The sequence below is a fragment of the Pseudomonas sp. UC 17F4 genome (assembly GCF_900101695.1).
Classification (GTDB): Bacteria; Pseudomonadota; Gammaproteobacteria; order Pseudomonadales; family Pseudomonadaceae; genus Aquipseudomonas.
Genome location: NZ_FNKV01000001.1, coordinates 3,773,165 through 3,830,603, shown reverse-complemented (window position 1 = coordinate 3,830,603; position 57,439 = coordinate 3,773,165). Strand labels below are relative to the sequence as shown.

General features: G+C 65.4%; 47 protein-coding genes (2 of these 47 cut by a window edge). 19 read left to right on the top strand and 28 right to left on the bottom strand.

Annotated features, from left to right (window positions below; all coding sequences use genetic code 11):
- Positions 1–202, top strand: partial view of a pyridoxal phosphate-dependent aminotransferase gene (locus BLR26_RS17545; protein WP_093383219.1) — the 3' end only. Its footprint begins 989 nt before the window's first position; the window shows 202 of its 1,191 coding nt (coding positions 990–1,191); its start codon lies beyond the left edge, outside the window; the stop codon is at positions 200–202.
- Positions 195–1,610: an aldehyde dehydrogenase family protein gene (locus BLR26_RS17540; RefSeq protein ID WP_093383216.1), complete on the top strand. Its 1,416-nt coding sequence runs from the start codon at positions 195–197 to the stop codon at positions 1,608–1,610. Before BLR26_RS17545 ends, BLR26_RS17540 begins: the two co-directional genes overlap by 8 nt.
- 14 nt (positions 1,611–1,624) lie before the next feature.
- Here the strand turns inward: BLR26_RS17540 and BLR26_RS17535 are convergent, their stop codons facing one another.
- A complete protein-coding gene (locus BLR26_RS17535; protein WP_093383213.1) occupies positions 1,625–2,065 on the bottom strand; it encodes an Rrf2 family transcriptional regulator in 441 nt (146 codons plus the stop codon).
- Between the two features lie 220 nt (positions 2,066–2,285).
- Here BLR26_RS17535 and BLR26_RS17530 point away from each other — a divergent pair, with 220 nt between their 5' ends.
- The 8 genes from BLR26_RS17530 (at position 2,286) to BLR26_RS17495 (ending at position 11,655) form a co-directional block, all read left to right on the top strand.
- Positions 2,286–3,887: an ABC transporter substrate-binding protein gene (locus BLR26_RS17530; protein ID WP_093383210.1), complete on the top strand. Its 1,602-nt coding sequence runs from the start codon at positions 2,286–2,288 to the stop codon at positions 3,885–3,887.
- Between the two features lie 54 nt (positions 3,888–3,941).
- Entirely contained in the window at positions 3,942–4,901 is a 960-nt protein-coding gene (locus BLR26_RS17525) for an ABC transporter permease (protein WP_093383207.1), read from the top strand.
- Positions 4,902–4,904: 3 nt separating this feature from the next.
- A complete protein-coding gene (locus BLR26_RS17520; RefSeq protein ID WP_093383204.1) occupies positions 4,905–5,732 on the top strand; it encodes an ABC transporter permease in 828 nt (275 codons plus the stop codon).
- Between the two features lie 2 nt (positions 5,733–5,734).
- The gene (locus BLR26_RS17515) at positions 5,735–7,381 is read left to right on the top strand and encodes an ABC transporter ATP-binding protein (protein ID WP_093383201.1); all 1,647 of its coding nucleotides are present in this window, start codon (positions 5,735–5,737) and stop codon (positions 7,379–7,381) included.
- 9 nt (positions 7,382–7,390) lie between these two features.
- Positions 7,391–8,092 (top strand): NAD(P)H-dependent oxidoreductase, encoded by a 702-nt coding sequence (locus tag BLR26_RS17510; protein WP_045198821.1) that lies wholly within the window; start codon positions 7,391–7,393, stop codon positions 8,090–8,092.
- A gap of 113 nt (positions 8,093–8,205) precedes the next feature.
- Positions 8,206–9,309: a polyamine ABC transporter substrate-binding protein gene (locus BLR26_RS17505; RefSeq protein ID WP_093383198.1), complete on the top strand. Its 1,104-nt coding sequence runs from the start codon at positions 8,206–8,208 to the stop codon at positions 9,307–9,309.
- A 32-nt stretch (positions 9,310–9,341) separates the two neighbouring features.
- A complete protein-coding gene (locus BLR26_RS17500) occupies positions 9,342–10,760 on the top strand; it encodes an aminotransferase (protein WP_093383194.1) in 1,419 nt (472 codons plus the stop codon).
- Between the two features lie 73 nt (positions 10,761–10,833).
- Entirely contained in the window at positions 10,834–11,655 is an 822-nt protein-coding gene (locus BLR26_RS17495) for a helix-turn-helix domain-containing protein (protein WP_045198827.1), read from the top strand.
- 7 nt (positions 11,656–11,662) lie between these two features.
- Here BLR26_RS17495 and BLR26_RS17490 read toward each other — a convergent pair whose 3' ends face one another.
- A complete protein-coding gene (locus BLR26_RS17490; protein WP_093383192.1) occupies positions 11,663–12,559 on the bottom strand; it encodes a universal stress protein in 897 nt (298 codons plus the stop codon).
- A gap of 155 nt (positions 12,560–12,714) precedes the next feature.
- On the opposite strand from BLR26_RS17490, the gene BLR26_RS17485 reads away from it, so the two are divergent.
- Positions 12,715–14,331, top strand: coding sequence for a mechanosensitive ion channel family protein (locus BLR26_RS17485; protein WP_093383189.1), 1,617 nt, complete (start codon positions 12,715–12,717; stop codon positions 14,329–14,331).
- A gap of 2 nt (positions 14,332–14,333) precedes the next feature.
- Here BLR26_RS17485 and BLR26_RS17480 read toward each other — a convergent pair whose 3' ends face one another.
- From BLR26_RS17480 to napE, 10 genes are all read right to left on the bottom strand, one after another.
- Entirely contained in the window at positions 14,334–15,431 is a 1,098-nt protein-coding gene (locus BLR26_RS17480) for an AI-2E family transporter (protein WP_093383186.1), read from the bottom strand.
- 30 nt (positions 15,432–15,461) lie between these two features.
- Entirely contained in the window at positions 15,462–16,007 is a 546-nt protein-coding gene (locus BLR26_RS17475; protein ID WP_093383183.1) for a PqiC family protein, read from the bottom strand.
- A 16-nt stretch (positions 16,008–16,023) separates the two neighbouring features.
- Entirely contained in the window at positions 16,024–17,676 is a 1,653-nt protein-coding gene (locus BLR26_RS17470; RefSeq protein ID WP_093383180.1) for a PqiB family protein, read from the bottom strand.
- A complete protein-coding gene (locus BLR26_RS17465; RefSeq protein ID WP_045198835.1) occupies positions 17,669–18,295 on the bottom strand; it encodes a paraquat-inducible protein A in 627 nt (208 codons plus the stop codon). Before BLR26_RS17465 ends, BLR26_RS17470 begins: the two co-directional genes overlap by 8 nt.
- Positions 18,292–18,891: a paraquat-inducible protein A gene (locus BLR26_RS17460; protein WP_093383177.1), complete on the bottom strand. Its 600-nt coding sequence runs from the start codon at positions 18,889–18,891 to the stop codon at positions 18,292–18,294. The genes BLR26_RS17465 and BLR26_RS17460 overlap by 4 nt, the downstream gene beginning before the upstream one ends.
- Before the next feature lie 205 nt (positions 18,892–19,096).
- Positions 19,097–19,693 carry a cytochrome c3 family protein gene (locus BLR26_RS17455; RefSeq protein WP_045198838.1) on the bottom strand — a complete coding sequence of 199 codons (597 nt, stop codon included), beginning with the start codon at positions 19,691–19,693 and terminating at the stop codon, positions 19,097–19,099.
- Positions 19,694–19,702: 9 nt separating this feature from the next.
- On the bottom strand, positions 19,703–20,188 hold the full coding sequence (locus tag BLR26_RS17450; RefSeq protein WP_093383174.1) for a nitrate reductase cytochrome c-type subunit: 486 nt from the start codon (positions 20,186–20,188) through the stop codon (positions 19,703–19,705).
- An 11-nt stretch (positions 20,189–20,199) separates the two neighbouring features.
- Positions 20,200–22,704, bottom strand: a complete 2,505-nt coding sequence (gene napA / locus BLR26_RS17445; protein ID WP_093383171.1) for a nitrate reductase catalytic subunit NapA — start codon at positions 22,702–22,704, stop codon at positions 20,200–20,202.
- A complete protein-coding gene (locus BLR26_RS17440; protein ID WP_045198844.1) occupies positions 22,701–22,961 on the bottom strand; it encodes a chaperone NapD in 261 nt (86 codons plus the stop codon). Before BLR26_RS17440 ends, napA begins: the two co-directional genes overlap by 4 nt.
- 22 nt (positions 22,962–22,983) lie before the next feature.
- On the bottom strand, positions 22,984–23,154 hold the full coding sequence (napE, locus tag BLR26_RS17435) for a periplasmic nitrate reductase, NapE protein (RefSeq protein WP_093383168.1): 171 nt from the start codon (positions 23,152–23,154) through the stop codon (positions 22,984–22,986).
- Positions 23,155–23,304: 150 nt separating this feature from the next.
- Between napE and BLR26_RS17430 the strand changes: the two genes are divergently transcribed.
- Both BLR26_RS17430 and BLR26_RS17425 read left to right on the top strand, forming a co-directional pair.
- Entirely contained in the window at positions 23,305–23,673 is a 369-nt protein-coding gene (locus BLR26_RS17430; protein ID WP_093383165.1) for a DUF3302 domain-containing protein, read from the top strand.
- Between the two features lie 2 nt (positions 23,674–23,675).
- Positions 23,676–24,635, top strand: coding sequence for an HlyD family secretion protein (locus BLR26_RS17425; protein ID WP_045198850.1), 960 nt, complete (start codon positions 23,676–23,678; stop codon positions 24,633–24,635).
- A gap of 28 nt (positions 24,636–24,663) precedes the next feature.
- On the opposite strand, the gene BLR26_RS17420 is transcribed toward BLR26_RS17425, so the two are convergent.
- Both BLR26_RS17420 and BLR26_RS17415 read right to left on the bottom strand, forming a co-directional pair.
- A complete protein-coding gene (locus BLR26_RS17420; RefSeq protein ID WP_093383161.1) occupies positions 24,664–25,404 on the bottom strand; it encodes a Crp/Fnr family transcriptional regulator in 741 nt (246 codons plus the stop codon).
- Positions 25,405–25,464: 60 nt separating this feature from the next.
- A complete protein-coding gene (locus BLR26_RS17415) occupies positions 25,465–34,056 on the bottom strand; it encodes a glycoside hydrolase family 94 protein (RefSeq protein WP_093383158.1) in 8,592 nt (2,863 codons plus the stop codon).
- Positions 34,057–34,313: 257 nt separating this feature from the next.
- Here BLR26_RS17415 and xth point away from each other — a divergent pair, with 257 nt between their 5' ends.
- The 3 genes from xth (at position 34,314) to BLR26_RS17400 (ending at position 37,419) form a co-directional block, all read left to right on the top strand.
- On the top strand, positions 34,314–35,093 hold the full coding sequence (gene xth, locus BLR26_RS17410) for an exodeoxyribonuclease III (RefSeq protein WP_093383155.1): 780 nt from the start codon (positions 34,314–34,316) through the stop codon (positions 35,091–35,093).
- Positions 35,094–35,225: 132 nt separating this feature from the next.
- Complete coding sequence (locus tag BLR26_RS17405; RefSeq protein ID WP_093383152.1) at positions 35,226–36,137, top strand: aldo/keto reductase; 912 nt, start codon at positions 35,226–35,228, stop codon at positions 36,135–36,137.
- Between the two features lie 4 nt (positions 36,138–36,141).
- Complete coding sequence (locus BLR26_RS17400; protein WP_093383149.1) at positions 36,142–37,419, top strand: NTP/NDP exchange transporter; 1,278 nt, start codon at positions 36,142–36,144, stop codon at positions 37,417–37,419.
- Here BLR26_RS17400 and BLR26_RS17395 read toward each other — a convergent pair.
- On the bottom strand, positions 37,416–37,613 hold the full coding sequence (locus tag BLR26_RS17395) for a hypothetical protein (protein ID WP_143013287.1): 198 nt from the start codon (positions 37,611–37,613) through the stop codon (positions 37,416–37,418). The two genes, BLR26_RS17400 and BLR26_RS17395, sit on opposite strands and share 4 nt — an antisense overlap.
- 125 nt (positions 37,614–37,738) lie before the next feature.
- On the opposite strand from BLR26_RS17395, the gene BLR26_RS17390 reads away from it, so the two are divergent.
- Together BLR26_RS17390 and BLR26_RS17385 are read left to right on the top strand one after the other, a co-directional pair.
- Entirely contained in the window at positions 37,739–38,473 is a 735-nt protein-coding gene (locus BLR26_RS17390; RefSeq protein WP_093383146.1) for a TraX family protein, read from the top strand.
- Positions 38,474–38,743: 270 nt separating this feature from the next.
- Positions 38,744–39,304: a cupin domain-containing protein gene (locus tag BLR26_RS17385; RefSeq protein ID WP_093383143.1), complete on the top strand. Its 561-nt coding sequence runs from the start codon at positions 38,744–38,746 to the stop codon at positions 39,302–39,304.
- A 76-nt stretch (positions 39,305–39,380) separates the two neighbouring features.
- On the opposite strand, the gene BLR26_RS17380 is transcribed toward BLR26_RS17385, so the two are convergent.
- On the bottom strand, positions 39,381–40,502 hold the full coding sequence (locus BLR26_RS17380) for an aryl-sulfate sulfotransferase (protein WP_093383140.1): 1,122 nt from the start codon (positions 40,500–40,502) through the stop codon (positions 39,381–39,383).
- A gap of 63 nt (positions 40,503–40,565) precedes the next feature.
- Positions 40,566–41,519 (bottom strand): ABC transporter substrate-binding protein, encoded by a 954-nt coding sequence (locus BLR26_RS17375; protein WP_093383137.1) that lies wholly within the window; start codon positions 41,517–41,519, stop codon positions 40,566–40,568.
- Positions 41,520–41,552: 33 nt separating this feature from the next.
- Here BLR26_RS17375 and BLR26_RS17370 point away from each other — a divergent pair, with 33 nt between their 5' ends.
- Complete coding sequence (locus BLR26_RS17370; RefSeq protein ID WP_052676530.1) at positions 41,553–42,611, top strand: GlxA family transcriptional regulator; 1,059 nt, start codon at positions 41,553–41,555, stop codon at positions 42,609–42,611.
- Between the two features lie 520 nt (positions 42,612–43,131).
- On the opposite strand, the gene BLR26_RS17365 is transcribed toward BLR26_RS17370, so the two are convergent.
- The 11 genes from BLR26_RS17365 to leuA form a co-directional block, all read right to left on the bottom strand.
- Positions 43,132–45,519 carry a DUF3772 domain-containing protein gene (locus tag BLR26_RS17365; RefSeq protein ID WP_093383135.1) on the bottom strand — a complete coding sequence of 796 codons (2,388 nt, stop codon included), beginning with the start codon at positions 45,517–45,519 and terminating at the stop codon, positions 43,132–43,134.
- Positions 45,520–45,666: 147 nt separating this feature from the next.
- Positions 45,667–46,134 (bottom strand): SRPBCC family protein, encoded by a 468-nt coding sequence (locus BLR26_RS17360; RefSeq protein WP_093383132.1) that lies wholly within the window; start codon positions 46,132–46,134, stop codon positions 45,667–45,669.
- Positions 46,135–46,153: 19 nt separating this feature from the next.
- The gene (locus tag BLR26_RS17355) at positions 46,154–49,621 is read right to left on the bottom strand and encodes an amino acid adenylation domain-containing protein (RefSeq protein ID WP_093383129.1); all 3,468 of its coding nucleotides are present in this window, start codon (positions 49,619–49,621) and stop codon (positions 46,154–46,156) included.
- A gap of 20 nt (positions 49,622–49,641) precedes the next feature.
- Entirely contained in the window at positions 49,642–50,571 is a 930-nt protein-coding gene (locus BLR26_RS17350; RefSeq protein WP_045198880.1) for a diiron oxygenase, read from the bottom strand.
- A gap of 17 nt (positions 50,572–50,588) precedes the next feature.
- The gene (locus BLR26_RS17345; protein ID WP_045198882.1) at positions 50,589–50,936 is read right to left on the bottom strand and encodes a DUF4437 domain-containing protein; all 348 of its coding nucleotides are present in this window, start codon (positions 50,934–50,936) and stop codon (positions 50,589–50,591) included.
- The gene (locus tag BLR26_RS17340; protein ID WP_045198884.1) at positions 50,933–51,709 is read right to left on the bottom strand and encodes a DUF3050 domain-containing protein; all 777 of its coding nucleotides are present in this window, start codon (positions 51,707–51,709) and stop codon (positions 50,933–50,935) included. The genes BLR26_RS17345 and BLR26_RS17340 overlap by 4 nt, the downstream gene beginning before the upstream one ends.
- Before the next feature lie 370 nt (positions 51,710–52,079).
- A complete protein-coding gene (locus BLR26_RS17335; RefSeq protein ID WP_045198886.1) occupies positions 52,080–53,594 on the bottom strand; it encodes a DHA2 family efflux MFS transporter permease subunit in 1,515 nt (504 codons plus the stop codon).
- On the bottom strand, positions 53,584–54,738 hold the full coding sequence (locus BLR26_RS17330; RefSeq protein ID WP_093383126.1) for an HlyD family secretion protein: 1,155 nt from the start codon (positions 54,736–54,738) through the stop codon (positions 53,584–53,586). The genes BLR26_RS17335 and BLR26_RS17330 overlap by 11 nt, the downstream gene beginning before the upstream one ends.
- Positions 54,735–56,228: an efflux transporter outer membrane subunit gene (locus BLR26_RS17325; RefSeq protein WP_093383123.1), complete on the bottom strand. Its 1,494-nt coding sequence runs from the start codon at positions 56,226–56,228 to the stop codon at positions 54,735–54,737. Before BLR26_RS17325 ends, BLR26_RS17330 begins: the two co-directional genes overlap by 4 nt.
- 143 nt (positions 56,229–56,371) lie before the next feature.
- Entirely contained in the window at positions 56,372–57,106 is a 735-nt protein-coding gene (locus tag BLR26_RS17320) for an AraC family transcriptional regulator (RefSeq protein ID WP_045198892.1), read from the bottom strand.
- Between the two features lie 10 nt (positions 57,107–57,116).
- On the bottom strand, positions 57,117–57,439 hold the end of the coding sequence (gene leuA / locus BLR26_RS17315; protein ID WP_045198894.1) for a 2-isopropylmalate synthase. The gene runs 1,375 nt beyond the window's last position; the window shows 323 of its 1,698 coding nt (coding positions 1,376–1,698); the start codon falls outside the window, past its right edge; its stop codon occupies positions 57,117–57,119.

Genomic DNA, 57,439 nt, shown 5'->3' with positions numbered 1-57,439 from the left:
AACCGGCCTTAGCGCCCAGGCGTTCTCCTATCGCCTGCTCGATCACCATGGCGTCTCGGTACTTGCCGGCGAAGCCTTCGGCCCCAGCGCCGCCGGGCATATCCGCCTGGGCCTGGTGCTCGGCGCCGAACCGCTGCGCGAGGCTTGCCAGCGTATTGCCCGCTGCGCCGCCGAACTGATGGAGGGCAAGGCTCATGGCTGACTATTCGCGGCTGTTTATCGATGGCAGCTGGCAACTGCCGTCGGGGCAGGGCCTGGCCGAGGTGATCAACCCGGCCACCGAAGCCGTGGCCGGCAGGGTGCCGCTGGGCGACGAGCACGACGTCAACCGCGCGGTGGCAGCTGCGCGCCATGCCTTTGGCAGTTGGTCGCAAACCCCGTCCAGCGTGCGCGCAGGTTTCATCCGCGCCCTGGCCGAGCAGCTCAAGGCCCGCGCCGATGAGATGGCCGCCGTGATCACCAGCGAGCTGGGCATGCCGGTGCAATGGTGCCGGGCGGTGCAGGTCGACGGGCCGATTGTCGGCCTTGAGCAGTACATCGAACTGGCCGGGCTGATGGATGAGGTGCGCGAGGTCGGCAACTCGCTGGTGGTGCGCGAGGCCGTCGGTGTGTGCGCCTTCATCAACCCCTGGAACTACCCGCTGCACCAGTTGATCGGCAAGCTCGCCCCGGCCCTGGCCGCCGGTTGCACGGTGGTGCTCAAGCCGAGCCAGGAAACCCCGCTGCATGCCTTTTTGCTGGCCGAGATGATCGATGCCATCGGCTTGCCGGCCGGGGTCTTCAACCTGGTCAGCGGCCCCGGCGCCAAGGTCGGCGAGGCGCTGGCCCGCCACCCGCAAGTCGACATGGTGTCGTTCACCGGCTCTACCGGCGCCGGTGTGCGCGTGGCCCAGGCGGCGGCGCCGTCGGTCAAGCGCGTGTGCCTGGAACTGGGCGGCAAGTCGCCGTTGTTGATCACCGCCGACGCCGACCTGGAAGCCGCGGTGCGCTATGGCGTGCAGGACGTAATGATCAATTCCGGGCAGACCTGCACGGCACTGACGCGCATGCTGTTGCCGGCCAGCCGTTATGAAGAGGCCCTGGCAATCGCCGTGGATGAAACCCGCAGCCTGGTCATGGGCGACCCGCAAGACCCCGGCAGCTTCCTCGGCCCGATGTGTTCGGCAGCGCAGCGGCGCACCGTGCTGGACTACATCCGCATCGGCCAGGAGGAGGGCGCACGGCTGTTGTGTGGCGGCGACACGGCGCCAGGTTTCGAGCGTGGCTTCTACGTGGCGCCAACGCTGTTCGCTGACGTCGACAACCGCATGCGTATCGCCCAGGAAGAGATCTTCGGCCCGGTGCTGTGCCTGATCCCCTATGCCGATGAGGCGCAAGCGCTGGCCATCGCCAATGACTCGCCCTTTGGTTTGTCCAGCGCAGTGTGGGCGGCCGACCGCGAGCGGGCCCTGCAACTGGGCCGGCAACTGCGCGCCGGGCAGTGCTTCATCAATGGTGCGGCGTTCAACTACCAGGCGCCGTTCGGCGGCTACAAGACCTCGGGCAATGGCCGCGAATGGGGCGAGGAGGGCCTGGCCGAGTTCGTCGAGACCAAGGCCATTCAGCTCTGAAGTGTCGGGCAGGCTCAGGCCTGCCCGATGTTGTCCTGCGGCTTGTCGAAGGCGACGAACAACTGGTCGGCGGTGATGGCCCCCAGGTCCAGACGCATGTTGGCTTCGAGCATGGCGAACAGGCGGGTGAACACCTCGAACACTTTGCAATGATCTTCCATGCCGGAAAACGGGTTGTCGATTTTCTCGGCGATCAGCGAGCTCTCCTGCACCGCGTCATAGACCTCGCGCAGGGTGATCTCGCTGGCCGGGCGGGCCAGGGTCAGGCCGCCATGGGCGCCACGCCAGGACTTGAGGATATTGGCCTTGACCATCAGCGAGACCAGGCTGCGCACCCGCGTGGGGTGGGTCTTGACCCACTTGGCGATGGTCTCGGTGCGCAGCTTTTGCGGCGCATTGGCGGCCACGAACGAGAGGATGTACGAGGCGGTGATCAGGCGGGTCGACTGGCTCATCTGGCGAAGTCCCTTGTTTGTGGGAGCGGGCTTGCCCCGCGAATCGATGTGACTGAAAAAAACCTATCGCGGGGCAAGCCCGCTCCTACAGAGGAAGGGGATTGGCAGCGACGTGTTTTTGAGTTTAATGTATTTGTCACGATGACAATTACAAATATTTGCATCGATGCGTGCGAGGTTGGCTGAATCCTTTTCTCTGCAGTTCTACAGGGGCAATGCCATGAGCGATAACAACAACAAGATTACTCAAGCGATGCACGACAGCGGCCTGCCGCGTCGGGATTTTCTCAAGTACAGCGCCGCTGCGGCGGCCGTGGCCGGGGCGTTTTCCCTGGGTTTGCCGCTGCACGGCCGGGCCGAGGAGGCCACCCCGAAAGCCGGTGGCGTACTGCGCATGGGCCTGGCCGGTGGCAGCACCACCGACTCCCGCGACCCGGGCTCATGGAGCGACACCTTCACCTTTGTCGGTTTCTCTGCGGTCTACAACACCTTGAGCGAAATCAGCGTCGACGGCACAGCGATTCCCGAGCTTGCCGAGCGCTGGGAGTCCAGCCCCGACGCGCGTGTCTGGACCTTCACCCTGCGCCAGGGCGTGACCTTCCATAACGGCAAGACCCTCGATGCCGGCGACGTGGTCGCCTCGATCCAGCACCACCTGGGCGACAAGTCCACCTCGGCGGCCAAGACCGTGCTCGGCGATGTCGCCAAGGTCAGCGCCCAGGGCACCGACACCGTGGTGTTCGAGCTGCACTCGGGCAATGCCGACTTCGCCTACGTGGTGGCCGACTATCATCTGGTGATCATGCCGGCCAAGGACGGCGCCGCCGACTGGCAGGCCGGGGTCGGCACCGGCGGCTATCGCCTCAAGGGCTTCGAGCCCGGCGTACGCATGGACCTTGAACGCAGCCCGGATTACTGGAAAGCCGGCCGCGCGCATTTCGCCAGCGCCGAACTGCTGGCCATCGCCGATGGCGCGGCGCGGGTCAACGCCCTGGTCACAGGGCAAGTCGATGTGATCAACAAAGTCGACCTGAAGACCGTCGCTCTGCTCAAGCGTAATCCCAACCTGGTCATCGAAGAGACCAAGGGCGCCCAGCACTACACCTTCCCGATGCTCACCGACAGCCAGCAGTTCCAGGACAACAACATCCGCCTGGCGCTCAAGCATGCGATCAACCGTGAAACCCTGCTGGCCTCGGTGCTCTACGGCTACGGCCAGATCGGCAACGATCACCCGATCCAGCCCGGCAGCCGCTTCATCAATAGCGCCCTGGAGCAGCGCGGCTATGACCCGGACAAGGCGCGGTTCTATCTGCGCCAGGCCGGGGTCGATTCGCTCAAGGTGCGCCTGCAGGCCTCCGACGCCGCCTACACCGGCGCGGTCGACGCCTCGGTGCTGTTCAAGGAACAGGCGCGCCAGGCTGGCATCGACATCGACGTGGTGCGCGAACCTGCCGACGGCTTTTTCTCCAATGTGTGGATGAAGCAGCCGTTCACCACCTCGTTCTGGTACAGCAGCCTGACCGCCGACCGGATGTTCAGCATCGGCTACGCCAAGGGCGCGGCCTGGAACGAGACGCACTGGGACAACGCCCGCTTCAACCAGTTGCTCAACGCCGCCCGCGGCGAGATGAACGCGCCGCTGCGCCAGGAGATGTACAACGAAATGCAGGCCCTGTGCCGCGACGAGGGCGGGGCGATCGTGCCGCTCTTCGCAAACTCCGTGGCCGCGCGCTCCAAACGGGTGGCCCACGGTGGGCTGACCGCACCTTACGGCGAGCTCGACGGCCTGCGGCTGATCGAGCGCTGGTGGCAGGCGTAAGCCCGACACGTTGCTTGCACCTTCTTTCGTTGAGCCTGTTCGAGGAGCTGTACGGTGAATAGTCTTTGCAAACTGCTGCTCCAGCGCCTGGCCCTGGGCCTGCTGGCGCTGTTGGCGGTATCGGTGATCATCTTCCTGGCCGTTGGCATGCTCCCGGGCGACGTCGCCCAAGCCATGCTCGGCCAGGCGGCAACCCCCGAGACCGTCGCCGCCTTTCGCGCCCAACTGGGCCTGGACCTGCCGCCGCTGACCCGCTTCGGCCACTGGGCCTGGCAACTGCTGCACGGTGACCTTGGCCTGTCGCTGGCCAACCAGCGGCCGATTGCCGAGCTGATCGGCACGCGCCTGGGCAACACCTTTACCCTGGCCTTGCTGGCGGCGCTGGTGTCGGTGCCGGTGGCTTTGCTGCTGGGCATGCTCGCGGCGCTGTACCGCAACAGCTGGTTCGACCGGCTGCTCAACACCAGCGCCCTGAGTGCGGTGTCGTTCCCGGAGTTTTTCGTCGCCTACATCCTGATCCTGGTGTTCGCGGTCAAGCTCAACTGGTTGCCGAGCATCTCCAACCTGGCCCCGGGTGCGTCCTTCGCCGAGGTGCTGGAGCGGTCGCTGCTGCCGGTGCTGACCCTGAGCCTGGTGGTGATCGCACAGATGATGCGCATGACCCGCGCGGCCTTGATCAACCTGCTGGCCAGCCCGTATATCGAGATGGCCCGGCTCAAGGGCATCAGCCAGGCGCGGATCATCTTCCACCACGCCTTGCCCAATGCCCTGGCACCGATCATCAACGTGGTGGCGCTGAACCTGGCCTACCTGGTGGTTGGCGTGGTGGTGGTCGAGGTGGTGTTCGTCTACCCGGGGCTCGGCCAGTTGCTGGTCGATTCGGTGTCCAAGCGCGACATCCCGGTGGTGCAGGCCTGCAGCCTGATCTTCGCCGCCACCTACATTCTGCTCAATACCACGGCCGACGTGCTGTCGATTGCCAGCAACCCACGCCTGATGCATCCGAAGGGGTAAGCCATGAGCCTGATCAAAGCGTTGTTGCGGGCGCCGTTGAGCGCCCAGTTCGGCCTGTTGGTGATTGTTGCCTACATTCTGGTGGCGTTGTTCGCGCCGGTGCTGGCGCCGTTTGGCGAGACCGAAGTGGTTGGCGAGGGCTTCGCACCCTGGGGCGGGCAGTTCCTGCTGGGCACCGATAACCTTGGCCGCGACATGTTCAGCCGCCTGGTGTATGGCGCGCGCAACACCCTGGGGATCGCCTTCCTGACCACCTTGCTGGCCTTTGCCGTCGGCGGTTTCTGCGGCCTGGTGGCGGCGATCAGGGGCGGCTGGATCGACCAGGGCCTGTCGCGCCTGGTGGATATCCTCATGGCCATCCCGCAGCTGATCTTCGCCTTGCTGATCCTCAGCGTGGTTGGCACCAATGCCACCTCGCTGGTGCTGGTGATCGCGCTGCTCGATGCTACCCGGGTGTTTCGCCTGTCGCGGGCGGTGGCGATGACCGTGGTCGTCCAGGACTTCGTCGAGGCCGCCCGGCTTCGTGGCGAGGGGCTGTGGTGGCTGGTCAGCCGCGAGGTGCTGCCCAATGCCGCTGCGCCGCTGATTGCCGAGTTCGGCCTGCGCTTTTGCTTTGTGTTTTTGTTCATCAGTGCGCTGTCGTTCCTGGGCCTGGGCATCCAGCCGCCAACCGCCGACTGGGGCAGCATGGTCCGCGACAACGCCGTGCTGATTACTTTCGGCGATATCAGCCCGTTGCTGCCGGCCCTGGCGGTGGCGCTGATCACCGTCAGCGTCAACTTTGTCGTGGACTGGGTGCTGCATCAATCCAGTGGCCTGAAGGAGTGCTGAGCATGAGCGTACATTCAACTGACAAGCCGCTGCTGGACATCCGCGACCTGCGCATCGAAGGCCATTACCAGGACACCTGGCACCCACTGATCAAGGGCATCGACCTAAGCCTGCAACGCGGCGAAGTACTGGGTCTGATTGGTGAATCGGGGGCGGGCAAGTCGACCCTGGGGCTGGCCGCCATGGGCTATGTGCGCGACGGTTGCCGCATCACCGGTGGCTCGGTGCGCTTCGACGGCCGGGAGCTGGTCGGCGCCAAGCCCGAAGCCCTGCGCAAGTTGCGCGGCCTGCGTATCGCCTATGTTGCGCAAAGCGCGGCGGCCTCGTTCAACCCGGCACACCGGCTGATCGACCAGCATGTCGAGACCGCGGTGAAGAACGGCGGTATCGACCGTGCCAAGGCGCAAGCCGAAGCGGTCGAGCTGTACCGCGTGCTGCGCCTGCCCAACCCCGAACAGATCGGCCAGCGTTACCCCCACCAGGTCTCCGGCGGCCAGTTGCAACGGGTCATGACCGCCATGGCCATGGCCTGCCACCCGGACTTGATCATATTCGACGAACCAACCACGGCGCTGGACGTCACCACCCAGATCGAAGTGCTGGCGGCGATTCGCGAGGCGCTGAAAACCTACGACAGCGCCGCCCTGTACATCAGCCACGACCTGGCGGTGGTGGCGCAGATGGCCGACCGCATCATGGTCCTGCGCCACGGCAAGCTGGTGGAAGAGGCCGACACCCGGACCATGCTCGACACCCCTCAGCAGGATTACACCAAGTCGCTGTGGGCGGTACGCAGCTTTCGTACCGAACCCAAGCCGTACCCGGCGCAGGCGACGCCGCTGCTGGAGGTGCGCAAGGCCAGTGCCAGTTATGGCCACCAGCCGGTGCTGCATGAGGTCTCGCTCACGCTCCATCGCGGCCAGACCCTGGCGGTGATCGGTGAGTCGGGCAGCGGCAAGAGCTCAACCGCGCGGCTGATCACCGGCCTGTTGCCGCCGACTTCAGGCCAGGTGTTGTATGACGGTGAAGCGCTGCCGGCCGATTATCGCCAGCGCAGCAAAGAGCAACTGCGCCGGGTGCAGATGATCTACCAGATCCCCGACACCGCCCTCAACCCGCGCCAGCGCATCGTCGACATCATCGGCCGGCCGCTGAGCTTCTACCTCGGCCTCAAAGGCCAGGCCCTGCGCCAGCGGGTCGCCGAACTGCTGGAGATGATCGAGCTCGACCCGGCGCGCTACATGGACCGCCAGCCCCGCGAGCTGTCCGGCGGGCAGAAGCAGCGCATCTGCATCGCTCGGGCGCTGGCGGCCGAGCCGCAGCTGATCATCTGCGACGAAGTTACCTCGGCCCTCGACCAACTGGTGGCCGAAGGCGTTCTGAAGCTGCTCACCCGCATCCAGCAGCAACTGGGCGTGGCTTATCTGTTCATCACCCACGACGTCGCCACCGTGCGCGCCATCGCCGACGAGGTGCTGGTGATGCAGCGCGGGCAGGTGGTCGATCACGGCAGCCGCGAGGCGATCTTTACCCCACCGCACCGCGACTACACCGGCTTGTTGTTCTCCAGCGAGCCGGAAATGGACCCGGACTGGCTCGACCGCCTGCTGGCCAAGCGGGCGCTGATTTCCCCTGTGCAAACCGTTTAAGGACCCCTCATGAATGTACTGATCGTTCACGCTCACCCCGAGCCGCAATCCTTCACTGCCGCCCTGCGCGACCAGGCCGTTGCAACCTTCACCGCCCAGGGTCACCAGGTGCAGGTCAGCGACCTGTATGCGATGAACTGGAACCCGGTGGCCAGCGCCGCTGACTTCGTCAGCCGCGAGAACCCCGATTACCTGGTGTATGCCCTGGAGCAGCGCCTGGGAGTCAAAAGTCAGTCGATTGCCGCCGACATCCAGCAGGAGCTCGACAAGCTGCTGTGGGCGGACCTTGTGGTGCTGAACTTCCCGATCTTCTGGTTCTCGGCACCGGCCATGCTCAAGGGCTGGATCGACCGCGTGCTGGTGTCCGGGGTGTGCTACGGCGGCAAGCGCTTTTATGACCAGGGCGGGCTGGCGGGCAAGAAGGCGCTGGTCACCGTGACCCTCGGCGGGCGCGAGCACATGTTCGGCGAAGGGGCGATTCACGGGCCGCTGGAGGACATGCTGCGACCGATCCTGCGCGGCACCCTGGCCTACGTCGGCTTCGAGGTGCTGGAGCCGTTTGTGGCCTGGCACGTGCCGTATATCAGCGACGAGGCGCGCAAGGACTTTTTGCGCAGCTATCAGCAGCGCCTGGAGCATCTGTCCGATGACCAGCCGCTGGTGTTTCCGCGCCTGGCGCAGTTTGATGAGGCGTTGTATCCGTTGGCTTGACCCGCGATAAAAACGACACCTACCCATTCGGGGTATGGTCGCCATCACCGGCTCCCGCGATAGTAACTCCGTCGGCTCACACCGAGCAGATCTGGTGACACGACGGAGTGGCTATGCGAAAGACACTGAAGGTGATTTCCAGTCTGTTGCTCGCGCCCCTGGCAGCGGCGGCCCTTGCCGCCGACGACGGGGCGGGCAACACACTCAGGCTGTACAACTGGACGGACTACATCGGCGAAACGACCCTCGCCGACTTTGAACAAGCCACCGGCATCAAGGTCATCTACGACACCTTCGACGGCTACGAAACGGTGCAGACCAAACTGCTGACCGGGCGCTCGGGCTACGACCTGGTGGTGCTCAACGCCTCCCTGGTGCCGCCGCTGATCAAGGCCCGGGTATTCCAGCCGCTGGACAAAAAGCAGCTGCCCAGCTGGAACAACCTCGACCCGCAGGTGCTCAGCACCCTGCAAGGCTACGACCCGGGCCTTGCGTATTCGGCGCCCTACACCTGGGGCAGCTCGGGGGTGACCTACAACGTCGACAAGATCAAGGCACGCATGCCCGATGCGCCCATCGGCTCGCTGGCCATGCTGTTCGACCCGAAGATCGTCTCGCGCTTCGCCGACTGCGGCGTGACCTTGATGGATGCACCCAGCGAAGTCATCCCGCTGGCCCTCAAGTACCTGGGGCGCGACCCCAACAGCGCCAGCGCCGATGACCTCAAGGCGGCCCAGCAGTTGCTGCTCGGCGTGCGGCCGTTCATCAACAAATTCGACTCGGTCAACTACCTGACCAGCCTGCCCAACGGTGATACCTGCCTGGCATTGACCTGGTCCGGCGACTACGCCACCGCCCAGGCGCGGGCCGAGGAGGCGAAGAAGAACATCAAGCTGTCGTTCTTCATCCCGGAGGAAGGCTCGCTGATCTGGTTCGACAACCTTTACCTGCCCAGCGACGCGCCGCACCCGGCCAACGCCCACCGTTTCATCGAATTCCTCCTGCAGCCGCAGAACATCGCCAAGGTCAGCAACTACATCCACTACGCCAACAGCAACGCCGCTGCCACGCCCTGGGTGCAGGCCGAGATTCGCGACGACCCGGCGATCTACCCGGACGCCGCCACCCGCCAGCGCCTGTTCGCGCAGAAAACCCAGAGCGGCAAGGACATGCGCGCCATCACCCGGGTCTGGAGCACGGTCAAGACCGGTAGCTGACATTTCAATTTCCCTTCGCCAAGGACACTGCCATGGCCACGCCAAACCAAGCCTTGCCAACAAATGCTGCCAACGATGCCCTGGTGGCCGCCGACAAAGCCCACTACATGCACGGATACCACGTGTTCGACGAGCATGCCGAGCAAGGCGCGCTGAACATCGTCGAAGGCGAGGGCGCCTATATCTACGACACCGAGGGCAACCGCTTTCTCGACGCTGTCGGCGGCATGTGGTGCACCAACATCGGCCTGGGCCGCGAAGAGATGGCCCTGGCCATCGCCGACCAGGTGCGTCAGCTGGCCTATTCCAACCCGTTTTCGGACATGGCCAACAACGTCGCCATCGAGCTTTGCGCAAAACTGGCCAGCCTGGCCCCGGGCGATCTCGATCACGTGTTCCTCACCACCGGTGGCTCGACCGCGGTCGATACCGCCTACCGGCTGATCCAGTACTACCAGAACTGCCGTGGCAAGCCGGATAAAAAGCACGTGATCGCCCGCTACAACGCCTACCACGGCTCGACCTGCCTGACCATGTCGATCGGCAACAAGGCCGCCGACCGCGTGCCCGAGTTCGACTATGCCAACGAGCTGATCCACCACGTCTCCAACCCCAACCCCTACCGGGCGCCGGATGACATGGACGAAGCAGAGTTTCTCGACTTTCTGGTGGCCGAGTTCGAAGACAAGATCCTCTCGCTCGGCGCCGACAACGTCGCGGCGTTCTTTGCCGAGCCGATCATGGGCTCGGGCGGGGTGATCATCCCGCCCAAGGACTACTTCCTGCGCATGTGGCAGGTGTGCCAGACCTACGACATCCTCTTCGTGGCCGACGAGGTGGTGACTTCATTTGGCCGCCTGGGCAAATTCTTCGCCAGCGAGGCGCTGTTCGGCGTGCAGCCGGACATCATCACCACCGCCAAGGGCCTGACTTCGGCGTACCTGCCGCTGGGCGCGTGCATCTTCTCGGCGCGCATCTGGAAGGTCATCGCCGAGCCGGGCAAGGGCCGCTGCTTCACCCATGGCTTTACCTACAGCGGCCATCCGGTGTGCTGCACGGCGGCGCTGAAGAACATCGAAATCATCGAGCGCGAGCAGCTTCTGGCCCATGTCGATGAGGTGGGTGGTTATCTGGAACAGCGCCTGCAGAGCCTGGCCGGGCTGCCGCTGGTCGGCGAGGTGCGCTGCATGAAGCTGATGGCCTGCGTCGAGTTCGTCGCCGACAAGCGCAGCAAGGCGCTGTTTGCCGATGAAGTGAACATCGGCGAGCGCATCCACCGCCGGGCCCAGGCCAAAGGCTTGCTGGTGCGGCCGATCATGCACCTGAACGTGATGTCGCCGCCGCTGATCATCACCCGCGCGCAGGTCGACGAGATCGTTGAAACCCTGCGCCAGTGCATCATCGAAACCGCTGAAGAACTGCGCCGCGAAGGGTTGTACGCGGGTGCATGACAAGCCCTTGCGGGAGCCGGCCTTGCCGGCGATGGGCTGCATCGCAGCCCCCCGGCGGGTTAGACTGCCGGGCATGACCCGAGCCACTGCCGACACCCCGATCTGCCTGTCGTTCTCAGCCCTGCAGCAATGGCATGCGGCGCTGCAGCATGCCATTGCCCGCAGCGGCGAGGCCGACGCCCTGGCAAGCCTCGCCGCCGCCCTGAGCCAACTGGTGGCGGTCGAGTCGATGATGATCAGCCTTGAGCGCCAAGGCCAGCCACCGCAACTGTTGTACCAGCAGGGCATCCCCGAGCGTCACCGCGACGCCATCCTCAACCGTTACTTCAGTGCCGGCTACCTGCTCGACCCGTTCTGCCTGGCGGTAGAAAAAGGCCTGGCCCAGGGTTTTTACCACCTGCAGGACATCGCCCCGGACCACTTCTTCGACAGCGACTACTACAAGACCTACTACCTGGGCACCGGCTGCAGCGAAGACAGCTACTACATCGTCGACATCGACCCGCACAGCAAAATATCCCTGAGCCTGTTCCAGGGCTGTGGCGGCAGCAGCCTGAGCGTCGAGCAACTGCACGTGTTGCAGGCGGTCGAGCCGATGGTCCGCGAACTGATCCGCCGCTTTGCCCAGCATGGCCTTGAGCCCGGCAGTGAAGCGGCCAGCCAGGGCAGCGTCCAGGCCGCCTTCGACAGCTTCGGCTGCAACAAACTGACCGAGCGCGAACGGCAGGTGGCGCAGATGATCCTGCGCGGCCACTCGGTGAAGTCCACCGCCGGCGAAATGGGCATTTCGCCAGAAACCGTGCGCATGCACCGCAAGAACCTCTACCTGAAGCTTGAGATCAACTCCCAGTCCGAACTGTTTGCTCGTTTTATCGACTGGCTGCGCCTAGGCTGAGGCTGTCTCACGCCGCGGCCCTGATCGCCAAAACATTGCACAAGCGCTGTTCCAGCACATGCTCGGTGGTGCTGCCGGTCAGGCGTTCGAGCAGTTTGCGCGGGTGGTTGCCCATCACCAGCACGTCGGCGCGGCTGTGGGCGATGAACTCGGCGATGCTGCGGGTGATCGGCGCCGACAAAAAGTGCTGGCGCTCAACCGGTACGCCATGGCGCGCGGCCATTTGCTCGAAAGCCTTGTGGATCGACTTGCGCACGTCACTGCCAAAGCCCGGCATGGTCACGGTGCCAGCGCCGAAGTCGGCCATGTGGGTGTGGGCGCTGTCGCATACGTGCAACAGGTGCAGCTCGGCGTTGCACTGGCGGGCCAGGTCGGCGGCGGCGTTGATCACGCTTTCGTTAAGATCGTCGTGGGGGTGTTCGGGGTGGGTCGGGTCGACCGCGGCAATCACGATGCGCGGCAGCGGGCAGTGCACCTCGCTGACCAGGTGCACCGGGCACGGGCATTCGCGCAGCAGTTGCCAGTCCAGCGGCGCGACCACCAGGCGCTTGAGCAGCGGCTCGTGCTGTACGTCCTTGATCAGCAGGTCGGGGGTGATTTCGGCCACTTGCGCCAGGGCCGCTTGCAGCACGTCGCGGGCGAGAATCACCTCGGTACTGACGCGAATACCGTTTTCGTGCAGCAAGGTCGCTTCATCGGCCAGCCACTGGCGGTTGTTCTGCATCAGCGTATCGAGGCGGTGTTCGTCACCGCTCATGAGCCCGAGGGTATCGATTTCGTCGACAAAGGCGCAGATATGCAAGGTGGCGCCGGTGGCGAGGGCCAGGGCAGCGGCGCGCTCCAGCGCCGGGGTGTGGCGCAGGTCGGAACCTACCATCAGGAACAGGCGTTGGTACTGGCTCATGGGGTACCTCCGGTAGCGTTGTGTTGCCAGCCCCCCGGTGCTTGAAGTCTAGTCCATCGCAGCGGGGCGCCCGCAGGCTCCGGGGCGGGCTATCTGACAAGCGGTCCGCGCTGGTCTAGGCTGCGCTACAGGACCGGGCGGGCGAGGGTGAGGGCATGAGCAATGCGGTACTCAAGGCGTGGCTGCTGATTGGCGGGTTGCTGCTGGGCGCCCTGACCTGGGCCCAGGAGCCAGGCGCAGTGTCGGCCAGCGCCGAGCCGGTGGAGCTGAAGGTGTTCAACCGCAGCATCATGCTGTTTCGCGCGACGGTGCTGGGCGAAACCCCGCAGTTGCGGGTCAAGCGCGCCCGCACGGTGATCGGCGAAACCCTGGACGACAGCCCCGACCCGCAGGTCAGCCTCGACCCGGTGCAGTCCAGCTACCTGGTGCTGCTGGGCGACAAACGTGCGTTCATTGTCTCCAGCCGCGACATTGACCCGCTGAGCCAGGGCACGGTGCGCGAGGCCGCCGAGCAGGCCGCGGCCAACCTGCGCCAGGCCGTGGGCGAGCAGCGCGAGGCGCGTAACCTGCAACGGCTGGCACGCGCGGGGCTGGCAGCAGCGCTGGCCACCGCGCTGTACCTGGCGCTGTTGTGGGCTATCGCGTTTACCAGAGGCAAGCTGCAAGCGCGCCTGCCGCGGCTGATGCGCCGTCACGCGCGGACCCTGAGCGTGGGGCAGACGCCGGTGATCGAGGCGAATTTCTTCTACACCTTGATACGCCGGGTGCTGGAGAGCGTGCGCTGGTTGCTGATCGCCTTGCTCAGTTATGAATGGCTGGGTTTTGTCCTGTCGCGCTTTCCCTATACCCGGCCATGGGGCGAGCGCCTCAATGAATACTTGCTGGAGCTGCTGCGCTACCTGCTCGAAGGCATGATCAGCGCGGTGCCGGGGCTGGTGGTGGCCCTGGCGATTTTTTTCATTGCCCGTGGCGCGGTCGCTTTCAGCCGCCGCTTGCTGCGCCGCCTGGCGGTGCCGGGTACCCTGAGCTGGCTCAACCAGGAAACCCTGGCCCCGACCACGCGCCTGACTGCCCTGGCGATCTGGTTGTTCGCCCTGGCCATGGCCTACCCATACCTGCCTGGTGCGGGTACCGACGCGTTCAAGGGCTTGTCGGTATTGATCGGCCTGATGATTTCCCTGGGCGCCACCAGCGTCGTCGGCCAGGCCGCTGCCGGGCTGATCCTGACCTACACGCGCACTTTGCGTCCTGGCGAATTCGTGCGCATCGGTGAGTACGAGGGCACGGTCACCGAGCTTGGCATGTTCACCACCCGCATCCGCACTGGCCTGGGTGAAGTGCTGACGCTGCCCAATTCGTTGATCACTGCCAGCGTGACCAAGAACTACTCGCGGATCGTCGAGGGCGAGGGCTATGTGGTCGACACCACCGTGACCATTGGCTACGACACGCCCTGGCGACAAGTCGAGGCGATGCTGCTGGAGGCGGCGCGGCGTACCAATGGCATCCTCGAGCAACCGTTGCCGCAGGTGTTCCAGACCGCCCTGTCGGACTTCTATCCCGAGTACCGCCTGGTGGCCCAGGCCATTCCCAGCCAGCCCCGGCCGCGGGCGGTGCTGCTCAGCGAACTGCACGGGCATATCCAGGACGTGTTCAACGAGTACGGCGTGCAGATCATGTCGCCGCATTACCTGGGCGACCCGCAACAGCCCAAGTCGGTGCCCCCGGCGCAGTGGTACAGCGCCCCGGCGCAGCCGCCCGGGGCGCCCTGAACTCAGGGCTCTTCGGCCGGGCTGTCGGCGGCCAGCGGCTGCGCCACCCAGCTCATGAACAGCTCGTAACCCACGGCCAGCACCACCGGGCCGATGAACAGGCCGATGATGCCGTTGGTCAACATGCCGCCGAGCGCGCCGATCAGCACTACCGGCATCGGCACGGCAACCCCGCGGCCCAGCAGCAGCGGCTTGAGGACGTTGTCGCACAGCCCGGCGAGCAGGGTCCAGATGGCGAAGATCACCGTGCTGGCACTGACTCCGTCATGGGCAAACACATAGATCACCACCGGCAAGGTCACCAGCAGCACCGGCAGCTGGGTGATGCCCAGCAGCAACACCAGTAGCGCCAGCACCCCGGCCGCGGGCACGCCCATGACCACCAGGCCGATGCCCACCAGCAGCATCTGCACGAAGGCGATGCCAACCACGCCCTGGGCCACGGCGCGAATGGTCGCGGTGCACAGCGCGGCCAGTTGCTCGCCGCGCTGTGGCCCGGAAATGCGCATGGCAATGGCCTCGGCGGTGCGCTGACCATTGTCGCCCTTGGCCATGATCACCCCGGCGACCACCAGGGCAACCACGAACACCAGGATGCCCGAGCCGATCCCGGCCAGTTGCGTCAGCAAGGTCTTGCTCACGCCCTTGAGGTGCGGGGCCACCTGCGACAACGCCCAGCTCAGGTCGCTGCTGGCATGGGCCCAGATACCGTACAGCGGTGCGCCGATCAGCGGCCAGTCACGCACGTTGTCCGGCGGCGGCGGGATTTCGATGCGCTGGTCCTCAAAGCCGTGGATGCCTTGCTGCACGGTGTCGGCCACCGAGGTGCCGAGCAGGCTCAACGGCCCGATCAGGCAGGCCAGGCCGATAATCACCAGCACCCCCGCGGCCCAGCCAGGGCGGCCACCCAGCCAGCTGCCCAGGCGCTGGTTGAGCGGGTAGAGGGTGATCGCCAGGATCACCGCCCAGAGCATCAGGCTCAAAAACGGCCGGAAGATCTCGAAGCAGAACATCACCAGCACCGCGATCAGGCCAGCGCGGATCAGCACATCCAGCAGTTCGCGGGCGGTGCCCAGGTGCAGGGGGCGGTTGTTGGCCATCGGCGTCTCCTTGGGCGGGCAATCGGCGCTTTAGCGCAGCGCTGGGCAGCGACTGGCGCCGCCGCTGGCCGCCTGGCTGACCAGTTCGGTGAAGCGCTTGAGGTTCTGCTGGTGGGCCAGCACCAGCGCGTCGATGCTGGCCCCGGCCGGGGTCTGGATCACGCTGCGACAGTTGAGCGCCGCGCCGCCGTTGGCGGCCCGCAGACGCCAGCGGGCATCGAACAGGGCGTACTGCCCAGGCACCGAGTCAAAGCGTTGGACTTCCACGCGCAGGCCCAGGCGTGGCTGGGCGCTGCTGCTGGCGAACTGGTTGACCAGGGCGTTGCGCAGCTCGTCGGCGAGGCTTGCGCCCCACCATTCGGTCTCAAGGATCGCCAGGCTGCTGTTGCCCTGGCGAATCACCACCTGCGGGCGATCGACCTGCGGCGGCACGCTGACCTGCTCCAAGAGCACATCGGCACTGCTGGCCGCCGCCGGCTGTTGCGGGATCAGCGTGTGGTAGTGGATCGGGTCGCTGCGGCAAGCGGCCAGCACCAAGGCCAGGCTCAACACGGCAATCTTGAAGGCATGCGCCATGGGTGTGCTCCTGCGGTCAGTTGCGCGACGAAGGTTTCAATGCGTCAGCGGGTGCATCCTTGGGTCGGCCGCGCAGCAGCGACTCGGGGTTGCGCCCCAGGTAGTCGGCCAGCTCCCGGAGCGAGCGCGACATGCGCCCCAGCTCGTCGAGGGTCTGGGTCAGTTGCTCGCGTTGCGGCGAATCCTCGGCCAGGGTCGAGTTGGCCGACTGCAGGGTCTTGCTGACCTCCTGCAAGGTGCCCTGGACGCCCGGCAAGGTGCGGCTGTTGAACTGCTGCAGGCCCTTGCGCAGTTCCACCAGGTTGGCGTCGAGGTTGTTGGCGATGCGCTCGATCGGCAGGCGGTTGAGCTTCTCGACCATGGCCTGGAACTGCTCCTGCAGTTGCTCCAGGCTACCCGGTACGGTGGGGATGGTAATCGGCCGGGCGCTCGGGTCGAACACCACTTTCGGCGCCTTGGGGTCGAAATCCAGGGCGATGTACAACTGCCCGGTGAGCAGGTTGCCGCTGCGCGCCTGGGCACGCAGGCCGTTGTCGACGAAGGTGCCGAGCAACTGCGCGGCGGCTTTTTCGTCGTCGGGGTCGTGGTTCAGCGCCTTGAGCAGCTTGGTGTGGGCGCGGCCCAGGCGCTGCGGGTAGATGACGATGCCGACATTGACCGGGAAGGTACGCTTGTCGACGTCGAAATCGAGGTTGACCGACACCACCGAGCCGATCTCGACGCCGAGGAACTCCACCGGCGCTCCGACCTTGAGGCCGCGCAGCGCCTGGTCGAAACGCAGGCTCAGGTACTGCGCCTTGCCATGCGGCGGCGACAGGGCCCGGGCGCGGTCGTCGAACAGTTCGAACTGGCGGTCTTCGGCGGCCACCTGGTCATCGGGGCTGTAGTCGGGGGCGCGAAAGGCAATGCCGCCGACAATCACCGACGACAGCGATTCGGTACGAAAGGCAAAGCCGTTGGCGCCGACCTCGACATCGACGCCGCTGGCGTTCCAGAACCGCGTGTTGTCGGTGACGAAGGCATCGCTGGGCGAGTTGATGAACACCTCGATACTCACCCCTTTGCCGTTCTCGTCGAGGTTATAGGCGACCACCTGGCCGACCGGGATCTTGCGGTAGTAGACCGGCGAACCGACCCCCAGCGAGCCGAGGTCGCTGGCGTGCAGGAAAAAGCGCTTGCCGGGCTCGCCGTAGGTGATCGGCGGCGGCGATTCGAGGCCGACGAAGGCCTTGGCGCGGGTGTGAGATTCGCCGGAATCGGCGCCGATGAAGTCGCCGGACAGCAGGGTGTCGATGCCCGACACGCCGCCGGCGCCGATGCGCGCGCGCACTACCCAGAACTTGGAGTCCTCGCGGGTAAAATTGTCGGCCTGCTTGACCAGCTTGACCGTGGCGGTGACGCTCTTCTGGTCCTTGCTCAACTCCACTGCGGTGACCTGGCCGATCACCACGTTGCGGTACTTGACCGCGGTCTTGTTGGCCTCCAGGCCCTGGCCGGTCTTGAAGGTGATCTCGATGGTCGGGCCTTGCTGCATGACGTTATGGACCACCAGCGACAAGCCCACCAGCACCGCCACCAGCGGCACGATCCACACCAGCGAGATGCTGAAGCGCCGGGTCTTGACCCCGGGCTGGCCGGGTTGGGGGCTGTCTTGGCGGGTATCAGTCATCGGCCTGCTCCTTGTCGTGCTGCCAGATCAGTCTAGGGTCGAAGCTCATTGCCGCAAGCATGGTCAGCACCACCACCATGCCGAAGAACAGAATGCCCGGGCGCGGTTCGATATCGCCCAGGGCCTGAAACTTGACCAGCGCCGCCACCAGGGCGACCACCAGCACATCGAGCATCGACCAGTAGCCGATCAGCTCGACGAAGCGGTACAGGCGCGCCCGTTGCGTCTGCGCCCAGGTGCTGCGGCGCTGCACGGTGATCAGCAGCAGGGCCAGGGCAACGAACTTGGTCGCCGGCACGGCGATGCTGGCGATGAAGATGATCAGGGCGATGTCCCAGGCGCCATGCTCCCAGAACTCCATGACGCCGCTCATGATGGTGCTGTCGGCGCCGCTGCCGAACAGCGTGGTGTTCATCACCGGCAGCAGGTTGGCGGGGATATAGAGCACCAGCGAGGCGACCAGGTAGGCCCAGGTGCGGGTCAGCGAATCGGGCTTGTGCGCATGCAGCGGCGCGCCGCAGCGTTCGCATTCGTGCGGCTGATGAGTGTTGTCGCAGGCCATGCCGCAGGCATGGCAGAGCACCAGGTTGAGCTCGGCGGCGCGCGGTGGGCGGCTCATGGCAGCACGTCCCAGAGCTCGCGGATGTCGCGCCCGGCGATGCGCAGAATCAACAGGCTCAGGGCCGCCAGTGCCAGCAGGCCGATGCCCGGCAGCACATCGAGCATGCCGGCCAGCTTGAACACCGCGACCATGGCGCCGAGCAGGCAGACTTCGAGCATGCTCCACGGGCGCAGGGTTTCCAGCCAGCGCATGCACAGGCTGAAGCCCGGGGCGCGGCCGCCGGCCAGGGCAAAGCCGAGCACCCAGATCAACAGCAGCAACTGGAACACCGGGGCGATGATGATCGAAATCGCCGCCACCAGGGCGATAAAGGTGATCGGCCCATTGGCCAGGGCCCGCACCGAGTCCCACAGGGTGGCGCTGTTGTGCAGGCCTTTGAGGCTGATGCTCATGATCGGGTAGAAATTGGCGAACACCCAGAGGATTAGCGCGGTGACGCTCAGGGCCAGGCGTTGCTGCACGCTCAGGCCGTTATAGCGCTGCAGCACCGCGCCGCAGCACTGACACAGGGCCTTCTGATGTTTGCCGAGGCTGACTTTCTGGTACACGCAGTCGCAATGTTCGCAGATGATCAACTGATGGGTATCCAGCATGGCGCGCGCTCTGGCTGCGGGCGGGGACTAGCTCAATATAGTCGGCGCTGGCGCGGGGCTTCGGATTTTTTACCCACTGCGGGAGTTGGCTGCACCGGCCTCATCGCGGGTCAAGCCCGCTCCCACAGGTCCGGTGTACACAGTTCCACTGTAGGAGCGGCGGTGCGGCGACCCGACTTGACCCGCGATGAGGCCGGTGCAGCGGCTACCAACCCGGCACCCCGCGCATGTCCGGCAGTTTGTGGGCGATGCCCTTGTGGCAATCGATACAGGTCGCCTGCCCGCTGGCCAGCGAGGTCGAGTGCATGGCTGCGGCGCGTTTGCTCTGGCGGGTGAAATCCATGAACTCGAAGTTGTGGCAGTTGCGACATTCGCGCGAATCGTTGGCCTTGAGCCGCGCCCATTCGTGCTCGGCCAGTTCACGGCGGTGCGCGAGGAATTTGTCGCGGGTGTCGATGGTGCCGAAAATCTTGCCCCAGACTTCCTTGGACGCCTGCATCTTGCGCGCGATCTTGTGTGTCCATTCGTGCGGTACATGGCAATCCGGGCAACTGGCGCGTACCCCGGAGCGGTTGCTGTAGTGAATGGTCTCCTTGAGTTCGACAAAGACGTTGTCGCGCATCTCATGGCAGGAGGTGCAGAACTTCTCGGTGTTGGTCACCTCCAGGGCGGTGTTGAAGCCGCCCCAGAAGATGATCCCGGCGACGAACCCGCCGAGGGTCAGAAAGCCCAGGCTGTAGTAGACACTGGGCCGCCAGAGAATGCCCCAGTATTGCTTGAGTAGCCCGAACAGTGCTCGCATGGCGCCTCCTCAGGGTTTTTGCGCGGCGTTGGCGTCGTCTTGCAGCAGCTTGTCGATGGTTTCGAAGCTGTTGCCCACCAGTGGCTGCACCTCTTTTTGCGGCACATGACACTGGGTGCAGAAGTAGCGCCGTGGCGATACCGCCGCCAACGCCTGGCCGTCGCGGTCCATGTAGTGGGTGATGCTGATCATGGTCGCCTGGCTGCGCGCACTGTTGGCGCGGCTGTGGCAGGACAGGCACTTGTTGCCGTTGAGGTCGACCTGATAGCCGCGAATCGTGTGGGGGATGGTCGGCGGCTGGTCGGGGTAATTGCGTTCGCGCTTGAGGTCCTTGTTCTCGTCGTTGGCCAGCGGCGGCGCCGGCAAACTCTGGGTCAGGGTGCCGCCCGGGCGCCGGCCATCGGGGCCGGGGGCATCGAGGGGGTAGTCGACTTCGGCGGCGACCACCAGGCCGATGACCGCGAACAGCAGCAAAGGCAGGCTGCGAATGGGCATGACGGTTCTCCTCAGGCCGCGCTGATCAGCTCGATGCGTATGGCGCATTTCTTGTAATCGGTTTGCTTGGAGATCGGGTCGGTGGCGTCCAGGGTGACTTTGTTGATCAGCTTGTTGGCATCGAAAAACGGCACGAACACCAGGCCGCGCGGTGGCTTGTTGCGCCCGCGGGTTTCGATGCGCGCGCGAATCTCGCCGCGCCGGCTGATCAGTTTCACTTCACTGCCGCGCCGTGCATTCAGGGCCTTGGCATCGTCAGGGTGCATGTACACCAGGGCATCGGGCACTGCTTTGTACAATTCTTCAACGCGCTGGGTCATGCTCCCGGTGTGCCAATGCTCCAGCACCCGGCCGGTACTCAGCCAGAACGGGTAGTCGGCATCCGGTGCTTCGGCCGGCGGCTCGTAGGGCAGGGCGAAGATGATCGCCTTCTTGTCCGGGTAACCGTAAAACTGCACTTCACTGCCTTTCTCCACGTACGGGTCGAGGCCTTCGCGGTAGCGCCAGCGGGTTTCCTGGCCGTCGACCACCGGCCAGCGCAGGCCGCGCTCGCTGTGGTAGCGATCAAATGCGGCCAGGTCGTGACCATGGCCCCGGCCGAACTGTGCGTACTCTTCGAACAAGCCCTTTTGCGGGTAGAAGCCAAAGGCCTTGGCTTCATCGTTGTGGTAGCCGGCTTGCAGCTGCTCGACCGGGAACTGGTCGACCTGACCATTTTTGTACAGCACTTCGAACAGGGTCTTGCCTTTGTACTCGGGGGCCTTGGCCAGCAACTCGGCAGGCCAGACCTCGTCGGTGGTGAAGCGCTTGGAAAACTCCATCAATTGCCACAGGTCTGAACGTGCTTCGCCCGGGGCGGTCACCAACTGATGCCAGAACTGGGTGCGGCGCTCGGCATTGCCATAGGCGCCTTCCTTTTCTACCCACATGGCGCTGGGCAGGATCAGGTCGGCAGCCTGGGCCGACACCGTGGGGTAAACGTCCGAGACAATCACGAAATTGTCCGGCTTGCGCCAGCCCGGCAGCACTTCCTGCATGATATTGGGCCCGGCGTGCATGTTATTGCTGGCCTGGGTCCAGTAGACGTTGAGCACCCCGTCCTTGAGCATGCGGCTCTGTTGCACGGCATGAAAGCCGACGTTCTCCTGGATAGTGCCGGCGGGCAGCTTCCAGATTTTTTCGGCGCTGGCGCGGTGCTTGGGGTTGGTCACCACCAGGTCGGCCGGCAAGCGGTGCGAGAAGGTCCCGACTTCGCGGGCGGTGCCACAGGCCGAGGGCTGGCCGGTGAGCGAGAAGGGGCTGTTGCCCGGCTCGCTGATCTTGCCGGTGAGCAGGTGGATGTTGTAGATCAGGTTGTTGGCCCACACCCCGCGGGTATGCTGGTTGAAGCCCATGGTCCAGAACGACACCACCTTGCGCTTGGGGTCGGCATACAGCTCGGCCAGCGCCTTGAGGCGCTCTTGCGGCACGCCCGATTCGGTGGCTGCGCGCTCAAGGGTGTAGGGCCGCACAAAGGCGGCGAACTGCTCGAAATCGATGTCGCTCCAGGTGTTGGCCTTGTCGGCGTTCCTGGCCTTGGCTTCGCGTGGATCGTCGGCGCGCAGGCCGTAGCCGATGTCATCGGCGCCGAGGGCGAAGCGTGTGTGCTTGCTGATGAAGTCCTTGTTCACCGCGCCGCTTTCGATGATGTGGTTGGCGATGTAGTTGAGGATCAGCAGGTCGGTTTGCGGCTTGAACACCATGGGAATGTCGGCCAGGTCGAAGCTGCGGTGTTCGAAGGTCGACAGCACCGCAACCTTGACCTGCGGCTGGCTCAGGCGCCGGTCGGTGACCCGGCTCCAGAGGATCGGGTGCATTTCGGCCATGTTCGAGCCCCACAGCACAAAGGCATCGGTGGCCTCGATGTCGTCGTAGCAGCCCATGGGTTCATCCATGCCGAAGGTGCGCATGAAGCCCATCACCGCCGAAGCCATGCAGTGGCGGGCGTTGGGGTCGATGTTGTTGCTGCGAAAGCCGGCCTTCATCAGTTTGTTGGCGGCGTAGCCTTCCCACACCGTCCATTGCCCGGAGCCAAACATGCCGATCGATTCCGGGCCTTTGTTGTGCAGCGCTTGCTTGTACTTTTCGGCCATGATGTCGAAGGCTTTTTCCCAGCTGATCGGCTGGAATTCGCCCTGCTTGTGGTACTGGCCGTTGCGCATGCGCAGCAGCGGTTGGGTCAGGCGGTCATTGCCGTACATGATTTTCGACAGAAAATAGCCTTTGACGCAGTTCAGGCCGCGATTGACCTCGGCTTTGACGTCGCCGTGGGTGGCCACCACGCGGTTGTCGCGCGTCGCCACCATGACGCTGCAACCGGTGCCGCAAAAGCGGCAGGGCGCCTTGTTCCAGTTCAGGGTCACCAGGTCGGCTTCGGTCACCAGGTTGCTGGCGCTGGTGAAGATCGGCAGGCCCGCCGCGGCGGCGGCAATGGCGGCGGCCTGGGCCTTGGCAAATTCACGGCGGGTCATGCTCATGGTGAGTCTCCTTCTGGGGCGAGGAGTTCGTGGTAAATCAGCGCGGCATTGAGCACCCCGGGCAGGTTGTTGATCTGCTCGATGCGCTGCAGGATCTGCTGTTCATGGTGGGCTTCGAGCACCACCACCAGCTTGCCGGCGGGGCTGTGCTGATGCAGTTCGAGGTTGTCGAGCAGCAGCAGGTTGGCCTTCACCGCCTCGAACAGTTCGGGGCGGGCATGTACCACCAGGCTGGCAATGTGCAGAACGTCGTCCATGGGCGGGCTCCGGCAGTCTCGGCTAGCCGTTGGGAGGGCCGGGTGGGCCATACAGCAACTGGAAAAACCAGACGAGAAAACCGTAGCCGCCAACGATGGCGACCGACATCAAGGGGAACAGGCAGACGATCAGAAACAGGAACAGCAGCGTTTCTCTTCTGCGGGCGATTTTCTGTTCTTCAGCCAATGACATGGAGCGGCCTCCTGTCGAGCGTGAACTGAGCCTAGATCAGCGTGCTCTGCCCACGCCGGCTGGCGCGACCAACGGTCAACACGGCCTTGAAAACACTACAGGTGAACTACACTGCTGGCACGGACCCCCTGGCTGCGGTGGAAAGCGAACATGCTTGATTACTTCGCGTTGGGTATTTTGATTTTTGTCGGCCTGGTGCTGTTCTACGGGATCATCGTCCTGCACGACATTCCCTATGAAATCGCCGTACACCGCAACCACCCGCACCAGGATGCGATCCACGCCACCGGCTGGGTCAGCTTGTTCACCCTGCATGCGCTGTGGCCGTTCCTGTGGATCTGGGCAATGCTCTACCGCGAAGATCGCGGTTGGGGCTTTCGCGATGGCAAGTCGCCGCAAAACCACGTGGTGCGCCTTGAACAACAGGTCGCCGAACTGCAGCAACGCATCGCCCGCCTCGAAGGCGTGGCTCCCGCCGAGCCTGCGCCCGGCCACGACGATGGCAACGGAGGGCTCTGAGCATGGACTTGCTGCTGATCCTCACTTACGCGGCCATTTGCGTGGCGATCTTCAAGCTGTTTCGCATCCCCCTGAACAAGTGGACAGTGCCCACGGCGGTGCTGGGTGGCATCGTGATGATCGGCGCGCTGATCTTCACCATGAACTACAACCACCCGTATTCGGAAGTGGCGCGTTCCTACTTCGTCTCGGTGCCGGTGATCCCGGCGGTTACCGGCCAGGTGATCGAGGTGCCGGTCAAAGGCAACCAGCCGCTGGAGAAGGGCGATGTGCTGTTTCGCATCGATCCGGCGCCGTTCGAGTACCGGGTGCGCTCGCTCAAGGCGCAGATCGTTGCGGCGCGGGGCGATCTGTACCGCATCAACGAACTGATCAAGCGCAACTTCGGTACCCGCCGCGAGCAGGAAGCGGCCATCGCCCAGGTCGATGACCTGCAGGCGCAACTGGACAACGCCCAGTTCGAACTCGATAGCACCGTGGTGCGGGCGCCGAGCAAGGGTTACGTCACCCATGTGTCGCTGCGCACCGGGATGCGCGCGAGTGCCTTGCCGCTGCGCCCATCGATGGTGTTCATTCCCCAGGAAGGCCAGTACTTTGCTGCCTGGATGCGCCAGAACAGCCTGCTGCGCCTGGTGCCCGGGGATGAGGCGGAAGTGGCCTTCGACGGCATTCCGGGCAAGGTCTTTCATGGCAAGGTCAAGAACGTCATCGCGGTGATCGCCGAGGGCCAGGTGCAGCCGTCCGGCACCCTGATCGGCTACACCGGTTCACCGCCACCCGGGCGGGTGCCGGTCATCATTGAAATCGACGACCCGGCGTACGCCCAGTACAGCGCGCAGATGCCCGGTGGTGCCTATGGCCAGGCGGCGCTGTACAGCAAGCACTTTCCGCACATCGCCACCATGCGCAAGATCCTCCTGCGCATGGCGGCGTGGATGAACTATATCTTCCCGTTCCACTAGTGGAGTACAAATGTACTCCGCGCCGGGTTCACGCCTGCGGCCGGGTCGGCAGATACGGCAGCAGGCGCTCGGTTTCCTTTCTGACCACCGCGTAGCACTCGCAACTCAACTGCTCCAGGCGCGCCCGATCAAGGACCTTGATATGCCCGCGGCTGTACTCGATCACGCCCAGGCGCTGCAGCTTGCCGGCGGCATCGGTGACGCCTTCGCGGCGCACCCCGAGCATGTTGGCGATCAGCTCCTGGGTCATGGTCAGCTGGTTGCCTTTGAGCCGATCCAGCGACAACAGCAGCCAGCGGCACAGTTGCTGGTCAATCGAGTGATGACGATTGCACACCGCGGTCTGCGCCATCTGCGTGATCAGCGCCTGGGTGTAGCGCAGCATCAGCACCAGCAGCTCGCCGTGGCGGTTGAATTCGTCTTTCAGGCGCTGGCCGGGCAGGCGGTAGGCGTGGCCGGCGCTCTGCACGATGGCGCGGCTCGGGGTGCTTTCGCCGCCCATGAATACGGCAACGCCGATCAGGCCTTCGTTACCGACCACGGAGATCTCCGCCGAGGCGCCGTTTTCCATCACGTACAGCAGCGAGACGATGGCGTTGGTCGGGAAGTAGACGTGACGCAAGGCATCGCCAGACTCATAAAGCACCTTGCCCAGCGGCAGGGCGATCAGTTCCAGGTGCACCAGCAGGCGCTCCAGCGCGGTTGTCGGCAGGGCCGCCAGCAGGTGATTGTCCTGTGGCCTGACCTGTGGCTTGGGTGATGCGGGCATACGGAGCCACCGATGGCAGACGAGAGCTGTCTGGCCTCAGGGTACTCCTATCCGCGCAGGCTAGGGGAGGCTGGCAGTGGCCGGCAGGCAATGCGCGCTGATCTGGTGGGTTTGACCGTCATCCACGAGCCTGACCACGCCGTCGGCCAGGGGCTGGCCATCCAGGCTCAGGCTCAACGCGCCCGCGCCCGCATGGCGCACCTCGATGCGGTAGCGGCTGGCGCCATAGCGATAGTGCAGCACGTAGCCCGGCCATTCGGCCGGCAGCAGCGGTTGCAGGCTCAAGGTCTCGCCGCTGCGCTGCAAGCCCAGCAGTGACTCGACGATCAGCCGGTACATCCAGCCGGCGGCGCCGGTGTACCAGCTCCAGCCGCCGCGCCCGGCATGGGGCGGCGCGCCATAGACATCGGCGGCCATCACGTACGGCTCGACCTTGTAGGTGTCGATACGCTCGGCGCTGCCCTGGCGCAACGGGTTGATCAGGCGCAGCAGTTCCCAGGCCCTGGCGCCGTCGCCCAGGCGGGCAAAGGCCATGCTCGCCCAGACGGCGGCATGGCTGTACTGGCCGCCGTTCTCACGCACGCCGGGCACGTAACCCTTGATGTAGCCAGGGTCCAGGCTGCCCTGGTCAAAGGGTGGATCAAGCAGCTTGACGATACCGATGTCGCGGCGCACCAGGTAACGGTCCAGCGCCTCCATGGCCAGGCGGCCCCGTTCAGGGGCGGCGGCGCCCGAGAGCACTGCCCAGCTCTGGGCGATGGAGTCGATGCGGCATTCTTCATTGCTCGCCGAACCCAGCACCTGGCCGTCATCGAAATAGGCGCGGCGGTACCAACCGCCGTCCCAGCCATGGGCTTGGAGATTGCCACGCAGGGTGGCGGCGCGCCTGTTGCAGTCCTCGGCGAACGGGCCGTCACCCTGGCGCTGGGCGGTGCGGGCGAACTGCTGCAGCACCTCGACGCCGAAAAAGCCCAGCCACACACTTTCGCCCAGGCCCTGTTCGCCGACGCGGTTCATGCCGTCGTTCCAGTCGCCGCTGCCCATCAGCGGCAGGCCATGCACGCCGCACTGCAGGCCGTGTTGCAGCGCCCGCTGGCAATGCTGGTAGAGGTTCTCGGTGAGTGCCGAACGGTTCGGCAGGTCGTAGTAGGACTCCTCGCCAGGGTTCAGCGCGCGGCCTTCGATATAGCCGACCTGTTCATCGAGCACGCCGAGGTCGCCGGTCACCTGCACATAGCGGCTGGTGGCCAGGGGCAGCCAGAGCATGTCGTCGGCGCAACGGGTGCGCACGCCGCGCTGCAGCGGCGGGTGCCACCAATGCTGGACGTCGCCTTCGCGGTACTGATGGCTGGCACACAGCAGCAGGTGCTGGCGCGCCGCGGCCGGGTCGGCGTGGATCATCGCCATGCTGTCCTGCAACTGGTCGCGGAACCCGAAGGCGCCACCGGACTGGTAAAAACCACTGCGCGCCCAGAAGCGGCAGGCAATCACCTGGTACATCAACCAGCCATTGACCAGTACATTCAGGGCCGGCTCCGGGGTTTCGATGCGGATGGCGCCGAGGACTTCGCGCCAGTGCGCGCGCACCCGTTCCAGCTCGATCGCCGCCGCGCGCAGCCCACGGTACTGCTGCACCCGGCGGGTGGCGGCGGTGGCGTCGTGCTCGGCGCCGAGGCGGAACACTACTTCCTGGCTTTCACCGTCGGCCAGTTCCAGCGCCACCTGCAGCGCTGCGCAAGGGTCCAGGCCACCGCCGCTGCGCCCGGAGAGCCGCGCCCGGCCCATGGCTGCCGGCGCGCCAAGATTGCCGTTGCGACCAATGAACTCCAGGCGGTCGCAACTGAGGCTGCGGTCGGCCAGGTCGCTGTCGAGGAACGCCACCCGCGCGGAAAACTCGATGGAGTAGGCATTGCGCGCAAACAGCGCGCCACTGAACGGGTCGGCCTCACTGACCACGTGCATGGCCGTCTTGCTGCGCAGGTCGCCCAGCACCCATTCCACATAGCTGGTTACCGACAACCGGCGCGGCCGGCCCGAGGTGTTGCGCAGCTTCAGGCACGAGAACTTCACCGGCGCATCGAGGGCGACGAACACCCACAGCTCGCTGTGCAGGCCGTCCTCGTCATGCTCGAAGACGCTGTAGCCAAAGCCGTGGCGGGTGCGGTAGCTGCCCTGGCCAGGGCACGGCTGCGGGGTTGGCGACCAGTAGCGGCCGCTGTCTTCGTCGCGCAGGTACAGGGCCTCGCCGCTGGGGTCGCTGACCGGGTCGTTGTGCCAGGGCGTCAGGCGAAACTCATGGGCATTGTCGCCAAAGGTGTAGGCGCCACCGCTTTCGCTGATCACCGAGCCGAACTGCGGGTTGGCCAGCACGTTGACCCAGGGCGCCGGCGTCGGCTGCCCCGGGCGGTGATTGATGATGTACTCGCTGCCATCGGCGCTGAAACCGCCGTAGGGGTTTTCCATCAGCAGCCCTGGCTGCACGCTAGGCCCCGGCCGTACCGGCGCCTGCACCAGGCTGCCGGGGTTGGCTTCGAAGCGCGCCAAGGCGTGCTCACTGCGCCGTTGCTGTACCTGTTCGGAGAGGCTGCCACGGCTGTCGCTGAGCACCAGGCGGGCGACGCTGAGCATCAGCGTGCGGTCTTCGCTGGACAACTGCTGGGCCGGGCGCACGAAGATCCCGCCCGGGCGGTCGAGCAGCGCCGCTTCGCTGCCCGAGGTCACCAGGCCCATGATCAGCTCCTGCAGTTGCTGGCGGTAGCCGGCCTGGTCTTCGTTCCAGATCACCAGGTCCAGGCTCAGGCCTTTCTGCCGCCAGTAGGCATGGGCTTGGACCATCTGGCGCACCAGTTCGATGTTGGCCGGGTCGCTGATTTGCACCAGCACGATCGGCAGGTCGCCGGAAATCGCCTGGCCCCAGAGCCCGGACTGGTTACGCCGATTGCTTGTCAGCACTGCGCTTTCGCTGCGCAGCGACGGGTTGGCATAGATCACCGAGGCGGCCATCTGCTCGAACAGCCGCGCATCGGCCAGGGACGCGTTGAGCTGGCGCAGCAGCACCTGGCTGTGGGTCCAGGCCAGGTCAAAGACCCGGTCTGCCAGGTGCCGGTCGCGGTACTTGTGGATCTGCTGCAGGCAGCTTTCGCGGCTTGGGGCGATGCCGGTGACCAGGTCGATGGTCGCACTCTGCCCGGGATCAAGGCTGATCAGGCAGCGAATGGCGACGATCGGGTCGAGCACCGCCCCGGCGCTGTCGGACAACCGCTCAACCTCAGGCAGCAACGCCGCCGGGGCCTTGAGCGTGCGGCCACGGCCGATGAAGCGGGCACGGTCGGTTTCGTACGAGAGCGCTTCGATGTCCACACCATGGGCGGCCAGCAGGTGGCACAGCCATGGCACCGGTTCTTGCTGCGAACGTGGCCGGCGGCTACAGACAATGGCCTGCAGCGGGCGCAGCAGCTCGGTCTGCACGAACAGCTTGCTGAACGCCGGGTGCAGGGCATCGCTGATCGCCGGGGCCAGCACCACCTCGGCGTAGCTGGTCAGCTCCAGTTGGCGGCGCTGGCGGCCATGGTTGGTCAGGTGCAGGCGGCGCAGTTCGACATCGTCCTCGGGCGAGACGATGATTTCAGTGTGGCAGTCGATGTCGCGTTCGCGCAGGCGAAATTCGGCCCGCGCGTCACTGAAGATCGCCTCCTGGCTTTGTGGCCGGTACAGGGTCGGCTGGTGCGCCGTGGACCAGAACGCACCGCTGGCAACATCGCGCAGGTAGCAGAAGATGCCCAGGCTATCGCTGGCGATATCCTCGTGCCAGCGGGTCACGGCCAGGTCGTTGCAACGGCTGTAACCGGCGCCGGCGTTGTTGACCATCACGTGGTAACGGCCGTTGGACAGCAGTTGCACGGCCGGGCAGCGCCGGTTGGGCTCGGTGAACACCCGCAACTGTTGCTCGCCTGCGCTGGCGTCTTCGCTGACCGGGGCCTGGGCGGCGTGCAGGTAGGCGGCGGCAGTCTTCGGCACGCGCTCCTGCAGCAGCAGAGCGCTGGCCTGGAACTGCGGGTCGGACTCGAAACGCCGCTGCATCGGGCGATCGAGCAGCAATGAGGTCAGGGCAAGCAGGCTCATGCCCTGGTGGTGGGCCATGAACGACTTGATCACCACCGCCTCCTGCCCGGGCGGCAGCCGTGCTTCGCTGTAGTCCACCGCCTCATAAAGCCCGAAGCGCCCGGCAACCCCCTGTGCGGCCAGGCGCTGGAGGTTGGCGCAGGCCGCCGCGGGCGCCACCAGCAGCGCCAGGGCACTGGCATAGGGCGCCACCACCCGGTCTTCGCCCAAGCCGCGCTTCAGACCCAGGCCGGGCACGCCGAAGGCCCGGTACTGGTAGTTGAAGTGGGTATCGAGGCTGTTGTAGGCCGACTCCGACACCCCCCAGGGGATGCCCAGCTGGTTGCCGTAGGCGATCTGCCGGTTGACCGCCGCGCGGCAGGACTGCTCCAGCAGCGTGCCCGGGTAGGAGGGCATCACCAGCATCGGCATCAGGTACTCGAACATCGACCCCGACCACGACAACAATACCGGCTCACCGGCATTGCTGGTGAGCAGGCGGCCAAGGGCGAACCAGCTGTCCTGAGGCACCTGGCCCTGGGCAATGACGACGAAGTTGGTCAGGCGCATTTCCGAGGCCAGCAGGTCGTAGAAGGCGCTGTCCAGGCGTTGTTCGTCGACGTTGTAGCCGATCACGAAAAGGTCGCGCTGCAGATCGTAGAGAAAGCGGAAATCCATGTTGGCCAGGGCGCCAGCCTGTTCGGCCAGGTGCGCCGCGCTGCCGATACGCTCGCGAGCGAGGTTGCGCACGGCATTAACCCGCGCGCGCTCGGCTGCCGGCCAGCGCTGGGCGTCGAGCTGCGCCAGTTGCCGCCAGCTTAGCGGTAGCTGCGCTGCCGGGTCGTCGCCAGCAGGCAGCTCGAAGGCGCGCAATTCATCGAGCAGGTCCTGGCAGTGCTCCTGCAGCGCAGCGCGCCAGAAGGCGCAATCGCCGCTGGGCTCGGCTGGCGACAGCGGGCAGTCGAGCAGCTGTTGCAGCAGCGCCGGCAGTTGCTGCGGTGCTTGGTTGATCTCGAGCTCGGCGCGCAGCACCTGCCATTGCTCATCGGCAATGCCCGCTGCCTTGTAGGCTTGCAGCAGCACATCGAGGCTGTCCAACAGCCCCTGGCGCAGGCGCCCATCGAGCAGCGGCGCATCGCCCAGGGCCAGCAAGCCGGGGCGCAAGGTCAGCAGCAGGCCGGCGAGGTTGCCGCTGTCCACCGTCGATACATACAGGGGGTGCAGCGCCAAGCCGCTGCGGGTGTCGTACCAGTTGTAAAAGTGCTGCTGGTGACGCTCCAGGCTGTGCATGCTCTGTAGCATCGCTGCCAGGCGCTGCAGCAGGCGCGCGCTGCCCAGGTAGCCGAAGTCATGGGCGGCCAGGTGGGCAAGCAGGGCCATGCCCATGTTGGTCGGCGAGGTGCGGTGGGCGACGTTGGCGTAAGGCGCTTGCTGGATGTTGTCCGGTGGCAGCCAGCGATCTTCGGCATTGACGTACTGGTTGAAAAAAGCCCAGTTACGCCGGGCCAGCAAGCGCAGAAACTGCACGCCCTGGAGCGAGATGGCCTGGCTGGCGCCGCTGTCGGCGCGGCTGACCCACCAGGCCAGGGCCGGGCCAGCCAGCCACAGCAGCAAAAACGGTGCGGCGAGGGCGAGCAGGCCCGGCGTTGGCGCCAGCACGGCGATCAGCGCCAGGGCCAGTACCGGCGCGACCCACAGGGTGCGATACAGCCCCGCCAGGCTGTTGACGCTGGTGCGCTCGACCTCCCGCGACGGGCTCCATTGCAACAAGCGCCGTTTGCTCACCAGCATGCGCCACAGCGTGCGGGCAATCGCATCCAGGCTGTAATGGGCCTCGAACGGCAACCAGGCCAGGTTGAAAGTGGCGCGTATGCCGTGCTGGGCGGCGCCGTGCAGCACCGCCAGCAGGTGCTCGGCCAGCGGCACGTCGGTGGTTTTGCCCAGCAGCGCGAGCAAGCTGTCCAGCAGCGGCTGAGTCAGCAGCAGGGCGACCACGGCCAGGGTCCACAGCCCCGGTTGCGGGGCAATCAACCAGGCGCACAGCAGCACACCGAGGAACGCCGCCGGCTCCAGGCTGCGGCGCAGGTTGTCGAACAGCTTCCAGCGCGCCAGGGCGCTGAGGTGATTGCTTTGCAAGCCGCTACAGCACGGCGCCCAGGGCAGCAGCCACGGCAGCAGTTGCCAGTCGCCGCGAATCCAGCGGTGCCGGCGCTTGACGTCGGCGCTGTAGCGGGCCGGGTATTCCTCGAACAATTGCACGTCGCTGAGTAGCCCGGAATGGGCGTAACAGCCTTCGATCAGGTCATGGCTGAGGATGCGGTTCTCGGCAAAGCGGCCGTCCAGCGCTTGTTCGAAGGCATCGACCGCGTAAATGCCTTTGCCGATGAACGAGCCGTGCAGGAACAGGTCCTGATACACATCGGACACCGCGCGGGTGTACGGGTCGACCCCGGCATCGCTGCCGAACAGCCGCGCATAGCGCGAACGGGCGGCGCTGGGCAGGCTGATGCCGACCCGCGGTTGCAATATGGCGTAGCCGCGATGGATCCGCCCCTGGACGTCGAAGTGTGGCTGATTGAGCGGGTGCTGCATGGCGCCGATGAACTGGCGAGCAGCATCGCGGGGCAACTGAGTGTCGGTGTCCAGGGTGATGACATAGCGCACTCCTGGCAACGCCGCGATATCGCCGACGATCAGCGCAAAGCGCTCAACGCCGTGCCCGCGCAGCAGCGCATTGAGCTCGGCCAGCTTGCCGCGCTTGCGCTCGTAACCCATCCAGGCGCGTTCGGCGGGGTTCCAGCGCCGCGGCCGGTGCAACAGCAAAAACCGCTCGCCAAGCAACGCCGGGTACTTGCGGTTCAAGGCGCTGATGCGCTCGCTGGCCTCGGTCAGCAGGCCGGCGTCCTGCTCCTGCACCTCGACCGGGCTATCCATGAAGTCGGTGAGCAGGGCGAAGTACAGCTGCTCGTCGCGGTTGGCGAGAAAACGCACCTCAAGCCCTTCGACCAGTTCCTCGACATCGGCACTGCTGGCCATCAGCGTCGGCACCACCACCAGGGTGCGGGCCTCGGCCGGCAGCCCTTCGCGGTAGTCCAGGCGCGGCAGCTGGCACGGCGCAACAGTGAGGGTCACCAGCCAGTTGATCAGGCCGATGGCCAGGCGGCTGGTCATCAGCAGCAGCGCCACGGCCAGCAGTGCCAGGCCCCAACCGGGCCAACCGGCCCGATGGCCGTCGAGCAGAAAGGGCCAGGCAAAGCCCAGCGACAGCAGCGCTACCGGGGTTAAAAAAAACGCCAGCGGCGCGCGGTGCAACAGCCGCTGCCAGCGTTGGGCCAGCGGCACACCGGCGCCCAGGTGGCGCTCCAGTTGCTCAAGGCCCGGGCCGATCAGGTAGAAGCCGACATGCCCGGCGACATCCGCTGCCGGCGGCGGTTGGCCGCGCTGCTGGGCGAGCGCGATGGCCTGTTGCGCGACCTGTTCCTCGCTGTGCCGGCAATGCCGCGCCAGGCGCTCGATGACGTGGCGGTAGTGATCGCGGCTGGCGAAGTCCATGTGCGCGTAGGCGCCTGCGGGGTCGTTGCGCAGCTGGCGCTCGACGTGGCTCAGGCGCTCGACGAAGGCCCGCCAGTCGCTGGTCGAGAGCAACCGCAGGCTGGCAATGCTGTTGCTGATCGACACCTGGTCGGCGGCCTGTTGCTGGGCATCCAGGTGCACCAGGCGCTCGATGGTCAGGCCGGATTCGGCCAGCAGTTGCTCGATCCAGGTCAACGGCTGGATCAGGGTTGCGCTCTGGCCCTGCAGCCTGCGGGTAAGTTCGGCAACGAAGGCGGCGGTCATCGGCGGTTCGGAGCGGGCCATGTCGGCCACCACCAGCACCACGCTTTTGGCGTCGCGCTCGGCGGTTTCGCTGAGACGGTCGGCCCAGTCATTGGCCAGGTTGCGGTCAGCCCAGCTGGCCATGACCCGCGCAGCGATGCGCCGCAGGTTCTCGATCAGGGCCAGGCGCAGCATGATCGGAATCGCCCACAACTCGCCCAGGGTCAGCGCGGTGACGCTCTGGTAGGCCTCGACGAAGCGGCTCAGGCTTTCGTCGTCGACCCGCCCATCACCGTGGCTGATGGTTTCCAGGGCGATGTCGTAGACCCTCGGCAAGCCGGTCGACGGGCCGTTGCCCAGGCGCGGCAACTGACGGCTGTAGCCTTTGGGCAAGTGGGTCTTGGCCAGGCGGATATGGGCTTCGACCAGGTAGTAGTTGTCCAGTAGCCATTCGGCGGCGGGGGTCACTCGCCGGCTGCTGGGCTGGGCGTCGATGAAGCGTGCGCAACTGCTGGCCAGGACCCGTTCATTGTCGGCCAGGCGTGCTAAAAGGCCATCGGCACGGGGCGTCGGGTCCAGCCGGTGCTGGCGGGCGAGCAGGGTGCCATGGCTGGCCATTTGTTCGGCGCTCAGCAGCTCCGCGCGCAACAGCGCCTCGTAGCCGAAAGTACGCGGTGCGGATCGCCATGAAAGGCGCTTGAGCAGCATCAGGGCACGGGGCCAGGGCTTGTCCATGATGTCCTTGTATGGGCTGAGGCTGACAGCTGCAGTGTGCCGCGGTGGCGGTGGCGGGTCTGTACGCTAGCGAACAGAGCGCTTGGTCCATTGCGCTTAGGCTGAGGTGTACAACTCGGTCACCGGCTCCTGGGGCTTGCAGGCCGGGGTGCGTAGCGAAGGGACGAAAATCTCGTTGATCAAACGCTGACGGTGGCGGTCTGAGGCTTTGAAGGCTGCGCTGCAGCCCATCGCTGGCAAGCCAGAGGAGGAGCCCCTTGAAGATCGCCACCTTCAACATCAACGGCATTCGCGCGCGGTTGCCCAACCTGCTCGACTGGCTGCAGCGCGAGCAGCCCGATGTGGTCTGCCTGCAGGAACTCAAGGCCGCCGATGCTGCGTTTCCGGCCGCCGATTTCGAGGCCCTTGGCTATGGCTCGCTGCACCACGGCCAGGCCTCGTGGAATGGCGTGGCGATTCTTGCCCGCGAGGCCCAGCCGCTGGAGATCCGCCGCGGCCTGCCGGGCCTTGAGGACGACAGCCAGAGCCGCTACCTGGAGGCCGCCGTACAGGGCATTCATATCGCCTGCCTGTACCTGCCCAACGGCAACCCGCAACCGGGGCCGAAGTTCGCCTACAAGCTGGCCTGGTTCGAGCGGCTGATCGACCATGCCAAGACCCTGGTCGGCAACGATCACCCGGTGTTGCTGGCCGGCGACTTCAATGTCGTGCCCACCGATTTCGACATCTACAACACCCGCTCCTGGCTCAAGGACGCCTTGCTCCAGCCCGAGAGCCGCGACTGCTACCAGCGCCTGCTGGCCCAGGGCTGGACCGATGCCATCCGCCACCTGTACCCGGATGAGCGGGTCTACACCTTCTGGGACTACTTTCGCCAGCACTGGCAGAAAAACGCCGGCCTGCGTATCGATCACCTGCTGCTCAACCCGGCCCTGGCCACGCAGCTGAAAAACGCCGGGGTCGATGCCTGGGTGCGCAACGAAGCGCACGCCAGCGATCATGCGCCGGTGTGGATCGAGCTCAAGGCCCCGGCGTGAGCCTGCGTACAACGGCCCTCGGGATTGAGTGCAGCTAGCGACTACATATGCAGTTACGAATACTGCGGTGCAAAGCGCTCTCGCGCACTAAGCTTTTAGCCCTTGAGTGCAGGCTTTATCAGGAGGTGTGCCATGCCCACCCGTCGCCACTTTCTTGCCGCCAGTGCCACCCTGGCCGCCGGGCTGGTCCTCACTGGCTTGCCCTTGGCCCAGGCCAGCAGCGCAATGCTCACCCGCAAGATCCCGTCCACGGGTGAGGCGCTGCCAGTGATCGGTGCCGGTACGTCTGGCAGTTTCGAGGTCGAGGCGGGTTCGCCTGATTACCAGCAGCTCAAGCAAGTGCTCAAGGTGTTTTTCAATGGTGGCGGCCGGGTTATCGACACCTCGCCCAACTACGGCGGCGCCGACGCCATCCTTGGCCAGCTGCTGGAGGAGGGCGGCTGGCGGGACAAAACCTTTATCGCCACCAAGATCGCCGCCGACAGCCGCGCCGACGCCGAATCGCAGTGGGCCGGGACCCTGCAAAAGCTGCGCACCGACAAGGTCGACCTGCTGCAAATTCACAACCTGCGCGACTGGCAACGCCAGTTGCCCTATGCCCGCGAGCTTAAAGCCCAGGGCCTGACCCGCTATGTCGGCGTGACCCACTACATTGACAGTGGCCTGGAAGCGCTTGAGCAAATTCTGCGCAGTGAAGCCCTGGACTTCATCCAGATCCACTACTCGGTCAATTCGCCCAAGGCTGCGCGCACCGTGCTGCCCCTGGCCCAGGACAAAGGCGTGGCGGTGTTGATCAACCGCGCCTTCGACGATGGCCGGTTGTTTGCCAAGGTCAAGGGCCAGGCGCTGCCCGGCTGGGCGACCGAGGCGGGCATCGGTAGCTGGGCGCAGTTGTTTCTCAAGTTCGCCATCAGCCACCCGGCGGTGACCACGGTGATCCCGGCCACCAGCCGCCCAGACCGCCAGCTTGACCAGCTCAAGGCCGGTAGCGGGCCACTGCTCACCAGCGCGCAGCAACAAGACCTGATCAAGCAGTTCGCCTGAAGCCATGAAACGCTTGGGCACCCGCGTGTTCAACGTCAGGCCTGGCGAGGCACCGGCGGTGGTTGCCGGTTTGGCGCTGTTCTTTTTGCTGTTCGCCGGTTACTTCATGCTGCGCCCGGTGCGCGAAACCATGGGCGTGGCCGGTGGCGTGGACAACCTGCAGTGGCTGTTCACCGGGACCTTTGTCGTCACCCTGATCGCCTTGCCGCTGTTCGGCTGGCTGGCCTCGAAAGTACAGCGCCGGCGCATCCTGCCCTGGACCTACGCGTTCATGGCCAGCAACCTGTTGTTGTTTGCGGCCTTGTTCGCCGTGCAACCCGATAACCTCTGGGGCGCACGGGCGTTCTATATCTGGTTGTCGATGTTCAACCTGTTGACCATCTCCCTGGCCTGGAGCGTGCTCGCCGACCTGTTCTCCAGCGAGCAGGCCAAGCGCCTGTTCGGCCTGCTGGCGGCGGGGGCGAGCGGCGGTGGCTTGCTCGGGCCATTGCTCGGGACGTTGCTGGTGGGCCTGATCGGTCACGCCGGGCTGGTGCTGCTGGCCACGGTGTGCCTGCTCGCCAGTGTGGTGGCGGCCATGTACCTGCAGCACTGGCGCGACCTGTACCCGCTGCCGGCGCAAACCGAGCATCCGCGTTCACAGGCGTTGGGCGGCAACCCCTTTGCCGGTGCCAGCGAGGTGTTGCGTTCGCCCTACCTGCTGGGTATAGCGCTGTTCGTGGTGCTGCTGGCCAGCGTCAGCACCTTCTTGTATTTCGAGCAGGCGCGGCTGGTGGCCGCGCACTTCACCAGCCGTACCGAACAGACCCAGGTGTTCGGCCTGATCGACAGCGCCGTGCAGGCCCTGGCGATCCTCACCCAGCTGTTTGTCACCGGGCATGTCGCCCGCAAGCTCGGGGTCGGGGTGTTGCTGGTGGCGGTGCCGCTGGTGATGGTGCTGGGGTTCATCTGGCTGGCCCTGGCGCCGCTGTTTGCCGTGTTCGTGCTGGTCATGGTGGTGCGCCGGGTGGGCGAGTACGCGCTGGTGCGGCCGGGACGCGAAATGCTCTACACCGTGGTTGAGCCCGGGCACAAGTACAAGGCCAAGAACTTTACCGACACCGTGGTTTATCGCGGTGCCGATGCCGTGAGTGGCTGGCTCAAGCGCGGCCTGGATGTGATGGGCGATCATCCGCAGTTGGCGATGCTCATCGGCGCGGGGATTGCCCTGGGCTGGGCAGGCAGCGGCTGGTGGCTGGGGCGTCAGCAGCGCCGGCGCGAGGATCAGCCGGGCCATGTTTAACTGCTGCGCACCCCGCGCAACTGCGCGGCAAGCTCGGCATTGATCGCCACCAGCTTGGCAATGTTCTGCCGGGCCTTGAGCAGTTCGCTGTTGAGGTACTCGGCTTCGTTGGTCATCAGGACCACCTGATGCTTCCACATTTCCACCAGGGTCGGTGAATCCGGTGCGGCGAAGTCTTCTTCGTAGTCGGTCATCATGGTTACTCGTTTTTGCTGTATGCATATACAGTAATCCATGTTTACAACCTTTTTCCAGTCCAGCCGACAAACTGCAGGTGCCTGTGGCATTGTTCGCTAACCTTTTTCCGACCGGGACGGACATGAGCGAGCAGCGTGGCGCCCAGCGGCACATCAGCCTGGACCTGCTCAAGTGGCTGGCGATCATCAGCATGATCGCCGATCACCTGCGTTTTATCTGGCCGGCCGAGCATTGGCTGTTTGTCGTCGGCCGCCTGGCGTTCCCCTGGTTTTGCCTGGCGATTGCCGCCAACGTGGCCCGCGCCCCACCCGGGCAGGCCTTTACCGCGGGCACGGCGCGCTACCTGCAAGGGCTGGTGATTTTTGCCGTGCTGTCGCAGTGGCCGTATCGCTGGCTCAACGGCCCGTCGCCGACGCTCAACATCATGCCGACCCTGGCGCTGGGCCTGTTGATTGCCTGGGGCCTGCACCATCACCGTCGGCGCAGCAGTGTGTGGGTTGCCCTGGCAATAGCTGTGGTGGCGACGCTGGCAGCCGACGGGTTGATGTACGGGCTGGCCGGGGTGCTGCTGCCGGCGGCATTCCTGCTGGCCCTGCGCCTGGGCCCGCTGGCCTGGCTGCTACCTGCGGGCCTGGCGGTGGCGGCCAACCTGAGCAACCTCTGGCTGCGCGCCCATCCGCTGCAGGCCATTTCAGTCATGGCCCTGGGCGCCGCATTGCTGTCGGCCCCGCTCGGCCTCGGGCTGTTGCGCCTGCAGCTGCAACGTCAGGTATGGCGCGTCGGGCGCTGGGGCTACTGGTTCTATCCGCTGCATCTGTTGCTGATCAAACTCATTACCATCATTGACTATACTTGAGCTTCAGGTACTGGCTCACCGGTCGAAGTCGCGCGGACCCAGGTGTATCGATCAGTGAGGGCTTGATTCGGGCCCCAGGTGTCGCAGCATGATGGAAGTTCACTGGGGCTACTTGCTGTTGGCGGCGATGCTGATCGCCTAGGTCGGGGTACTGGCCTGGGGCGCGGCGTTGGCCCGGCGCCGACGGCGCGAAGAGCGCATCGCCCGCGAGCACGAGCGCGACAATCAGCGCTAAGGGTGCCGGCAGCGCAGGTCAGATGGACAACCGTGATGAACCCGCACCTCAGTGAGATCGACCCGCAAACCATGCTCGGCAATCGCCGGCTGTTGTATTTCGAGGATGACGGCGCGACCCCCAACAGCCGCTTGCCGGTGCTGCTCTATCATCTTCGGCTCGCGCCGCAGAGCGACGCCGCGGCGGGCTTCGAAGCCTTGTTCCGCGCCCATCAATGGCCACCCTTGTGGCGCGCGGGCATCTTTGCCTACCAGCATTATCACTCCAACGCCCACGAAGCCCTGGGCGTTGCCTGCGGGCACGCCCAGGTGATGCTCGGCGGTGCGCAGGGCCAGCTCCTGGGGCTCAAGCGCGGCGATGTGCTGGTGCTGCCGGCCGGTACCGGGCACTGCTGCATCGACAGCAGCGAGGACTTTCTGGTGGTCGGCGCTTACCCGCTGGGCCAGCAGGGCTACGATATCCAGCGCCCCAGCGCCAAGACCCATGAGGCGTGCCAGGCGCGCATCGCCCAGGTGCCGTTACCTTGCCAGGACCCGGTGATCGGCGCCGGCGGCTGGCTGGCGTCGGCCTGGCATGTGCTTGCTGATCCGGCGTAGCGGCCCTGTAGGTGATGATGTTTTGCGCGATAAATCCGTGGCAGCCGTGGCTACGGCTGCTGGCGGATTTAAAACGCTAGTCGCGTTGCAGCCAGGCGATATCCTGCGCCTGGTAACGGTGCGCACGGAAGATCGCATTGTTTTCACCCGGCAGGTAAGCCTGTGAGGCGGCGTCCGGGTAGGCGGCAAAGTGCGGGTTGATGTATTCCCAGACCACCTCGCCGGCGCGGGTGACCTCGAACAGGCGGCCGAAGTTGGCCTCGGTGATTAGCGTGTTGCCGTTGTGCAAACGCTGGGCGCCGCCCATGAACGGGGTGAAGAAGGCGTAGCCTGGGGTATCGGCATATTGCCATTCGATGCGCTGGCGCACGGGGTCGATCTCGATCACCCGCGAATGCGGCATCGACACCTGCGGGCGCGAGATGCCGTTGTCGAACACCAGGATACGGCCGTCCGCCAGCTCGCTGGGGCAATGCTGCTGCGCCACCAGGTCATGGCCCAGGCGCCAGAGTACGCGGTCGCTGGCTTTGTCGACGGCGATTACCGAGGATACGCTGCGCAGGCTGAGGATGACCTTGCCGTCGCGCCCCGGCGTCACGCTGTTGGTCATCGGCCAGTGATAACGCTCGAAACAGGCGTGCAGCGGGTAGTCTTCCGGGGCCAGGTGTTCCCAGCTGCGCCATTGCCAGAGCAGGTTGCCGGCGCGACCGACTTCCTTGACCACATCACCGTAGATCACCCCGCCGGGCGCTTCGCTGCCGGGGATACCGCCTTGCACGCGGCGGGCGATGTCCAGCGGCAACGGCTCGGCGGTGGTGTACAGCAGGTTGCCGTTGGCCAGCCACTGGGCGTCGTGATGATGACCGAGGTCGGTGTGCTGCCAGAGCACTTCGCCCTCGGGCGTTACCTCGCTGAAGGCGCCGCCGTGCCACACCGACCAGCCGGGGAACAGCTCGGGCGAATCCGGGTGATTGCCGTTGTAGCCAAGGTTGCCGTTGGCGAGGATCACCGCGTCGCGGCCGGGGCGCTGGGGCAGCTGCCAGCGGTGCACTTCTTCGCCGTGCAGGTCGATCAAAAACACCTTGCCGCCGGCGGTTTGCGGCGCAAACAGGGTGTAGCCGCCGGCCGAACGTTCGGTGTCGACGGCCAGCAGGCCGGTGGCCTGGCGGCGCAAGGTGGTGTTATCGAGGGTGGGCATCACATTTCTCCAGATGAACGCCGCCCTGCCGGCGTTTGCGGCATGGCGACAAGGGCAGGGGGGTTAGGGCAGCAGGGGGTTGTAGCGGTCGTCGAAGGCCTCGGCGACCTTGATCGGCCGCGGAACCAACCGTGCCTGGGCAAAGCTGTCGGCCAGGCGCTGCTGCAGGCCGATGACCCGGGCGTCCAGGGCCACGTAGTGCAAGTGCTGCTGGGCAAGCATGTCGCGCACCAGCCCCAGGGGCAGGCGGGTAACCCTGGCCAGTTGTTGCGCCCAGGCTTCGGGGTTGGCCGTGGCCCAGGCCTGGGCGCGGGCCAGGCGCTGGACGAAATCACCCAGCGCCTCGGCTTTGTGCGGATCGTCGAGGGCGGCGAGGCTTGCCACGGTAAAGTTCAGCCCGGTTTCCGGCCACTGGCTGCCGTCCAGCAGTTTTTGCGCACCGCGCGCGGTGGCCTGGCCGACAAAGGGGTACCACACCGCCCAGGCATCGAGCTTGCCGCTGGCAAAGGCGTTCTGCGCATCCACCGGGCTTGCATAGACCACGTTGACGTCACTGAGCTGCAGCCCGGCGCGGGCGAGGGTGGCCAGCAGCAGGTAGTGGCCGCTGCTGCCTTTGGCCACGGCAATGCGCTTGCCCTTGAGGTCGGCCGCCTGGCGAATCGGCGAGTCCGCCTGCACCAGCAGCGCGTTGTTGTTCTGTGCACCTTCGGCCGCGGCGACCACGCGCACCGCAAAGCCGCTGGCCTGGGCAAACACCGGTGGCGCGTTACCGACTACACCCACGTCGATGGCAGCGGCATTGAGCGCTTCCATCAGCGCGGTGCCGGCGCCGAACGGGTGCCAGTCGAGGCGGTAGGCAAGCCCCTGGTCTTGGCCGGCGGCCACCAGCAGCGCCTGGGTCAGGCCGCTCTGGTCGCCGACTTCAAGTTCCGGCGCGGGCGCGGCCCAGACCTGCAAGGTGGCCAGCAGGCTGGTCAGCAACACAAGGTGCTTGGCAGTGAAGGACTTTCTCGGCATCGTCTGGGCTCTCGAATCACGTGTGCCTTGAGTATGTCGACGCAACCTGCCAGCCACCATGCCAAACACCCCACCTTTTCTGCCATGCACAGTGCCCGGACGGTGCTGGTACTGGCATTTCCCGGCGCGCTGCTGCTCAACGCCGCCGGGCCCCTTGAAGTATTTGCCGCGGCGTCGCGGGTGCTCGGCGGCGAACTGGCCGATAACCCGCCTTACCGGGTGATACTGGCGTCGGCCCAGGGCGGCGAGATCGAGACGATCTCCGGGATTGGCGTGATGACCCGTTCGTTGGCCGAGGTCGACAGCGCGCTTGCAATCGACACCCTGATCGTCATCGGTGGGCCGGGGGTTGCCGAGCTTGAGCGTGACCAGCAGGCAATCGCCTGGCTGCAACGCCGGGCGCCGACGGCGCGGCGCCTGTGTTCGATCGGCACCGGCGCCTTCGCCCTGGCCGCCGCCGGGCTGCTGGACGGACGCCGGGTGGTCACCCACTGGCAGTTTGCCCAGGCTCTGCAACACAGCTACCCGGCGCTGCGCGTGGAACACCAGGCGTTGTACCTGCATGATGAGCGCTTATGGACCTGCGGCGGCGCCGCGGCCGGCATCGACCTGGGCCTGGCCCTGCTCGAACAGGACCTGGGTGCCCAGGCGGCATTGGCCCTGGCGCGTTACTTCACAGTGTTTTTGCAACGCTCGGCCGAGCAGGCCCAGCTCAGCGCGCCACTCAAGGCGCAGAGCCAAGCGCTGCACCGCGACCGTGACCAGCGCCTGGTGCGCCTGCATGCCTGGATCGCGGCAAACCTCAATGGCGACCTGCGGGTTGAACGCCTGGCCGAAAAACTCGGCATGAGCCCCCGGCACTTTGCCCGCGCCTATGCCGCGGCTACGGGCGGCACCCCGGCGCAAACCGTCGAAACCCTGAGGCTTGAAGCTGCCTGCCGCTTGCTCGAAACCAGCCAGGAACCGATCAAGCGCATCGCCGAAACCACCGGCTTCGGTAACGAAGAACGCATGCGCCGCAGTTTTCAGCGGCAACTGGGCACCAGCCCGCTGGGCTACCGATCGCAGTCAAGGCTGCAGCTTGCGCGCTAGCAGGTTTCATCGCCGGCAAGCCGGTTCCCACAGGTGGCGTAGGCCTTGAGAGGCGTGAGCGGATCCATTGGCGACGCTGCTCACACCTCACCTTTACGCTTTTGTGGCGGGCTACGAGTGGTGGTGAATGGATCGGCGATGCACGAAAAGCGAAAGCAAAGAAGCGCTTTGCTTCTAGATGTACGTAATCGCAGGCGCCACCGATCGTCCCTTGCAGAAGGCCGAGTGGAACCCTTGCGTAGTGGGGCGACGGCCATGGATGGCCGGCGAGCGCCGCAGGGCCAGGGACGGCCCTTCGGCGCGCCCCCACGGGTGCAAGGGTGGAAGGAGGGAACCCGGAGCGCAGCGCAGGGCCGATGAAGGGACAGGGCGTTTTTGGTTACTTTTGCCGCCAAGCAAAAGTGACCCGCCGTAAGGGCGGAAGGCGCCGGCAGCGCCTCATCATCAAATGGATCAACTCAAACACAGCCTGGCCGCCCCAACACTTGTAAGCCTTCCAAGGCAGTTGCTCCCACAATGTTCAGCTTGCCGGCGCGGCCGGCTTGGCCAGTTCGATACCCGCCGCGCCCAGGCGCTTGAGGATCTCGAACAGCAGGTCGCTCTTGGTGGTACCGACAATCCGCGGGCTGCTGACGTAACCGGTCACGGTCAGGGTGATGCCGTCGGCCGTGAGCTTGCTGAAGCGCACGAACGGCGCCGGTTTGTCGAGGATGGTTTCGTGCTCGCAGTAGGTATCGTAAAGCAAGGTCTGCACCTGCTCGGGGTCGATATCCAGCGGGAACACCAGCTCCAGGCTCGCCACGCCCTGGGCGCTGCCACCGAGGGTGACGTTGCGCAGGTTCTGCGAGATCAATTGCGAGTTGGGCACGATGACGATCGAGCGGTCGCTGAGCTGGATTTCGGTGGCGCGCACATTGATGCGGCGGATATCACCCTCGACCCCGCTGATGCTGATCAGGTCGCCGACCTTGACCGGGCGCTCGGTGAGCAGGATCAGCCCGGAGACGAAGTTCTTGACGATTTCCTGCAGGCCGAAGCCGATACCCACCGACAGCGCACTGACGATCCAGGCCAGGTTGGTCCACTTCACCCCTAGCGACGACAGGGTCAGGAGGATCACCAGGGCATAGCCGATGTTGGCGAACAGGGTGCTGAGCGAGGCGCACATGCCCGGGTCCATGTCGGTCTTGGGCAGGAACTCGTTGTCCAGCCAGCGGCGCAGCGTGCGGATCAGGTAGATGCCCAGCACCAGGGCCAGCACGGCATTGAACAGGTGCCCGGGGATGATGTTGAACTGGCGCAAGCCGGCGCCGCCCAGGAACGCGACGATGTTGCTGATCAACTGCCCCAGGGTGGTGCCGATGCCGCCAACGAACAGGGTGATTACCGCCAGCAGCAACAGCGCGGCACGGCCGAAGCCGGAGACCAGGGTCTCGATCTGGTCCAGGCGCCGGTCGCCGATGCCCAGCAGTTCCTTGAGCGCCTTGCCGCTGGCCTGACGCGGTGAGAAGACATATTCGCAGCCGTCCTTGAACACCTGGATGAGCACATAGAAGCCGGCCAGCAGGATGAACACCCAGACCACCTCGTAGGTCACAAAGCGCGCCAGCGACACGTAGCCGGTCAGCAGGGCAATCACCGAGACGACCATGGCCATGCTGGCGATGCTGTAGATCAGCCCGGCCATGGTCGAGGCGGCTTCCGGTGCATCGCCGGCGGCGGCCATGACCCGGCGCGCGCGGCTGGTGCGCACCAACAGGGCGATGATCAGGGCGCTGATCACCAGCGCGGCGATTCCCCGCCCGGCGATCACCAGCTGGCTGCTCATGCCGGCGGCGTTGGAGATCTGCACCAGGGCCACCAATACCAGCAAGGTACTGGCCAGCCAGCGGGCGAAGGGCTGCAAGGCCAGCGCCACCGGGTCGGCGATGTCCGGCAGCCGCCAGGACGGATGCGAGGTCGACAGCAGTGCGCGGCTCAAGCCGGTGATCAGCACGCAGGTATAGGCAAGCTTTTCGAACTCTTCAGAAAACGTCGCCAGCATCGACGGCAACGGCAGGTGGTGGGTGCAGGCGTAAAACAGCAGCTCCAGGGCTACCCCGGTGGCCAGCAGGGTGGCCATTACCGAGGCCAGAGCCAGCGAGCTGCGGCGCAGGCGGCCTTCAGGCACGCGGTTCATGCATAACCAGGCCAGCCAGCGCTCCAGCAGCCGGCGGCCGAGGGTCCAGGCCAGTATGGCAAGCAGCACCAGCAGCAGGGTGGCGAAGCGCTGGCCGGGCTGCCAGACCGCGTTGGCGGTATCGTTGACCTCGTCGAAGAACGCCTGCAAGCGCTGGCGGTCGTCTGCCGAAGGGGTGAGCACCGGCGACCAGAATGCCGGGTTGAGCAAGCTGTGGGTGCTCAGGGTCAGCTCGCTTTCGAGCATGGTGCGGCGAATGGCGGAAATCTGCGTCAGCAGGTTGCTGGCGTTTTCCTTGAGCGCGGCCAGGGCTTTGAGGGTGGTGTCGAGGCTGTTTTTTTGCTCGGTAAGCGCCGTGCGTTGCGCGGCGATGTTCGAGGTGCCGGGCACCAGGCCTTCGACCGGCGCCGGGCCGAGCACTTCCAGTTGCGCGCGCAACTGCGCCTGTTCGGGCAACAGCGCCGCGCTCAGCCGGTCGATATCGACGATCAGCGCCTGCAAGCGGTCTTGCGGGCCTTCGAGCTGGTTGTAGTTGTTGGCCTGGGAAATCTGCTGCTTGAGGCTGTCCAGGCGCAGTTGCAGGGCTTGCAGGTCTTGCTGGGTGACCTTGACCACAGGCGCGGCAGCACTGGCGGGTGCTGGCGCAGGGGGTTGTGCGGCCTGCCCGGGAGGGCTGGACAGCAGCAGGGTGAGGGCAATGAAGCCGATGATCTGCAAAGCACTGCGCATGGTTATGCCCGGTTCGGTTATTGATCTCCCAGCTTATGAGGGTAGGACATCGGCGGGCATTTGCCCGGCTGCGCTTGTGCGTTGTGTAGTGAACCGCGAGGCAAAGCCCGCGCCTACCGGGCGGTGGGAGCGGGCTTGCGCTGCGGCTTAAGCGAACATCTGCTTGACGTTGTTCATGGCACCATCGGCAAAGCCCTGGAGGAACGCCTGGAACGCCGGCAGGTCTTGCGCGCCGCCGGTCTGCGGCTCGCCAATGATGGTCCAGGTGGCCAGTGACTGATTGGCGCCCTGGGCCTTGACCTCCATGCGCGCCCAGAGGTTGCCGATGTTCAGCGAGGTGTAGATCAACGACCAGGTCATGACCATCTGCTGGTCATCATGGCTATTGAGTTGCTCCATCACCACGTTGCCATCCTTGAACAGCTTCTTGCGCACCGAGCGCACGCCGCTGCCGGTCATTTCAATGTGCGACAGCGCCGGGATAAACACCGGAAAACCGGCGAAGTTACCGACGATGTTCCACACGCTGCGGGCGTCGGCATTGACGGCCACCGTGGCAACCACGGGCTCGCCAACAGGGTTTTTGATCAGGGTATCGGGTTCCAGATGTGACATGTCGAGCTCCTTTGAGGGGTTAGATGAAGTCGATTTCTTTGAGGAATTCACAACCCCGGCGCAGCAGGGTCGGGCTTTTGGCGGGGTACTCCTCGCCCATGTTGTCGATGCCGTGACGGGCATTGCCGTGCTCGATCATCGAGATGTCGCCGATGTCTTCCTCAAAACCGTTGAGGTAGAAACCGACTACGCCGAACAGGGCGTTGTCGCTGCCGATGGTCGACAGCCGCTGCTGCCAGCGGCTGACCGGCACCAGCTGGAAGTCGTGGCCCATGTGGCGGAACGCCTCGACGTAGTTGTCCCAGCTCAGCGGCGTCGGGTTGTGCAGGTTGAACACCGCGCGGTTGATGGTGTGGCGGCTGGCATGAAAACCGATGAAGCGCGCGAGGAAATCCACCGGCATCAGGTCGAAGTTCAGCGACAGTTGCGGCACTTCCTTCAGTTGCAGCGAGCCCTTGAGCATCAGCATCAGGCGGTTCTGGTGCGGTTGGCAGACGCCGGTGCGGGTATTGAAGGCAATGTTCCCGGGGCGATAGATATTGACCCGCACGCCACGCTCGCAGGCGTTCCAGAGAATCCGCTCACCGACCCACTTGGACAGGTTGTAGCCATTGCGGATGTAGATCGGCGGCGTCGCCGCGGGCGGGGTTTCCAGCACCCGGCCCTGGGCATCGATGCTGCTGGAGGCCGACAGGGTGGAGATGAAGTTGAAGATCTTCTTGCTGCGCCCCTCGCACAGTTTCAGGCATTCAAGCAGCGGCGCCACGTTGTCCTTGATCAGCGACTCGTAGTCGAGCACGTGGTTGACGTTGGCCGCGTTGTAGATCAGCGCGCCGTAGTCGCGGTCCAGGTGTTCGTACTCTTCGGCGCTCAGGCCCAGCAGCGGCTGGCTGATGTCGGCGGCCAGCACCCGCACACGGCTCATGTCCAGGTGTTCGAGGCGGTTGTCGACCAGGGCCTGGGCAAAGCGCTGCTGCGCCGATTGCCCGGGGGATGCGCGAACCAGGCAGGCGACTTCGCTGGAGCCCAGTTCGAGCAGTGCCTCGACCAGGTGCACACCAAGAAAGCCATTGGCGCCGGTGACGATGACCTTGTGCACGTCACCCTGGCGGCTGAACGGCAGCACCTCAAGGTCGACACTGAGGTTGGCGTCGGCCAGGGCCCGGGCGCTGACCACGGCATCGGCGGTGTCGTCCTGCTCGAGCAGGCGCGCCAGGTTGGTCAGGGTTGGCTGCTCGATGAAGCGGTTGATCGACACGCCCTTGGCGAAGGTCTCGCGAATGTCCATGAGCATGCGCGAGAGCAGGATCGAATGGCCGCCGAGGTTGAAGAAGCTCTCGTCCAGGCCGATGTCGTCGGCGTCGATTTCCAGCAGCTTGGCCCAAATCGCCAGCAGGCTTTGCGTGGCCGCGCTCAGCGGCTGGGCGCGCACCTGGCGCTGACGGCTGTCGTCGGGCATCAGGCGCAGGGCCTTGCGATCGATCTTGCCGTTGGTGGTCGCGGGCAGGGTCTCGAGCAGGCGCCAGCGGGCAGGGCGCATGTAGTCCGGCAGGTGCTGCTGGGCATGGGCCTTCAAGGCTTCGGTGGCGCTGTGCGCATCACCGTTGCGCGGTTCGGCGAAGAACGCCAGGATGCGCCGCTGCTCATCGATCACCACGGCCTGCTGGCCGAACAGGTTGCTGCTGCGCAGCACGTGCTCGATCTCTTCGGGCTCGACCCGAAAGCCGCGGATCTTCACCTGATTGTCCAGGCGGCCGATAATTTCCACGCCGGCGCGGCCCCAGCGCGCCAGGTCGCCGGTGCGGTACAGGCGCTCGCCGTGCAGGCCGCCGCTGCCGTTCAGGTAGCGCTCGGCGCTGGCGGCGGGGTTGTGCAGGTAGCCGGCACCGACGCCGGGCCCGGCGATGTAGATCTCGCCGCTCTGGCCTTCGGACACCGGCAGGCCTTGTTCGTCGAGCAGGTACAGGCGGGTATTGGCGATCGGCAGGCCGAGCAGGCGGTTCGAGTCGCCGGCGCGCATCACCCGGCTGGTGGCCAGCACCGTGGTTTCGGTGGGGCCGTAGATGTTGTGCAGGTGGCAGTGCTCGGCCAGGGCGTCGATCACGTGCGGCTCGCACACATCGCCGCCGGTGATCAGGTGGGTCATGCCGCGCAGGCTGTGCAGCGGCAGGATGCTCAGCAGCGCCGGTGGCAAAAAGGCATGGCTGACTTCGGCCTGGACCACCAGTTGCGCCAGGGCCAGCGGGTCGCGGCGCTGGTCCTCGTTGGGCACCACCAGGCAACCGCCTTCGAGCAGGGTCGGGAAGATGTCCAGCAGCGAAGCATCGAAGTTGATGGTCGAGAACTGCAAGGCGCGGGTCTTGGGCCCGACCTCGACATGCTCGGCGTACCAGGCACAGAAGTGGCTGAGGTTGGCAACGGTCAACTGCACGCCTTTGGGCGTTCCGGTGGTGCCCGAGGTGTAGATCGCCACGCACGGCCGCGCACCTTCCCAGGTGCCGCGCAGCAGCGACTGATGCTGGGCCAGGGCAATGCCCTGGTGGCCATCGGCGCCTTGGTGCACGGCGCTCAGGTGGCTGACATCCAGGCCGATGCAACCGGCGGGGATGGCCAGGTTATCGTCGTGGATGACGATCCGCGCCCTGGCATGTTCGACGATCAGCGCCCGGCGTTCGGCGGGGTGGCTGGGGTCCAGCGGCAGGTACAGGGCACCGCAGCCAAGCACGGCGAGGATCGAGGCGTAGAGGGCCACGCCCTTGCCCAGGGCGATGGCCACCACCGGCTGCTGCCGGTCTTCACCCAGCAGCGGCACCAGGCGCTCCTGGATCGCCACGCTCAGGGCATGCAGCTCGCCATAGCTGACGCTGCGGCCTTCGACCAGCAAGGCCGGGGCGTCATGGTGCTGGCGCAGGCTGGCGGCCAGGCGCTGGATGAACGGCACGCTGGCCGCCTCGCTAATGGCCGGTGCTGCCGTGCGGTTGCAACGGTGGGCGAAGGCCAGGGTGTCGAGCACGCCCAGCCCGGCGCTGGGCACCTGGCCCAGGGCCTGGAAGCGGTACTGGCTGAAGTAGTCGTCATGGCGCGAGTAGCCGCTGACATGCGCCGCTGCCGCCTCGACCAGTTCCTGCACGGCCCTGTTCACCAGGTCGGCGCCGTTGCCCGAGGCCTCTGCAGGTACATCCTGGCGTTCCAGGCATTGCCAGGGCTGGCTGCCCTGGCGGCCCAGCAGGTGCAGTTGCAGGTCTTGCAGCGGGTCGCTGAGGTCGCTGCCGCTGACCTGCAACGAGACTTGCCAGGTGTTGCCCGTTTCCGGCCACGGCGCCAGGGTCGCGTCGTCGATGACCAGGTCCGAGGCGTGGAGTTGCCAGTGATCGTAACTGGCCGGCGTGTCGAGCAAATGGGCACCATGGCCCATTCGCCGCAACTCGTCCGCCAGGCAGGCCAGCCCGCGGCTGCTCCCGCACAGCAGAATTTCAAGACGTCTCATCGGCATTGATTCCTTTGATGTCAGATCAGGTAGGCGGCCAGGGAAGACTGCACGGCCGGATCTTCGAGCATTGCGCTGGCGCGGAAAAACCGCATGATGTTGCCCACCAGGGGATGCCCCGGGGTGATCGGGAAGTCCATGGCTTCAACTTCCAGGCGCAGCGCTGCCTTGACCTGCTCACTGGTGTCCAGGTGGGCAATCAGCGCCAGGTCGAAGGCTTTCTGGATGTCGTTGGTCAGGTAGTGGCTGAGGAACACCGGCATGATCGAAGCGAGGATCTGCCGGTCTTCAGCCGGCGCCGCACTCCAGTAAATGCGCGTCAGCCGCGCCCAGAAGCTCGAATGCCGGCCTTCGTCGGCCAGGTGGTCAGCCATCAGGCCCTTGACCGATTCCTTGACCGTGTCGTCGCGGGCGAAGGCGGCGACATCATTGGTCAGGGTGTTCTCGGCAACCGCCACGCAAATCAGCTCGACCGCCGCTTTCAGGTGTTCGGGGGCCATCTCCATGGCTTTGGGGATCGAGCGGCTGAGCTCGATTTCCCGCGGCAGGGCGATGGGCTCGATACCGGTCAGCTCGATGGTCTGCTGCAGGTAGTCCATGGCCACCAGGGCGTGGTAGTCCTCATCCACCACCACGGTCATGGCGTCGTAGCGGCAGGCAAACGGAAAGCGGATCGCAAAGCTGTCCTTGGCAATGCTGCGTGCGGTTTTGTCGACAATCTCGGTTTCGAAGATCACCACGTCATTAATGAACTTGTAGAGACTTTGCACCAGGGCAAAGTCTGTCAAGTGCGGGCACTGTTCCATAAAGACGGCGCTGGTCACCAGGGGTTGACGGCTGGTCGGGTAAATCAACTTGCCGTCATCTTCCACAGTGCGCCGCGGACGCGTGCGAATGGTCGCTCGCCGCTCCCAGGAGTCGGCGAAAGACTGATACTCATGTGCGTTCATTTAACCTTGCCCACCGTTCAATAGTAATGAACTTCAAATAACAGGCAGCCCTGCTCCGAATGAAACGGACCATGTTCCGTGTGCGCCGCGCGAAAGAAGTAACTGCCTTGCCCGTAGGTCTTTTGTGCACGCCCCGGCGCGGCCTGTTCGGTTTGATCACCTTCGATCAAATACACTTCTTCGTGGTAATCATGGGTATAGATTTCACGCGTGCCGCCGCCGGGGTTAAAGCGCACCAGGCGTGTGCGGATACCGGTACGGGTGTTGGCATCGAGGGTGTCCTTGAACACCGTGAGGGTGATGCCGCGCTCGCTGCTGACCGCTTGCCAGGTGGCCTGGTCGTGCTCGATGACTTCGAACTTCATGCGACACACTCGGCGATCTGCACGGCCATTTCGGCGCGCAGTTCGTCCCACAGCACGCGGCGGCTTTCGACTGCGGCAATGGCGGCGGCGTAGACTTCCTGCTGGCGCTGCGGGTCGCCCTGGACCAGGCGATCGAGCAGTTTTTCGGCGGCTGGGCCATGGTCGTCGGAGTCGACGTCGATATGGCGCTGCAGGTAGTAGCGGAAGGTCGGGGCCTGGTCGGTACCGATGTCCCAGTCATCGAGAATGGTCTGGAACATCCGTGGGATCACGCTTTCACGCCCGTGCAGAAAGGCTGCGGCGACTTCATGAGGCTTGGCGTTGATGGCGGTGTCGAGGGTGTTGCTGACAAACCGCACCGCTGCCGGCGAGGCATGGCAGTGCTGCAGGGCTTCGTCAAGCTCGACGCCGCCGCGCAGCAGACGGACAAAATGCTCGATACGGTCGGTGCTCGCGCCAATCTCGCGCATGGCGTGCAGGTACAGTTCGAAGTGGCTGTAGTGGCCGCCTTGCAGGTTCTGGTCGGACTCTTCACCGAGGACGATTTCGTTGATCAGGTGGGCGGCGGCGGGGTCCAGCGGTGGTAGCCACGGCAGGCGGGTGCAGGTCAGTTCCTGCTGCAGGCGCTTGGTCAGCGACATGAAGTCCCAGACCGCAAAAACATGGGTCTCCATGAACGTGCGCAATACCTGCAAAGAACCGATTTCAGCGAAGATCGGGTGGTTGCCAAGTTCGGTTTTGTTGTGTTCAAGAACGGCTTTTTGATTGTGCATGTTTTCCTCGGTTATCAGGTTTTTTGTCGGGATATAAAACAGCGTTATCGTTTTTAGGGCAGCCGCACAGGTGGCCAGAAACTGGCCCGTTGGCGCGTTTGCGTCATGCAGTGGCCGGAACCGTTATGGCGCCAGGCAACGGAAAGCTAAGACATAAGAAGTTACAAATCAAGACTTCGCAAACATAAAATTTAGGGGTGGATTAATAACTTGCAGGCACGCGAAAAAGGCAACTTCATTACTGAAGTTGCCAAGCGGCAAGAGGCTGTTAATAGCGTTTTTTATCGCTATTTAATTAGATTTAGCGCATGCCATGCCACTGAACTCCCTGTTCGCTAATACCGTTATAACTATTAATTACATGTAAACTTCAGGCCGCCCGCTGGGTGCGCAGCACTAGCGCTGCTACTGCGCAGCCAATCAGGGCCAGGCAGGCGACATAAAACGCATCGCTGTAGGCCATCAGGTACGCCTCGCGGCGTATGGTTGCAGCCAGACCCTCCAGTATCTGCTGCTGTTGCGGCAGCCAGGTGTGCACCGCCTGGTTGAGGCGCTCCTGCAAACCTGGCGAAAACACCGTGACATGTTCGTGAATACGCTCGCTGTGGTAGCGCTCACGGGTGGCAACGATCTGCGTCAGCCCGGCGGTACCGATGGCGCCACCGAGGTTGCGCAGCATGGAAAACACCGCCGATGCCGAGCCCGCTTCGCGCTTGTCCAGGCCCGCCACCGCCAGCACCGACAGCGCCACCATGATGAACGGCTGGCCGATGCCGCGAACCACGGTGGAGGGGATGATGACGTTGTCGGCGCTGTCGACGTTGAGGCTGGCGCCCAGCCAGCAGCCCAGGGCCATGATCAGAAAGCCGCTGGCAACCATGAACTTGGCGCTGGTCCAGGCCATCAACCGCGGCATCAGCGGCGCCAGCAGCAATTGCACCAGGCCATAGGCGATCAGGCTGACGCCGACATCGCGGGCGCTGAAACCCTGCAACTGCGAGAGGTAGTTGGGCACCAGGAACACCAGGCCGAAGGTGGCGCCGCCAAAGATGAACATGGCGACGCTGGCCACGCCAAAGTTGTAGCGCCCGAGCAGGCGCAGGTTGATGAAGGCGCGGCTGCCGTACAGCTGGGTGACCACAAACACCACCAGGGCGATGCCGGCGGCCACCGACATGCCGAGGATGTAGCCCGAGCCGAACCAGTCCAGGCGCCCACCTTCCTCGAGCACGATCTGCAGGCCGCCCAGGCCCACGACCATGGCGAAGATCCCCAGCCAGTCGCCGCGGCGCAGTAACTCAAGCTTCATCGGCTTGGCCTCGATCGACCAGGCGATGGCAATCAATAGCGCCACCCCGGGGAACAGCTGCAGGTAGAAAATCCAGCGCCAGGAATAGGCATCGGTCAACCAGCCGCCTATCGACGGCCCCGCGGCCTGGGCGACACTGTTGGCGAGGCTGAACAGGGCCATGCCCATGGCCATCTTGCTGGCCGGCAGTTCGGTGATGATCAGCTGGAACGACAGCGGGATCAGCACCGCGCCGGCGGCGCCCTGGATTACCCGGATGATGATCATCGCCTCAAGGTTGGGTGCCCAGGAGCAGGCGATCGAGGCCAGCAGGAAGATGAACGAGCCGGTCCACATCACCCGGCGCATGGAGAACACTTCGACCAGCCAGGCCGTGAGCGGAATCATGACGATCTCCGCCACCAGGTAGGCGGTGGAGATCCACGAGCCTTCCTCGAAACTGGCGCCCAGCGAACCGCGGATTTCCGGCAGCGCAGCGCTGGTGACGTGGACGTTCATGCCGGCCATGAAACAGCCGAACAAGCCGCCGATCACCGCCACCCAGGCCCGCAACGAGACCGGCTGTTCACTGCTCATCGGCAGGCTCCCCGCGGGTGTCGACGGTGGTCACCACCGACATGCCCGGCAGCACCTGCACGCCTCCCTCGGCCTGGTCGAGCAGGATGCGCACGGGAAAACGCTGGACGATCTTGGTGAAGTTGCCGGTGGCGTTGTCCGAGGGCAGCAGGGCAAAGACGTTGCCCGAAGCCGGCGAGAAGCTGGCCACCCGGCCGCGCAGGTGCTGGCTTGAGAAACTGTCGATGCTGATCTCTACCGGCTGCCCCGGGCGCATGTGGGCCAGCTGGGTTTCCTTGTAGTTGGCGACTACGTAGGTCTGGTGCAGCGGCACCACCGCCAGCAGCGGCTGGCCGGGCACCACGTATTGCCCGGCGCGCACCCGGCGCTGGCCGACCACGCCGTCGATGGGCGCGCGGATCACTGTGTCCTGGCTGTCCTGGTCGGCCAGGGCGTGGCGGGCCTTGGCGCTGGCCAGGGCTGCCGAACGTTGTTTGATCTGCGCCTCGGCCAGCAGCGCCTGGGCCTTGGCCATTGCCAGTTGCGACTGCTGCTCGCGCTGGCGGGCCTGGGCGCTCTGCAAGGCGGCGCGGGCCTGAATGGCATTGGCGTTGGCCGATTCCAGGCGCTGCACGGTGGCGGCGTTGTCGCGCACCAGGCCCTGGTAGCGCTGCATGTCCAGTTCGCTGCGGCGCCGCTCGGCCTCGGCGCTGTGCACGGCCGATTCGGCCTGGAGGATGGCTTGCTGCTGCTGGTTGATGCGCTCCACTGCCACCTGCTGGCTGGCCTGGGCGGCGGTCAGCGCAGCCTGGGCCTCGGCCACCCCGGCTTCGGCCTGGTCGCGGCGGGCCTGATAGTCGCGGTTTTGCAGGCGTACCAGCACGTCGCCAGCTTTTACCGCCTGGTCGTCATCGACTTCAACCTGGGCGACATAGCCGGCCACGCGCGGGCTCAAGGCCACCCAGTCGGCGCGCACGTAGGCGTCATCGGTGGTCTCCAGAAAGCGCCCGGTGCTAAACCAGTAGCCGCCGAACACCAGCACCGCCACCACGCTCAGGCCGCCTGTGGCGTACAGCGCCAGGCGCCGCCGGGTGAGGGTGGGCAAAGGGGCTTTGCGCTGCTGCTGATCGGCAGCCAGCGGTGGTTTTTCAACGGCAATATTCATGGTTGGATTCCAGTGTCGGTAGGTGCGCTCTGCACCAGGGTCGCGGCCGCGGCCGGTGGCGTTTGCCAGCTGCCGCCCAGGGCCCGGAACAGATTGATTTGTGCCCGCGCCAGGCGTCCCTGGGCCTCGACGTGGCGAGCGCGGACGCTGATCAGGTCGCGCTCGCTGTCGAGCACCTCGAGGGCATCGACGGTGCCGGCGCGGTAGTTGTCCTGGGCCAGGGCAAAGCCGCGCTGGCTGTGCGCCAGGGCCGCATCCAGGGCTTGCGCCCGCTGGCGTTCGCCGTCGTAGCCGGCCAGGGCCTGGCGCACATCCTTGAGCGCGCCCAGGGCCACGCCGCGGTAGTGGGCGATCTGCGCTTGCTGCAGGGCCCGGGCCTTGCTGACCCGGGCGCGGTTGGCCTTGATGTTGGGGAACTCCCAGCTGATCAGCGGGCCGACGGCGAACATCACCGCCTGGCTGTCACCGAGGTTGGACAGGTGATGGTCCGAGGACGTCAAAGAGGCGCCGAAGCTGACCTTCGGGTACAGGTCGGCCTTGACGATGTCGACTTCAAGGTCGGCGGCGCGCAGGTCGCGCTCGGCCTTGCGCACATCCGGGCGGCGGGCCAGCAGTTGCCAGCCATCGCCGCCAGGCAACGCTGCTTTCAGGGTCGGGATGCTTCGGCAGCTGGCGGCACCGGCGCTGATTGCCGCAGGCGGCTGGCCACTGAGCACGCTGAGTTCGAACAGCGCCATTTGCCGCCGCGCTTCCAGCATCGGCAGTTGCGCGCGGACCTGCTCGCGCAGCCCGCGCAGGCGCACCGCATCGAGTTCGGTGGCGATCCCGGCCTGGCGCTGGCGGTCACTGAGCTGCACGCTGCGCTCCAGGGTCTGCAGGGATTGTTCGGTTTCCTGCAGGCGCGCGCCGTAAACGCACTGGTCGATGTAAGCGCGGCTGGTCTGGGTCACCACCTGCAAACGCACCAGCTCCATGGCCTCGCGGGAGGCGTCGGCCTGGGCCCGGGCGCGCTCGATGGCAGCCCGCACCTGGCCCCAGACATCGACCTGATAGGCCAGCTCGATGCCCGGGTTGAATTCCCATTGCGACGGCGCATGGCTGTCGGTGGCCTGGGCCAGGGTCTGGTCGTCGGCACTTTTGCCGTAGCTGGCACCGAACTCGACGCTGGTCGAGGGCCAGCGTCTGGCGTCGTACTCGCCGATACCGGCGAGCATGGCCTGCACGTTGGCCTCGGCCTGGGCCAGGTCCTGGTTATGCGCCAGGGCTTGCTGGACCCAGGTGTTGAGCTGCGGGTCCTGGTACAGCTCCCACCAGCGCTCGGGCAAGGCCTGCTGGCTGACGCCGGCGGGCAGGCTGGCCAGTGGATCGGCTTGCAGTGCCAATGGCGCCGGGGTCGTTACGGATTGGCTGCTGCAAGCGCAGAGCACAGTCAGGAGGCTGGTGGCGGCGAGAAGCCGGGCGGGGAACGGCGGGGATCGAAGTGCACGCATCACGAAAGTCACATCTAGGGTCGTGATGCCAGATTAACGAGGGGAGGGCAGCGCTTCTGCCGCGAGCGGGACAACCATGGCCGTGACCGGGACAACCTGGCCCGGCAGCGAGGAGGGCGTGGCCGCCATCCTCGCTGCGGGTCTCAGTGGCTGCGCGTGGCGCTGCCTTCCAGGGCGCTGACCTGCCAGTCGCGTGGGGTGTAGCCGAGGATGCGCTTGAACATCGCGGCAAAGGCGCTGGCACTCTGGTAGCCGTGTTCGAGCGCCACGTGCAGGATCGGCATGCCACCGGCCAGGCGCTGCTGGCTGAGAATCATGCGCGTGCGGGTGCGCCATTCACCGTAGGACATCCCCACCTCGCGCTGGAACAATCGCGCCACGGTGCGCGCACTCATGTTCAACTGCGCGCCGCATTGCTCCAGGGTGAGGTCTTGCGCGGGGTCTTCGAGAAAGCGCTCGCACCAGGCCCGCAGGCGTGGATGCTGCGGCACCGGCACATGCGCCTCGATGCGTTCAGCCGCCTCCAGCTCGCGGTGAATCAGCGCGCGCACATGCTCGCCCAACGACTCGTCGCGCTGCTCCTGCATGCGTGATGAGGCCAGGATCAGCTCGCGCAGCAGCCCCGAGACCACGATCACCTGACAGCGGTCGACGTGGGCGCTGAGCAACAAGGTGCGCATGCTCACTTCGCCGCTCATGCGCACCTCGTGGCTGACCCCTGCCGGCACCCAGAGGGCGTGCCCGCAGGGGATCACCCAGTTGCCTTCGTCGCTGCACACGCGCATGACCCCGCTGGTGGCGTAGATCAACTGGTCCTCGGCATGGCAGTGGCTGCCCACGACCTCGCCATGTTCATAGTCCATCGCTAATGGTTCCATGCCTTTCTCCTCAGGCAGAAACGCTGGCGGCGTGCAGGGGTTTGAGCAAGCCCTGGCGGGTGGCCCGCGACACGGCACCGACCACGGCCTTGAGCGATGCCTGGAGGATGCTGTTGTCTTTGCCGACGCCGAATAGCAGCTGGCTGTTGACGCGGATTTCGACATAGGCGATGGCTTCGGCCTGGGCACCGTCACGAATGGCGTGCTCGTGATAGTCGGCGATATCGAAGTTCAGGCCCTGCTGGGCGAAGGCATTGACCAGCGCCGCCAACGGCCCGTTGCCTTCGCCGCTGAGCGCCAGGCGCGCGCCGGCGATGTCCAACTGGGCATCGA

Bases quoted from the DNA above. Each gene is read 5' to 3' on its own strand.
- BLR26_RS17540 (WP_093383216.1), top strand. From the start codon at position 195: ATGGCTGACTATTCGCGGCTGTTTATCGATGGCAGCTGGCAACTGCCG.
- BLR26_RS17535 (WP_093383213.1), bottom strand. From the start codon at position 2,065: ATGAGCCAGTCGACCCGCCTGATCACCGCCTCGTACATCCTCTCGTTC.
- BLR26_RS17530 (WP_093383210.1), top strand. From the start codon at position 2,286: ATGAGCGATAACAACAACAAGATTACTCAAGCGATGCACGACAGCGGC.
- BLR26_RS17520 (WP_093383204.1), top strand. From the start codon at position 4,905: ATGAGCCTGATCAAAGCGTTGTTGCGGGCGCCGTTGAGCGCCCAGTTC.
- BLR26_RS17515 (WP_093383201.1), top strand. From the start codon at position 5,735: ATGAGCGTACATTCAACTGACAAGCCGCTGCTGGACATCCGCGACCTG.
- BLR26_RS17510 (WP_045198821.1), top strand. From the start codon at position 7,391: ATGAATGTACTGATCGTTCACGCTCACCCCGAGCCGCAATCCTTCACT.
- BLR26_RS17505 (WP_093383198.1), top strand. From the start codon at position 8,206: ATGCGAAAGACACTGAAGGTGATTTCCAGTCTGTTGCTCGCGCCCCTG.
- BLR26_RS17500 (WP_093383194.1), top strand. From the start codon at position 9,342: ATGGCCACGCCAAACCAAGCCTTGCCAACAAATGCTGCCAACGATGCC.
- BLR26_RS17495 (WP_045198827.1), top strand. From the start codon at position 10,834: ATGACCCGAGCCACTGCCGACACCCCGATCTGCCTGTCGTTCTCAGCC.
- BLR26_RS17490 (WP_093383192.1), bottom strand. From the start codon at position 12,559: ATGAGCCAGTACCAACGCCTGTTCCTGATGGTAGGTTCCGACCTGCGC.
- BLR26_RS17485 (WP_093383189.1), top strand. From the start codon at position 12,715: ATGAGCAATGCGGTACTCAAGGCGTGGCTGCTGATTGGCGGGTTGCTG.
- BLR26_RS17480 (WP_093383186.1), bottom strand. From the start codon at position 15,431: ATGGCCAACAACCGCCCCCTGCACCTGGGCACCGCCCGCGAACTGCTG.
- BLR26_RS17475 (WP_093383183.1), bottom strand. From the start codon at position 16,007: ATGGCGCATGCCTTCAAGATTGCCGTGTTGAGCCTGGCCTTGGTGCTG.
- BLR26_RS17470 (WP_093383180.1), bottom strand. From the start codon at position 17,676: ATGACTGATACCCGCCAAGACAGCCCCCAACCCGGCCAGCCCGGGGTC.
- BLR26_RS17465 (WP_045198835.1), bottom strand. From the start codon at position 18,295: ATGAGCCGCCCACCGCGCGCCGCCGAGCTCAACCTGGTGCTCTGCCAT.
- BLR26_RS17460 (WP_093383177.1), bottom strand. From the start codon at position 18,891: ATGCTGGATACCCATCAGTTGATCATCTGCGAACATTGCGACTGCGTG.
- BLR26_RS17455 (WP_045198838.1), bottom strand. From the start codon at position 19,693: ATGCGAGCACTGTTCGGGCTACTCAAGCAATACTGGGGCATTCTCTGG.
- BLR26_RS17450 (WP_093383174.1), bottom strand. From the start codon at position 20,188: ATGCCCATTCGCAGCCTGCCTTTGCTGCTGTTCGCGGTCATCGGCCTG.
- napA (WP_093383171.1), bottom strand. From the start codon at position 22,704: ATGAGCATGACCCGCCGTGAATTTGCCAAGGCCCAGGCCGCCGCCATT.
- BLR26_RS17440 (WP_045198844.1), bottom strand. From the start codon at position 22,961: ATGGACGACGTTCTGCACATTGCCAGCCTGGTGGTACATGCCCGCCCC.
- napE (WP_093383168.1), bottom strand. From the start codon at position 23,154: ATGTCATTGGCTGAAGAACAGAAAATCGCCCGCAGAAGAGAAACGCTG.
- BLR26_RS17430 (WP_093383165.1), top strand. From the start codon at position 23,305: ATGCTTGATTACTTCGCGTTGGGTATTTTGATTTTTGTCGGCCTGGTG.
- BLR26_RS17425 (WP_045198850.1), top strand. From the start codon at position 23,676: ATGGACTTGCTGCTGATCCTCACTTACGCGGCCATTTGCGTGGCGATC.
- BLR26_RS17420 (WP_093383161.1), bottom strand. From the start codon at position 25,404: ATGCCCGCATCACCCAAGCCACAGGTCAGGCCACAGGACAATCACCTG.
- BLR26_RS17415 (WP_093383158.1), bottom strand. From the start codon at position 34,056: ATGGACAAGCCCTGGCCCCGTGCCCTGATGCTGCTCAAGCGCCTTTCA.
- BLR26_RS17405 (WP_093383152.1), top strand. From the start codon at position 35,226: ATGCCCACCCGTCGCCACTTTCTTGCCGCCAGTGCCACCCTGGCCGCC.
- BLR26_RS17400 (WP_093383149.1), top strand. From the start codon at position 36,142: ATGAAACGCTTGGGCACCCGCGTGTTCAACGTCAGGCCTGGCGAGGCA.
- BLR26_RS17395 (WP_143013287.1), bottom strand. From the start codon at position 37,613: ATGACCGACTACGAAGAAGACTTCGCCGCACCGGATTCACCGACCCTG.
- BLR26_RS17390 (WP_093383146.1), top strand. From the start codon at position 37,739: ATGAGCGAGCAGCGTGGCGCCCAGCGGCACATCAGCCTGGACCTGCTC.
- BLR26_RS17385 (WP_093383143.1), top strand. From the start codon at position 38,744: ATGAACCCGCACCTCAGTGAGATCGACCCGCAAACCATGCTCGGCAAT.
- BLR26_RS17380 (WP_093383140.1), bottom strand. From the start codon at position 40,502: ATGCCCACCCTCGATAACACCACCTTGCGCCGCCAGGCCACCGGCCTG.
- BLR26_RS17375 (WP_093383137.1), bottom strand. From the start codon at position 41,519: ATGCCGAGAAAGTCCTTCACTGCCAAGCACCTTGTGTTGCTGACCAGC.
- BLR26_RS17370 (WP_052676530.1), top strand. From the start codon at position 41,553: ATGTCGACGCAACCTGCCAGCCACCATGCCAAACACCCCACCTTTTCT.
- BLR26_RS17365 (WP_093383135.1), bottom strand. From the start codon at position 45,519: ATGCGCAGTGCTTTGCAGATCATCGGCTTCATTGCCCTCACCCTGCTG.
- BLR26_RS17360 (WP_093383132.1), bottom strand. From the start codon at position 46,134: ATGTCACATCTGGAACCCGATACCCTGATCAAAAACCCTGTTGGCGAG.
- BLR26_RS17355 (WP_093383129.1), bottom strand. From the start codon at position 49,621: ATGAGACGTCTTGAAATTCTGCTGTGCGGGAGCAGCCGCGGGCTGGCC.
- BLR26_RS17350 (WP_045198880.1), bottom strand. From the start codon at position 50,571: ATGAACGCACATGAGTATCAGTCTTTCGCCGACTCCTGGGAGCGGCGA.
- BLR26_RS17345 (WP_045198882.1), bottom strand. From the start codon at position 50,936: ATGAAGTTCGAAGTCATCGAGCACGACCAGGCCACCTGGCAAGCGGTC.
- BLR26_RS17340 (WP_045198884.1), bottom strand. From the start codon at position 51,709: ATGCACAATCAAAAAGCCGTTCTTGAACACAACAAAACCGAACTTGGC.
- BLR26_RS17335 (WP_045198886.1), bottom strand. From the start codon at position 53,594: ATGAGCAGTGAACAGCCGGTCTCGTTGCGGGCCTGGGTGGCGGTGATC.
- BLR26_RS17330 (WP_093383126.1), bottom strand. From the start codon at position 54,738: ATGAATATTGCCGTTGAAAAACCACCGCTGGCTGCCGATCAGCAGCAG.
- BLR26_RS17325 (WP_093383123.1), bottom strand. From the start codon at position 56,228: ATGCGTGCACTTCGATCCCCGCCGTTCCCCGCCCGGCTTCTCGCCGCC.
- BLR26_RS17320 (WP_045198892.1), bottom strand. From the start codon at position 57,106: ATGGAACCATTAGCGATGGACTATGAACATGGCGAGGTCGTGGGCAGC.